This window comes from Acidobacteriota bacterium (assembly GCA_016715115.1).
Classification (GTDB): Bacteria; Acidobacteriota; Blastocatellia; order Pyrinomonadales; family Pyrinomonadaceae; genus JAFDVJ01.
This window is the reverse complement of sequence record JADKBM010000011.1, coordinates 865,073-922,743: the sequence shown is the minus strand read 5'-3', so window position 1 is coordinate 922,743 and position 57,671 is coordinate 865,073. Positions and strand designations below refer to the sequence as shown.

The following is a 57,671-nucleotide window of genomic DNA, read 5'->3' as shown; positions in this document are numbered from 1 at the left end:
TTGGCGATGTGGGCGTGGCCCTTTAGAAAATGATGAACAAAATTCTTCAGCGCGCCGGTGCCGAAACCGTGGATTATCCGAACGCGCGGCAATGACGCCAGATATGCTTCGTCAAGGAATCGGTCGATCTCGTATTCGGCGTCGGCCGTCGTCCGGCCGATCAGATTCAGTTCGGCGTTCATATCCTCGGTGTCGAGTCTGAGATTCGAAGCTTTTGCCTGATTCCGGAGCTTTTCGCCGAGAGATTCTTTGACTGCCTCGACCTCGACGACGGTCAACTTCGCGACCGGTTCGCGCAGACGCATCGAGCCGACGAGGACTTCGGCGATATCGCCGTTGATCCTTTCGACCCGGCCGACGCCGAAGGAAGTGCGCACGCTGACTCCGATCTTGACATCTCCCGGCGCCCGCCCGCCCGCTGACGCCGCCGGCACCGACTCGCTTGCCGACCAGGCAGCGGGTTGCTCGCCGCCGCCGACCTTGGCCAAAACCGCCCGGTTAAGTTCGGCCTTTCGCGCAAGGCGTTCTTTGTCGAGCTTGCTCTTGAGCGCCTTGTCCTCCAGCGAATCGATGAACGCCTTTTGACTGGCGCTCGAATTCGGCGATCGTCCGTGCAAGCTCGGATTCGAACTCCTTCTGGCGCTGCTTTTCTTTCTTTCGGAACTCGATGTCGAGCTTAGCGTATTTCGTCGCGGTCGTTTCGCGTTCTTCTTCGAGCGCGATTCGAATATCCTCGGCGTGACGCGTCTCGTTCGAAAGCTTGATCAGGTAATTTTCCGCCTCGCGAGCCGAAAGATCGAGATTTTCGCGAGCCGTGGCGATGACCTCGTCGCGGATTCCGAAACGGCGGGCGATCTCGATCCCGCTCGAGGCGCCGGCGAGCCCGACAAGGAGCCGATATGTCGGCTGCAATGTCTTTTCATCAAACTCGACCGATGCGTTGACGACGTCCGGGTCGTTCGCCGCGTACATCTTCAAGCCCCGATAATGCGTCGAGGCGATCACCTGCGCGCCGATCTTTTGGCGGAACCAATCGACGACCGCAACGCCGAGCGCCGAACCCTCGTCCGGGTCGGTGCCGGTTCCGACCTCGTCGAGCAGGATGAGCGCCGGCGACTGACACGTTCCGAGCATCGCCGCGATATTCGAAATATGCGACGAAAAAGTCGAGAGATTCGCGCTCAGCGACTGATGGTCGCCGATGTCGGCCAAAACCGACTTGTAGAAGGGAACCGTCGCCGCCCGGGCAGGAACCGGTAGACCCGACAATCCCATCAGGCTAAGCAAGCCGGCCGTCTTGAGAACCACCGTCTTGCCGCCGGCGTTCGCGCCCGAGATGATCATCACCGAATGTTTCGCGTCGAGCGCGAACGAAACGGGAACGATGTCGGATTTTGGATTGGTGATTTTGGATTTTGGATTCTTCAATCGCGGAGCGAGCCCGGACCCTTGGAATCCGGGATATCGGAATTTGAAGTCCGGAGATTCTCTTCCAGCAAAGGGTGGCGCGCATCGACGAGGTCGAGTTTGCCGTCGTCCGAGATCGTCGGGACGACCGCCCGAAAGGCCCGTGCGAATTCGACCTTTGCTTTGATGAAATCGAGCTCGCCGACCGCTTCGACCGCAAGCTCGATTCCCGGAAGCTGTTCGCGGAGTTCTTCCGAGAGTGCGAAAATGATCCGCGCGACCTCGCGCTCTTCCTTTCCTTTAAGATTCTGAAGTTCGTTGTTCGCCTCGATCGCCTCGAGCGGTTCGACGAAGATCGTCGCTCCCGACGACGAGAAACCGTGCGCGACGCCCGATACCTTGCCGCGAAAATCCGATTTGACCGGGATCACGTATCGATCGTTGCGTTGCGTCACGATCGCGTCCTGGATCGCATCGCCAAAACTCCGGATCGCCGATTCAAGCGATTTTTGAAGCCGTCCGCGCTGTTGATTGAGTTCGCGTCGGATCCTGGCAAGTTCCGGCGAAGCCGAATCGTCGATCTCGCCCGACGGCAGCAACCGTTTCGTGATCCCCGAGATCGTTTGAAAAAGGGAAGTCGGTATCTGTTCGACAATCGCCCAGACCGCGGGAACAAAATCCTTTTCGGGCGAAACCGCCGAGCGCGCGAAAAGCGCCTGATTGCAGACCCGCGTCAACTCGAGCATTTTCATAGGCTCGAGCACGGAGTTGCGGATCCGGAGAATGGCGATCGCGGCGGCCGGGTCCTCGAGGCCGTTGAACGACCAGGAAACCTGTTTCTCTTCATTGAGCGCGATGACCTCGGTGACGCGCGCCAGATCTCGCTCTAGGTCGCGCCGCGAGGTCGCCGGCATCAGATCCTCGAACCGCGCGCGGCCCATCGGCGTCTGCGAGTATCTCGCCACAAGTTCGCAGAGCCGATCGTATTCAAGTGCCGCAAAGGTCGTCTCGTTCATAAAACAACAAAGGGGAAACGTGAGACCCAACCTCGCGGAAGGTTCGCGTCATCGCCGGTTCGAATTGATGCCTTTGATTTTACCACCGTAGGCGCCAAACTGCATTCGTCGGAAAAGTCCCTAACTCAAGAACTTTTTGCGGACTTCCGGCGTCGGAATCATACACGCGTCCTTTTGACCGAAGAGCCGATAGCGATTCCTGGCGAACAGTTTATAAAAGAGGTCGCGAACGAAACCCGGGACGATGATGAACACGTAGAAAAGCCGCCAAAATCCACCGAGCGTCCGCGCGATCCGAAGCGCCGCCGTCGAATGTGTGTAGGCGCGGTCGTTCTCGACAAGGATGATCGAATCGATCTCGTCAAGTCCGAACCGTTCGACAAACTCCCTGCCGGCAACCGATTGGAGCGGCGCAAACCGGAACACGTCCGCCTTGTCGCGTCCGATAATGAAATTGACGGAACTGTTGCAGAAGTTGCACACGCCGTCAAAGAGAATGACCGACTTCATAGGTTCTAGTATTTAACCACGATGAGCCCCCAAATCACACGCCGCGCGGCTCCGGTCCGGAGGGCAGGTTCAAAGAGTCCCGCTTTCGCATACCGTTTGGCGCGACTTGATATTGGAAATTGCAATCTGAAACAAATTATTCTATCGTTCCGTAATCACGAGACTGTAGAAGTTCAATTGAAAAAAGACGTTGGATACTGGTCTTTTTCGTCATTCCGTTCAGACATTATGAAAATCAGGATTTCCGGCATCGCCGTTTTGGCGCTGACTTTGATTCTTTCGGTATCTTTGCGCGCGCAAGGCCGAGGCGAAACGTTCGCTTTGACCAACGCGAAGATCGTCACCGTATCGGGCGCGACGATCGACAAGGGAACGATCGTTATCCGCGACGGATTGATCGAGGCCGTCGGAGCCGATGCAAAGGTTCCGGCCGACGCCCGCGTCATCGACGCCAGCGGCCTGACGGTTTACCCGGGCTTTTTCGATGCGCTGTCTAACCTCGGACTCGCGGCGCCGGCCCAGCAACCCACGCGTGGTCCGGGCGGCGGCGGGGGACCGCAAGCCGCACAGACCGCGCCGACGACGAATTCCAACTACCCCGTCGGAATGCAGCCCGAAAAGAACGTTCTCGACGATCTCCGTGGCGGCGACGCGCAGTTTGAGGCTGTCCGCAACGCCGGATTCACAACTGCGTTGACCGTCGGGCGCGACGGGGTTTTCAACGGCCGGTCGGCGGTGATCAACCTCGCCGGCGAGACGGTTTCGGCGCTCGTCATCAGGGACAACTTCGGAGAGCATTTCAGCTTTCGGACCGTTCCCGGCGCGTTTCCGGCATCGCTTCTCGGAACCTTCGCGGCGTTTCGCCAGATGATGCTCGATGCGCAGCGGCTACAGAAGCTTCAGAAGGCCTATGCCGCGAATCCGCGCGGACTGAAACGCCCCGAGAGCGACCGCTCGCTCGAGGCATTGTTTCCGGTTCTCGACGGCGCGATGCCGGTCGTTTTCAATGCCACGACCGAGAACGAGATCGTTCGCGCCCTTGATCTGGCGAAAGAGTTCAATCTCAAGGCGCTGATCGGCGGCGGACTCGAAGCCTGGAAAGTCGCCGACCGCTTGAAGGCACAGAACGTTCCCGTCTTGCTGTCGCTGAATTTTCCGAAAAGAACGGCCGCGGCATCGCCGGATGCCGATCCGGAAAGCCTCGAAACGCTTCGCCTGCGGGCGGAGATCCCGAAAGGCGCAGGAGTTCTGGCGCAAAAAGGCGTCAGGTTCGCATTCCAGTCGGGCGGACTGACGTCGCCGGCGGACTTTTTCGCCAATGCCTCGAAGTCGGTCGAGAACGGCCTCTCAAAGGATGCGGCGCTGCGCGCGATGACGCTTTCGGCGGCCGAGATCCTGGGAGTCGACAATCGACTGGGCAGCATTGAGACCGGCAAGATCGCGAATTTGACGGTGACCCGCGGCGAAATTTTCGGCAAAGACCGTCAGGTGACGCATGTGTTTGTCGACGGGCGACTCTTCGAACAAAAGGAGCGGCCGAAGGCGCCGCCGGCTGCGAATACGCCGAACGCGACGACGACGCCCGCTTTGGCCTCGGTCGCCGGCGCCTGGCAGATCACCCTTGAGATTCCGGGACAGCAGCTACCTGGAAAACTCGATCTGAAACAGGACGGCGCGATCGTATCGGGCACGATCTCGACGGATGCGACAGGCAGTTCGCCGATCAAGGATGGCAAGGCGACGGCCGACGGACTGAGGTTCTCGACAACGGTGACGTTTGGCGGCGCGACTTTCGACATTTCGGTGAACGGCAAGGTCTCGGGCAATCAGATCACCGGCACACTCGATTCGCCGCAGGGGGCGATTCCGTTTTCAGGAACCAAGATCCCGTAACAGACAAAAGGAAATAGAATGAGAAAAGCGTTTGTTTTATTGTTGATCATTTCGATCGGTTTTGTTTCGCCGGTGTTGGTCGCGGCGCAATCCGGAAAAGAGGTTTTGATCCGGAACGCGACGGTGATGACGGCCGCGCGCGGAACGCTCGAAAATGCGGATATCCTGATCCAGAACGGCAAGATCGCGAAGATCGGGAAGAACCTGAAAGCCGGCGCCAATGCGCAGGTGATCGACGCGACCGGCAAGTTCGTAACGCCCGGGATCGTCGATTGCCACTCGCACACGATGCTCGACGCGATCAACGAATTCTCGTTTTCGGTGACGTCGATGACCGACGTGAGCGACGTATTGAATCCTTCCGACATCGCCATTTATCGCGCGCTTGCCGGAGGCGTGACGGCGGCCAATCTGCTGCACGGCTCGGCGAATTCGATCGGCGGCCAGAGTTCGACGGTGAAGTTCAAATGGGGCAGGCCGGCAGCGGAATTTCTCGTTGCCGACGCTCCGAAAGGGATCAAATTCGCGCTCGGCGAGAATCCGAAGCGCACACACGTCCAACTTCAGCCGGGTCAGGTGGCGCGCTACCCGCGGACCCGAATGGGCGTGATGGAAACGATCCGCGATGCGTTTGTCCGCGCGCGCGACTACAAGCTGGCCTGGACGGATTTCAAAGCAGGAAAAACGAAGGTCGAACCGCGGCGCGATCTCGAACTCGAGCCGATCGTCGAGATCCTCGAAGGCAAACGGCTCGTTCACGCCCACGGTTACCGTTCAGACGAACATCTCAACCTGCTCAAGATCGCCGACGAATTCGGCTTCAAGGTCGGGACGCTCCAGCACGGGCTCGAAGCTTACAAGATCGCCCCCGAGATCGCCAAGCACGGCGCAGGCGTGTCGATATTCACCGACAACTGGTCGTACAAGTTCGAGGCCTACGACGCGATCCCTTACAACGCTTACATCCTTTGGAAAGCCGGCGTCGTCGTTTCGATCAACTCGGATTCGGACGAGCGTATGCGCCGGCTCAACATCGATGCCGCGAAAGTGATGAAATACGGCGGAGTTCCCGAAGAGGAAGCGCTCAAGATGATCACCCTGAATCCGGCGAAGCAACTCGGGATCGACAAGCGGACGGGCTCGATCGAAGTCGGAAAGGATGCCGATATCGTCATCTGGAACGCGCATCCGTTCAGCGTTTATTCGAGACCGGAGATGACGCTGATCGAAGGCGAGGTCTACTTCGACCGTTCAAAGGACATCGAACGCCGCGCTGAATTGGAAAAGGAACGAAAGCAACTCGAACAAATGGACGTCAATAAGGTCCCGGGCTCGGGGCCGACGACTCAGCCGCGCGTGCCGGCCGAGAAGCGGGTCAAAGACCGTGACGACGCGGATCAGGAACGCATTGGAGACAACAAATGAAATTTCGGATTTTGGATTTCGGATTTTGGATCTTGGGATGCTTCATTGCGCTCACTACGGCTAACGGTGTGATGGCGCAGGCTGACGGTTCGCAGCAGAACGTTTTGGGCAAAGCCGGGACATTCGCGATCGTCGGCGCGCGGATCGTAACCGTTTCGGGTGCCGTGATCGAGAGCGGAACGGTGCTCATCCAGGACGGAAAGATCGCCGCCGTCGGCGCAACGGTCCAGATTCCGTCAAGCGCCGAAAGGATCGACGGCAAAGGGCTGTCAGTGTATCCGGGAATGATCGATGCGAACACCAATATGGGCCTCGCGGAAGTCCCGCTTGGCGGAACCGCGACGGTCGATGTCGCCGAAGTCGGCGAGATGAACGCCAATGCGTTGGCGTTCACCGGCATCAATCCGCACAACTCGCACATCAACGTGACGCGAGTCAACGGGGTTACAACAGTGCTTTCGGCGCCGTCCGGCGGTTTGATCGCCGGACAGGCGGCGATCATCAACCTCTGGGGCGCAACTCAGTCGGATATGGCGCTGGTTCCCGCATATGCTCTCGTCGTCAATTTCCCGCGTGTCGCGACCTTCGGAGGATTCGGCCAGGGACAGATTGATTTTTCGGAAGCTGTCCGTCGCCGCGACGCGCGTCTCGAGGAACTGAAGAAGACGTTCAAGGAAACCGAAAGCTACGCTCGGGTCAGGGAAGCCTACGAAAAAGACAAGTCCTTGCCCACGCCGGCGACGAATCTTAAACTCGAAGCGATGATCCCGTATGTTCGCGGTCAGAAGCCGATAATTTTCACCGCCGATCGTGAACGAGACATCAAGGCGGTCGTCAAATTCGTCGAGGAAAACAAGATCAAAGGGATCATCGTCGGCGGTCAGGAAGCCTGGAAGGCGGCCGACGGCCTGAACAAAAACGGGATTCCGGTCATTTTTACGAGCATTTACGATCTTCCCGTCCGCGACGACGACGCTTACGACTATCTGTGGGAAGCGCCGTCGAAGATGGCCAAGGCCGGCGTGCGGTTTGCGATCTCGACCGGCGAAGGCGGCGGCAACGTCCGCGATCTGCCGTATCAGGCGGGACTCGCGGGCGCGTTCGGATTGTCGAGGGACGAGGCGCTCAAGTCTGTGACTCTCTACCCCGCGCAGATCCTCGGCATCGCCGACAGGGTCGGATCGATCGAGGCAGGCAAGATCGCGAACATCGTCGTCACCAACGGCGATCTTCTCGAAGCGACGACGAATGTGAAGTACCTTTTCATCAACGGCCGGATGATTCCTCTGACAAGCCGCCACACGGAATTGTTCGAACGCTTCAAGGACCGGGTGAAGTGAGAAAAAGAAAGGGCAGAAGGCAAAAAGGGGAAAAGGGAAATGGGTCGCGCAGGCGACTCATTTCGTTGGTGGGTGATCCTGTCGGCAAACCGAGCGCCGCAAGTTAATGTTTATTCTGATAGCCGTCCGCCCACACTATCCGCTTTTCACTGTCACTATTCCGAAAGACCGAGGCCAATCAATTGCGACTACTTCGGATCCGAGGCGCGAGGCATATGATTGGTGCGGAATCGACGTTTTTCGAAGGCGGCCCGCGACTCCTGCTAAATTTCGATGTCCGGAGCGGAATCGGGCGTTTCGACGAATTCGAGCGACGCCGAATTAAGGCAATACCGATCGCCGGTCGGCGGCGGACCGTCGGGGAATACGTGACCCTGATGACCATCGCAGCGGGCGCAACGGATTTCGGTGCGAACCATCCCGAACTTGGTGTCGCGAACGTATTTCAGATGTTCCTTGTCGAACGGCGCGTAAAATGACGCCCAACCGGTTCCGGAATTGAACTTCTCGTTCGAACGAAACAGAGGCAATCCGCAAAGCTTGCATTGGTAGACGCCTTCCATCTTGTTGTCGGTCAAATTGCCGCAGAATGCGGGTTCAGTGCCGTGCTCGATCAGGACGCGGTACGCTTCCCGGTCAAGATTCGCCGCAAGACGCGTCCGTTCATCGGCCGAAAGCGGCGAAATGTCGTAGCCGGTGTCCGAGATCTGTTTTTCGATGCTCATAAGTTCCTCTTAGTCAGATGATTGCAAAACGCAATCGAAATATCAAAATCAACGCCGGCACGAAAGATATTCCCGCCATTCGTATGTTTCGGTTATCAAGCCCTTTCAGTTATAATTTTGGAGATTCACCAAAATGCCGAAACGCACAGATATTCACAAGATTTTGATCATTGGCTCGGGTCCGATCGTCATCGGTCAGGCCTGCGAGTTCGATTACTCGGGAACGCAGGCGTGCCGGGCGCTGAAACAGGAAGGATTCGAGGTCGTGCTCGTCAATTCAAATCCCGCGACGATCATGACCGATCCCGAGATCGCGGACCGGACCTATGTCGAGCCGCTGACGGTTGAAACCGTCGCCGCGATCATCGAAAAGGAAAGGCCGGACGCGCTCTTGCCGACCGTCGGCGGGCAGACCGGGCTAAATCTTTCGGTTGAACTCCACGAAAAGGGAATCCTCGAACGCTTCGGAGTCAAGCTGATCGGAGCGAACATTGATTCGATCAAGGTCGGCGAGGATCGCGAGCTTTTCAAGCAGGCGATGGACGAGATCGGCATCCCATCGGCCAAGGGCGGATTCGCGCATAACTGGGACGAGGCGAAGCGGATAGTCGAGACGACCGGTTATCCGGCGATCATCCGGCCTTCTTTCACGCTCGGCGGAACCGGCGGCGGAACGGCTTACAATCCCGAGGAATTCGAGGAGATCGTCGAACGCGGACTGACGGCGTCGCCGATCTCGCAGGTTCTGATCGAAGAATCGATCCTCGGTTGGAAAGAGTACGAACTTGAGGTGATGCGCGACCTCAACGACAATGTCGTCATCATCTGCTCGATCGAGAATTTCGATCCGATGGGCGTGCATACCGGCGATTCGATCACGGTCGCGCCGGCGCAGACGTTGACGGACTTCGAATACCAGCGTTTGCGGGATATGTCGATCGCCTGTATCCGCAAGGTCGGCGTCGAAACGGGCGGCTCGAACATTCAATTCGCCGTCAATCCGGAGAACGGCGACGTTCGCATAATCGAGATGAACCCGCGTGTTTCGCGTTCGTCGGCGTTGGCGTCGAAAGCGACCGGATTCCCGATCGCCAAGATCGCGGCGAAACTCGCCGTCGGATACACGCTTGACGAGATCCCGAACGATATCACCAAAAAGACGCCGGCGAGTTTCGAGCCGACGATCGATTACGTCGTCACGAAGATCCCGAAATGGGCGTTCGAGAAGTTTCCGGGCGCTGAAGATGTTCTTGGAACGCAAATGAAATCGGTCGGCGAAGTGATGGCCATCGGACGGACTTTCAAAGAGTCGCTTTTCAAAGGGCTGCGTTCGCTCGAAGCGGTGAAACCTCTGCGGCTTGAAGACGTCCCCGATTCGGTTTTGCAACGCAAACTCGCGCGGCCGAATTCGCAGCGATTTTCGTATCTGACCTATGCCTTGAATAACGGCTACACGATCGAAGAGATCCATCGTCTGACGAAGATCGACCCTTGGTTTCTCGAGCAACTTCAGGAAGTTATGCTGCTTCAGGCGCGGATCGACGGCCGTGCCCTCGCGGACGTTCCGAGCGAGATCCTCAGATCGGCGAAGCAGTTCGCGCTTTCGGACCGACGCGTATCATATTTGACCAATTCGACCGAGGCCGAGGTCCGCAAACGCCGGAAGGATCTCGATATCTCGCCGGTCTTCAAACGCGTCGACACCTGCGGAGCCGAGTTTGAATCGCACACTCCTTATCTTTACTCGACATACGAACAGGAATGCGAGGCCGATCCGACGGACCGCCGGAAGATCATGATCCTCGGTTCCGGCCCGAATCGCATCGGGCAGGGGATCGAGTTCGACTATTGCTGCTGCCACGCGAGTTTCGCGTTGCGCGACGCCGATTTCGAGACGATTATGGTCAACTGCAACCCGGAGACCGTCTCGACCGACTATGACACTTCGGACCGTCTGTATTTCGAGCCGTTGACTTTCGAAGATGTGATGAACATCGTCGAGACCGAAAGACCGGAAGGCGTGATCGTCCAGTTTGGCGGGCAGACTCCGCTCAATCTTGCGGACCGTCTGCACACCGCCGGCGTGCCGATCATCGGCACTTCGCCCGATTCGATCGATCTAGCCGAGGACCGCAAGCGGTTTTCGGCGCTGCTGCAGGAGTTAAATATTCCGCAACCGGCGAACGGCACGGCCGTTTCAAGCGAAGAGGCGAAAGCCATCGCCCGCAAGATCGGTTATCCGGTCGTCGTCCGGCCGAGTTTCGTGCTCGGCGGCCGCGCGATGGCCATCGTTTATGACGAAGCGACGCTCGACGAATATATGCGTTCCGCAGTGGACGCTTCGCCCGAGAAACCGATCCTCGTCGACAAATTCCTCGAACGCGCGGTCGAGATCGACGTCGACGCGCTCGCCGACGATGCGACCGTCGTGATCTGCGGAATCCAGGAGCACATCGAGGAAGCGGGAATTCACTCGGGCGATTCGTCGAGCGTGCTGCCGTCGCAGCGCATTCCGGCGGAGCACCTCGAGACGATCCGCCATTACACCGAAAATCTCGCCCGCGCGCTGAAGGTCGTCGGACTGATGAATCTGCAGCTGGCGATCAAGGACGATCGCGTTTACGTTATCGAGGTCAACCCGCGCGCTTCGCGGACGGTGCCGTTCGTCGCCAAGGCGACCGGTGTTCCGCTGGCGAAGATCGCGTCCCTCGTAATGGCCGGGCACAAGAGGCTCGCCGATTTCGACCTCCCGCCGGTCCTGACCGTGCCGAAGGTCTTTGTGAAATCGCCCGTTTTCCCGTTCAAGAAATTCGCCGGTGTCGATCCGGTACTCGGACCCGAAATGCATTCGACGGGTGAGGTTATGGGCGTTGGAGATTCATTCGGCGAGGCGTACGGAAAGGCGATGGAAGGCGCCGGACTCGTTTTGCCGATGAAAGGCAGGGCCTTCATTTCCGTCAACGACGCCGACAAAGGTCAAGCCGTCATCCTTGCGCGGCGACTGAACAATCTCGGATTCGACCTTGTCGCGACTTACGGGACATCGAAACGCCTGCACGAAGTGGGACTCGCTTGCGAAGCCGTTTTCAAGGTCAACGAGGGACGTCCGAATATCGCCGACCTGATCAAGCAGGGCGAGATCTCGCTGATCATCAACACACCTCTCGGACAAACGTCCCATTACGACGAGCAGGCGATCCGCAAGGCCGCGCTCCAATTCAATGTCCCGTGCGTCACCACGATCACCGGCGCCGACGCGTTGATCGAAGCGATCAACACCAAGAAGTCGCAGGCGGCGATCTCGGTGCGGAGTCTCCAGGAGATTCACGAAGAAGGCAAATCACTCAATGTCGCCGGTTAAGTCAGAGGGCCGCCGGGCACTTTGATTTGACGATTTGCGATCTTCCGGCTTGCGCTCGGATCGCAGTGATCTGACGCGATTCCTCCGGACCGTTGCCGGAATGATGGAAAATCGGGAACGTGCCGGTTCACTCATTTGCCGAGACTGCCGGCGTCGAGTATGCAACCGCGAAGCAGTTCGGAGTCGCGCATCGCCTCGGATTCCCGGCATCCTGAACCAATCAGAAATTTTCCCCTTTTTTGAGACTGATCGGGTAACTTCACCCGTCCCAAAAAACCGATCATTCCGGAAAACCAATGGACATCGGTGATTCCGTTCGGCACGATTCTTGCGATGATAGATATTGTGATCGAGCGGAAACGCGGGCAGTCCGCGTCTGTCCGGTCGATCGGTGTCTTCCGAAAAAGAAGACGATTGCGGAGGTGAAAACTATGAAAGCGCAAATGAAAAAAGAAGAACCGGTGAAGGAAGCGATCAAGGCTGAAACACCGGCAAAAGCCGCCGAACACGTGGCGGCGAAAGCGCCGGTGAAACATCCCGAACCGGCCAAAACTGAAGTCCATCTAAAGCCCGTCGAAAAGGAATCGGAACTGAACTGGGCGAATCCCGTCACGATGATGCGTAACTGGATGGACGAAATGGAAAGAACGATGGCCGAATACGGGCTTATGAACCGTCTGATGCCGACGATGTTCGCTGCCGATCTGTTCCGTCCGGCGTTCAAGATGTTCCGCGAAATGCCGCTTTGGAACGAACTTGCCGAGGTTGCGACGCAATGGTCGCCGCCGGCGGAAATGACTCGCCGCGACGACGAACTGCTCGTCAGGCTCGACCTGCCGGGTGTCAAGAAGGAAGACGTCAAGGTCGAGATCGATCATCACCGTCTGATCATCCACGGCGAACGGAAACACGATCTTGAAGAAAAGAAAGAGGGATTCTATCGCAGCGAACGCACGTACGGTGCGTTCCACCGCGTGATTCCGCTTCCGGACGGCGCGAAAGCCGACAATGCGGAAGCCTTCTTCAACAACGGCGTTTTGGAGGTCCGGATCGATATGCCGAAAATCAAGGGCGCGGCCCGGCGGCTTGAGATCAAGGAAGCCAAGTGACGAATTTCAATTGCCAAGGGCGCCGCGACCCCTGTTCCCGGCGCCCGCCGCGAATCGGCCCGAGCCGGCGTAGGAGGTGAACAATGCCAAGCAAAAAGAGATACACGAATCTGAATTTCACCAAACGCGTGGATCACGAAGCCGGGCACGCGAGCGACAAGCATATCAGCGAACCGGCGGTCTGCAAGGATTGCGGCGCGATCTATCAGCGGGGTCACTGGACCAACGACAAGCGTGTGCTGAGCGCGGCTCGGTTCGAGAATATCGAACCGCATTCGATGGAATGTCCGGCGTGCCTCCAGATACGAACCGGCGAGCCGGCAGGCTTTGTTTTTCTTGACGGCGAGTTCTTTGCAAGCCACAAGGAGGAGATCAAAAATCTGCTGAAAAACGAGAACGCGAAGGCAATGGAGGTCAATCCGTTGGCGAGAATTATGGAATGGGACGACGCGAACCAACGGATGACGGTGACCACGACGACCGAACATCTTGCCAAACATCTCGGCAGATCGCTCAAGCGGGCCTTCGACGGCGACGTCCGCTACGATTTCTCGCACGAGAACAAACTCGCGCGGGTCTACTGGCATAGAGACTAGCGATTTGGGATTTGCGATTTCGGATTTGCGATTTGCGATTTGCGATTTGCGATTTGCGATTTCGGACTTGGGATTGTTGGTTTGGAATCTGGAATTTTTGGAATGTATGGAATTTCTGGAATGACAAATCGCAAATCGCAAATCGCAAATCCGAAATCCCCAATCCACAATCGCCCTGGGGGTATAGCGATGAGAGTACGAAGTGAATTTGACGCCGACCTGGCAAAAGAATACAGCGCGACCGAAAACTTAACCGACTCGAACCGTTTCAAACTGGCTTGTTCGATGTGCGGGCGGTTCTTGTATGTCGATAAGGCGACCCTCGAGTATTACCGGCGGGCGATCGAGGAGGATCTCGACAATCGGTTCGTCTGTACCGACTGCGAGACGGAGGCCGACGATCTGGCTTTCAGTTAGTCGGCTCGCGGGACTGGTTGCCACTGGATTCAGAGGCTATGTTAAAACCATGTCGGGATACGAACGCTTGGATTGTTGCCTGAATTGCGACTGGCCTCAGCTGAATTTGAGGCTGTCTGAAAAGTGTATAAATTCGCTGAAAGCGAATCAGATAATAGCCTGGGGTGAGCGAAGCGTAACCCCAGGATTTTAGTCAGATGGGACGCCGACCCTGAAGGGGTCGAAGGTAAGTCGTTGATTGTTGGACCCTTGCATGATGACGCGTTGTTCAACAAGGGGCGGCGCTCGTTTCTTTCGCCTTGCCGCACATGTTTTCCCGTTTGCGATTTTCAGGAATACGGACTTTTCAGACAGCCCCGAATAGATGTAAATGCCCTCGGCTTTAACCAACTAAAGCCGGAAAGCATTTAACTTTGGCTGTCCACTCGCCGAAGCCGGTGGCAAGTGCCATTGCCGTTTCTTGAAGGCCTTGCTGGTTGCCTGGACATAGCACGCTTTCCGTTCTGCGCGCGGGAAAATGCTCGATCGGCGATGGCGATCCGCTTCCTCGCGCAAAGTCCGCCAAGATCGCAACGACAAGAATTCTCAAAATCCGCCTCTTTCAGGAAACGCATTTTCAAGCGACTGAACCAAATGGATCTGCTCAGTCCGTGTTTCTTCGGTGCGCCGTTCGGCAGAAACCCGATTGGAAGGCTGTTTCGTAATCCCGGGTTAATTTATCCGCGTTTCTTCGGCACGCCGTGCGCCCGCCGATCGGACAGCCATTTTCTAACATCTGAACCGGGCCACCGTGAAATCTTTTTCGGATAATGTTATTTTGCCGTTATAAGGGGGACGAAGCAATGGAATGGCGCTGCACGAAATGCGAGACTCTGAACAAACGGACATTCAAATTCTGCGTTATCTGCGGATCGCCCGCAACGCAGTTACCGAAGCCCGATTCTGAAACGAGGCCTGAAGTCTCGATGGCACCGAAAGCTCCGGCAGAAATCGCCGCAAACGTCGAAAGCGCGGCGAAACCGGCACCCGAAACGGCTCAGATCAGTGCCGAGCAACCGCGGGTCGTCGATGAATCGGGTTGGCGATGCCACGAATGCTGGAAACTCAATCCGGACGATTCCGGCACGTGCGACGAGTGCGGCACTGCGCGCCGCGCAAGCCATCGCGCCGACGTTCGCGACAAGACATTCGGCATCTTCGGCTCGTTCGGAAAATGGCCGGTCGTGATTCTCTTTCTGCTTGCGATTTTTGGCGGAATCGGTTGGCTCTACTATTATCTGAATCCAAAACACGGCGAAACGATCGAAGCGCCGGCCGGGCTCGCGGCGGAGATCCGTGCGAGCCTCGATCAGGTTACGACCCGCCAGATCGAGTCAACGGAGTATTTCAACTGTTTTTCAACCCGCGCCGGAGAAACGACCGAATCCGGCGGTTACGCGGCGATCGTGAAGCTGATGCCGCGGGCCGCGAAAATCGCGAATCAGGTCACCGACCCGGGCGTCGACCCGGATCGCTTCTGGCAGATCATCGCGCACCGCAACGGATATGGCTGGCGCGTCACGCGGTACGCGATCCCAAATCGCGAGAGCGTCGCCGATCCGTGTGAAGCAAACACAAAGCAGTGATCCCCTCTTTTTACAAAAACGGTTCGGCGCGCGCCAACAGATCGTCGAGCCCCGGCTCCCTCGGGTTTCGCGGCTTGCCTGGATGGATGATCCCGACCTGGCAGCCTTCGGCGGCCTCGACCAGTTGACGAAACGTGCCGGCATCCGGATCGGCGATGTAGGCCTGTTTGTTCTCGTTGTATACAAACATCTTGGCATTGACGTGCGTGCACTCGTTGCAGCTCGTGCAGCGCGACGTTTCGATGTACGGATCGTCCGAAGCGGGTGCGGACGGCTCCTGCGCCTCGACGAGCACCGGCGCCGGCGCGCCGCCGACGGGTTCGGATCTCGGCTCCTCGACCGGCTTCTCACGTTTTCTAAGCTCTTCGGCGAGAAGCCTTTCGGCGTGCGAATTGTGGATGCCGGCCAATTCCTGAAGGCTGTGCCACATCGCCCGGCAGCGCCTCGTTTCGAGCAGCAACCGATCGTCGAGTATGGCGCGCCGGAGGCGATTGTCGGCATCGACCAGTGCCACCGACGGAACTTTCTCCGACAGTGTCCCGGCCGTAAGCGCTTCCGGGACAGGGATCAACGAATCCTGTTGACCGTCGATCGCCGCGACCGCGAAATGCGCCGAAAAGCGGTCGTCAAGCATCATAAAATCGGCCGCCGTGAACGCGAGATCCTCGTTCACGGACTGAAGTTCGCGATCCTCATAAGTGAATCGATGCACCGGCCAGTCGTCCCCGACGGACGGATTGCCGGCAACGCTCAATCGCGACGCCCAATCGGAACCCGCCGACGGATCATAAACGATCGAGGGGAAAACCCTTGATTCGGTCGCCGCCGCGGCGATCAGATACGACGGAACATCGCCCGTATGATCGTTCACGCCCGAAAAAACGCTGAACAGCGCCGGGCCGTCATAGGAAAGTCCGCGCAGCAGCGACTCGCGCGCGCCGAAAAGTCCGGATGCGCCCGCCTGAAGAACAAAGACGTCGGTCAGCCCGATAGCGGTGTTGACGAGTTGGCGCGCACGCAAACCGAGAGCAACGTGGCCTTCCGCGACGGCCGAAGATTCAAGCACGTCGTCCGTTTGGACCAGGACGTTGAACGGCAGTCCGGCGGCGAGAAGTTCGACGATCTCAGACGTCTCGGCGGCGTCGATCGTTCGTCCGTCAATGCAGACGAGATAGTCCGGAAGTTGGCCGAGTTCGCCGACATCGAGGCCGTTCGCGCCGAAATCCGCGAAAAGAACGTCGTGTACCGATTCGCGATAGTCGCCGACCGCTTCAAGTTCGGCGACGGCCAGTGACTTGATGAGCGCGACCGCGTCGGAGCGTCGCTCGTTGTAAGCCCGGATCGCGTCCGCGCAATGTTCGAAAAAGAACTCGTAAGGGGCCGGCGCACCGTTGCCGAGCGGAAAAAAACGCTGACGCTCGAGAACGTCGATGAGGCCGCGGATCCGTTCCCGGCGAGTGTCCGAGAGCCGGATGCCGGGTTTTGATTCGACGAGAATGCGTGACAGAGCGTCGAAATCGAACGCTCCGGCGAACGAAGATCCGACACCGGCCCGAAGTCTCTCGGGCGCGCGGCCGGCGACTGAATCGTTTGCCTCGGCCGCGAGTATGTCGCGAAGCTTGTGCAGGAGCCGTTCGGCGCGGCTCCGAAAGTCCGCCGATTTCTTGCCTTGAACTGCGTTCCAGGCCGCACGCACGACCCGCGCCGGGAGCGCCCGGTCCGCGTCGAGCAGATCGCCGTCGGCCGAAAACGCCTTCCAGAGCCGCATCGCCGACTCGCGAACGGAATCGTCCTCGCCGGCCGCCGTGTCCGCCGCGGTGTGCCACATAGTCGCGAAATCTCCGGGGCCGCTGGCATTGAGTTCCCGCCGCAGCTGCGATTCGACGCGATGGCCGTGCCTCGCAACGCGGTCGCGTTCGACGCCTTCGGGCATCGCGGCGATCGCGTCATCGACAAGCCGGCTCAGCGAAAGAACTGTCCGATCGGGCGTCGCACCGCGATTCAGGACAAGCGGAAAATCATAGCGAAGTTCCGAAAGATCCCGATACCGCGCGAGCAGTGCCGGGCGAAATGAGCCGTCGAGCGGCGCAAGATCCGTGCCGCGGCGGCCTGTCAGGTAAAAAGCGATCTGGTGTTGGAGTCTGGCGTCCATTCTTGCTCCTTAAGCGCGGGCCGTTTCAGGCCAGACGGTGAACTTGTCGAATTCGGCTTCGAGTCCTTTCTGAATCAGACCCGTCGTCCGCAAACGCGTATCGTGGCGAAGATCCTCGTAACACGGAACGTCTTCGTTCCGGTAAAGAATCCCGACCGGGATCGGATCGAACGACGAGGCGATCTCTCTCGCACGATTCATATCCGACGGGTCGTGTTCCTCTATTTTCCGGTACGTGCGCGTCAGTTCGGTGCTCACCGAAAGCCCGTCGTCGTGATGGAGAAGCAGAATTCGTTCGGGATCGTGAAGCCACGGATCCATCAGTTTCGGCAGCCATTCGGGACAGCGCTGGACGATGCGGACGAACGAGAATCCCTTGTGGTGATAAGCCGCCGAAAGCGTCTGGTAGAGCAGTTCGGGGATCCAGTCGACGACCTGCGCGACGAACGAGACGTTTGAGATTCCGAGCGTCACCGTCAGGGGGTTCAGCGCGTCGAGATAACTGCCGTGCGGCGTCGTGTTGCTCTTGAGTCCGAGCGGGGAAGTCGGCGACGCCTGCATCTTCGTCAGACCGTAGATCTGATTGTCGTGCAGCATCATCGTCATATTCATATTGTACCGAACGGCGTGGATCCAGTGCGCCGCGCCGATCGAGCAGCAGTCGCCGTCGCCCGTATTGACGAAAACCGTCAGGTCGGGCCGCGCGAGTTTGACGCCTTCGGCAACCGGCAGCGCCCGGCCGTGAATGCCGTGAAAGCCGTATGTGTTCATATAATGCGGCAGACGGCTCGAACATCCGATGCCGGATACGAAAACGGTCTTTTCGGGCGCGAGCTTTTCGTCCCGGCAAAGACGCTGGACGGCGGCGAGAATGGCGTTGTCGCCGCATCCGCTGCACCAGCGCGGAACGCCTTTCTGATAGTCTTCGATCTCGTGTTGCTGGTCGTAAAGACGCAGCAGGCATTCGTTGGCTGTTTCGGGAACGCTCTTCATTTGATTCTCTCCAAGATAACGTTGCGAACTGTACTCGGTTTAAGCGGAGTGCCGCGGCATTCGCTCCAGCAGTCGATATCGACCAGGTAGCGCGACCTCAAAAGCATCGCGAGCGCCGAATACCGGCGATTTGTTTCGTCGATCATCTCGTCTTCCCACTGGTCGCACCAGTTGTTCTCGATCGTGATCACTTTCTTGAATCCCGTGAGGATCTCCTTGATCCCCGGCGGCATCGGCTGGATAAACGTCAGATGGAGCGACGAAATCGCGTATCCCTCGTCGCGAAGCTCCTCGACGGCTTCTTCGATCGCGCCCTTCGTGCTGCCCCAGCAGACGACGAGCAGATCGCCGGTCGGCTCGCCGAAAACGGTCGGTGGTTTGAGGGTCTTCTGGAGCGTCGCGAGTTTCAGGCTTCTTGCGCGCATCCCTTGCTGATTGATCTCCGGGTCGTACGCGACGTGGCTGTTGACGTCGTGCGCAAGTCCCGTCAGCGTGTGCATTCCGCCCGGCTGGCCCGGAATGAAACGCCGCGCGAGCCCGGTTTTCGGATCCCAATCGTAAGGTTTGGCACCTGCCGGGATCGCGCTCTGGTCGATCGGCGGCGCCATCCACGCTTCGTCAAAGCTCGGCCTCGTAAACGGCTGCTGCGATGTCGCGAGATTCGCGTCCGACAAAATGACGACGACCATATTGAACGTTTCCGCGATCTTTCGAGCGGTGATCACCGAGTAGAAACAGTCCTCGATGGTGCCCGGCGCGATGACGACCTTCGGCGCGTCGCCGTGACTTCCGAAAATCGTGGTCATCAGATCGCCCTGCTCGGTCTTCGTCGGCTGGCCCGTGCTCGGCCCGCCGCGCATCACGTTGACGACGACGAGCGGAACCTCGCCCATCACGGCGAGGCCGATCGCCTCTTGTTTCAGGGAATAGCCTGGCCCCGAAGTTATTGTGACCGTGCATTTGCCCGCGTACGACGCGCCGATCGCGAAAGCGCAGGCCGAGATCTCGTCCTCGGCCTGATGAACCACGCCGCCTATTTTTTCAAAGGCGTCGCTCAGATAATGCGAGGCCGACGTCGCCGGCGTGATCGGGTACATCGCGCAGATCTCCATTCCCGATGCGAGCACGCCGAGCGCCAGCGCCGTATTTCCGTTGACGACGATCTGCGGCACGCTCGCCAGTTCCGCGGGGATCTCGTAACGGAAGTCGAGATTGTTCTCGGCCCAATTGTAGCCTTCCTCGAGCAGCTCGATGTTCTTTTTGACGATCTCCGCCGACTTTTTGCCGAACGTCATACGAACCTGTTCACGCGCCGTCTGCAGGTCCAATGAGTAGCAGTTGCAGAGAATCCCGAGCGCGAACATATTCTTGCCCTTGCGCGCGTCGGAGACGTGTTTGAGGCATTCCGATTCCATCGGAATTTCGTAAACGCGGTAACCCGCCGCAACGAGTTGGTCGTATGTTTCTGCGTAAGACCGGGCAACGCGGGGATCCTTGCTCTCTCGCCACATCGATTCGAGCAGGATCGTGCATCCGGGTTTCAACTCGCGCGAGCGGACGCGGCCGAGCAGGACCTGTTCGTTGAACGCGACCACGAGATCGGTCTCGTCGCCGCCGTTCGTGACGTGTCCCGACGCCATCCGTATGCGGTTGCCGCTCGCGCCGGCGACACTGCGCGCCGGCGGACGGATCTCGGCGGGAATGATCTCGACGGTCCAGACGCCGAGTCCGGTCCGGGCGATGATCGATCCGAACGACTGGCCGCATTTCTGCGCGCCCTCGCCGGAATCGCTGATGATCTCGACGATATGCTCGGTCAGGCGGGCTGAAACCCGACGCGGTCGCGAAGGGTCCGGAGATTGGTTGTTTGTTCTGTTATCGTCTTTCGGTGCCATAATTTACGGTAACCTCACGCGGACGAAATTATGTTCGCCGGCGTCGATTCCGAAGATCGTTGCGGCCGGCCGCGCCGGCATCGCTTCGCGGATCCCAAGATAGTCCTTCATCCCGCGGGCAGCGCGTCTTCCGGCGCCCATCGCCTCGATGACGGTCGCCGCGCCGGTGACGATGTCGCCGCCGGCGAAAACTCCGGCGATCGACGTCATCAGATTTGAATCCGTCTCAAGATACCCGCGTTTGTTCAGTTTCAATTTCGAGGTCTGGCCGATGATCGGATTGGCGTTGGTGCCGATCGCAAAGACGACCTGGTCGGTCTCGATCTCAAACTCGGTGCCTTCGACCGCTACCGGACGCCTTCGGCCCGAATCGTCAGGTTCGCCGAGCTGCATTTGGATGCAGCGTATTCCGGCGACCGATCCCGCGCCGTCGTCGAGGACGGCGACCGGATTGGTCAGCCAGTGAAACTCGATCCCTTCCTGTTCGGCGTGATGGACTTCTTCGGCGCGCGCCGGGCATTCGGTCTTCGAACGGCGGTAAACGCAGGCGACCGATTCGGCGCCGAGGCGTTTCGTGACGCGCAGCGCGTCCATTGCGGTGTTTCCGGCGCCGACGACGACGACGTGCTTGCCGAGCGGCAAAGGCGTGTCGACGTCAGGGAAGTTGCGCGCCTGCATAAGGTTGCAGCGGGTCAGCAGTTCGTTCGCCGAAAGGACTCCGTTGAGCGAGTCGCCCGGAATCCCGAGCATCGTCGGATAGCCGGCGCCGGTGCCGATGAAGACGGCGTGGAATCCGAGTTCCTCGATCATCTGTTCGATCGTGAAAAGTCGTCCGACGAGCGTGTTGCACTCGAACTTGACGCCAAGTTGCTTGAGTTTTCCGATCTCCGCGTCGACGACGGTGTTCGGTAGACGGAAATCAGGAATCCCGTAACGCAGAACGCCGCCGGCTTCGTGAAACGCTTCGAAAACCGTGACGTCGCAGCCGGCCTTGGCCATATCCGCGGCGCACGCCATACCGGCCGGCCCGGAGCCGACGATTCCGATCTGAAACCTGGTCGGTTCGATGTACGGAACGTTGACCCAGCCGTGCTCGATCGCGAGATCGCCGACGAAGCGTTCGAGCCGCCCGATCGCCACCGGTTCAAGCGTTTCGCCGACGACGCAGACGCCCTCGCATTGATTCTCCTGCGGACAGACGCGCCCGCAGACGGCCGGCAGAAGATTGGTTCCGGTGATGACGTCGTACGCGCCGCGGTAGTCCTTCTCGCCGACCTTCTGGATGAACGCCGGAATGTTGATATTGACCGGACATCCGGCGATGCACTTCGGCTCCGGACAGAACAGGCAGCGCTGCGATTCGATGACCGCCTCTTTTTCGTTGTAGCCGCAGTTTACCTCTTCAAAATTCGTCACCCGCACGGCAGGTTCGAGTTCGCGCACCGGTGTCCGCGTCTGCGGAATGGAGCGTACGGTTCTTTTCTTTGTGGCATTCATAATTTGATCAGTCAATTCGATCCCTGGGATTCACGATTCCAGGAACTGCAGATTCCAGGATTCCAGATTCCAGATTCAAGATTCCAGGATTCCAGATTCAAGATTCCAGGAGTCCAGATTTCAAGATTCCAGATTCCAGGAGTCCAGATTTCAGGAGTCCAGATTCCAGATTGCCGGATTCCAGATTCCAGATATTCCAGATTCCAGATTCCAGACATGCCAGATTCCAGACATTCCAGATTCCAGATTTCAGTGCTCCAGATTTCAGATTCCAGCATTCGGGATCCAGAAGCCTGTCGGAAGCTGGAATTCCCTGGAATCCTCTGGAATCTCTGGAATCTCTGGAATCACCTGGAATCCCTTGGAATCTCCTGGAATCCTCTGGAATCCTCTGGAATCACCTGGAATCCCTTGGAATCTCCTGGAATCCTCTGGAATCCCTTGGAATCTCCTGGAATCCTCTGGAATCTCCTGGAATCCTCTGGAATCCCTTGGAATCTCCTGGAATCACCTGGAATTCCTTGGAATCACCTGGAATCACCTGGAATCCCTTGGAATCTCCTGGAATCCTCTGGAATCTCTGGAATCTCCTGGAATCCCTTGGAATCTCCTGGAATCTCCTGGAATCTCTGGAATCTCTCGAAACTCCTGGAATCCTTTTGGAATCCTTTTGGAATCTCCTGGAATCCCCTGGAATCTCTCGAATCTCCTGGAATCCTCTGGAATCTCCTGGAATCCTCTGGAATCTCTGGAATCGCAAATCGCAAATCGCAAATCGCAAATCGCAAATCCCAAATCCCAAATCCCAAATCCCGCTTCTACCCCAGCGTCATCCGGCACGATTCCGACCAGCGTTTGGTCGCCTGCGCCTCTTCTTCCTTGTATCGCCTGAGCCGGATCATCAGATCGTCGAAATCGACCTGATGGCCGTCGAAATCGGGACCGTCGACACAGGCGAACTTGACGGTGTCTCCGATCTTCACGCGGCAGCCGCCGCACATTCCCGTCCCGTCGACCATAATCGGGTTCAGGCTGACCATCGTTTTGATCCCTGCGGCGCGGGTTGCGTCCGCGCTTGCCTTCATCATTACCGGCGGTCCGATGGCGACCACCTCGTCGATGTCGTCGTGTGCGGCCATCGCCGCGCGGATGCCGTCGGTGACAAAGCCCTTGATCCCGGCCGATCCGTCGTCGGTGCAGATGATCAGTTCATCGCATATCGCCCGGAACTTGTCCTCCCAGAAGACCAGGTCCTTGTTTCGGAATCCGAGCACGCCGATCACATATGCGCCGTTCTGCTTCAATGCGCGCGCCTGCGGATACACCGGCGCGACACCGAGCCCGCCGCCGACGCAGATCACTTTCTTTGCGTTGCCGACCTTGCTCGGAATCCCCATCGGACCGGCGAGACCGTAAAGCCTGGTCCCCACCTGACAGGATTTTTGCATTTCAAGCGTGGTCTTGCCAACCGCTTGAATGACGAGCGTGACCGTCCCCTTCGCGGCGTCGAAATCGGCGATCGTCAAAGGGATCCGCTCGCCCTCGGCGTGCGACATCACGATCACGAACTGGCCCGGCCGGGCGGCCCTAGCCATCAGCGGATGCCGCACCTCGAGCATATAGGTCACGTCGGAATAGTCTTCGCGGGCGACAATTTCGAAATCTGAATAGAATTCTTTCACGGAATCTCCTGGCCTCCTTGCGGCGCATCGAACCGACCGAATCGAAGAACGGTTCGAGTTTATGTTCTTAACGCCGCAATCATTGTGCCACTCCGGAATCGATCCCGCCAATTGCTCGCCGCGCAATCAATCGCGCCCGGGCGTGAAAAATCCGTTTTCCGGCCGTGGAATTGTTCGCACCCGAGCCGTCAAAACTCGCTCTTCAAAGCGAGCCGGCACCGTTTTGCGGTTGCGGTTGAAGATCCGGCGGCCGATCAAACCGGACTTCGTTCCGGATGTGCGTACCGGAGTGAAGATCGGTTGAACCCAAATTATTCGATAGAAAACCCCTTTCCCGGGAAACGCGCCCAAAGCGGCATTTGTGATCCGGTATTTTGCGTGCTCCGAATGATGTTTTGCGGGGAAATTGCTTCTTATGAATAGTCTGAATTTATCCTAGCTTACGGATTAGGCAGTTTTTGAGCATTTCCAGCTGTCCCTGATAGGGACTCAGGCAATGGATTCGGGAGCATCCCGACGACTCGGTTTCCAATGATTGGCCGTCCCTGAAAGGGACGCAGGAATTAAACGCTTTCTTCGTGCGTCCCGTTCAGGGACGAAAATTTTCGTCTTTGCGCAGTCGTCGGGATGCTCCCGACGCTATTGCATGGGTGCTTTTCAGGCATGGCCGCGATGCGTTCGACAGGTGTCAGAATCGGACAAGGGATAGAAAATCGTTGCCTGAAAATACCCTATTTGCGCAATCCCGGCTTAACTTTTCCATGTTTCTTCGGCGTTGAGCAGGTTCACCGATTGGACAGGTAATGAGTAATCCGGGTTGAACACGGTCGCTTTGCCTGGCGGATCTTCGGAAACATCGGACCATTCCGACGACCGATTTGTGATTTCCGAGGCTTCGCCTTCACACGATCCGAGATTAAGATTAGAAGTATGGACAAGACAGTTTGGCTGATACGCCACGGTGAGAGTGAATCAAACGCCGGACTCCCGACCGACTCGACGGACTCGATTCCGTTGACCGAGAAAGGATTCCGGCAGGCCGAGTCGGTCGCGGCCCGTTTTCCGGTTCCGCCAACGCTGATCGTCGTGTCTCCATATTTGCGGGCAAGACAAACCGCCGCGCCTCTGATCCGGCGGTTCGCATCGGCTTTGCTCGAAGAATGGCCGGTCGAGGAGTTCACGTATTTGAACGGCGCCCGATTTGGCCGTTCGACCAAGGCCGACCGCCAATCTGCGGCGGACGATTTTTGGGATCGCGCCGACGTCTCTCATCGCGACGGCGATGGCGCGGAATCGTTCGCGGATCTCATCGCCCGCGCGCGGACCACGCTCGAAAAACTGCAGGCCTCGGACCATCAAACGATCGCCATCTTCTCCCACGGCCAGTTCCTGCGCGCGCTGATGTGGGTTGTCCTGACGAACCGCGTCAACATCGACTCGGATTCGATGCTCGAGTACCAACATTTTCTGTTCGCGGTCCCCTTCGAAAACGCGGCGATCCAAAAGATGAAGTTGATCGGCTCCGAGATTTTTCTCGGCGCGATATCGAACGAACATCTTTGACTCCGCAAAATGCAGAAACGCGCACGAAGTAAGCGTGCCCATTCAGGAATGCAGAAATGCAGAACCGCGCACTGGGTAAGCCTGCGCATTCAAGAATGCGCGTTGCGTGGCAGCCGTCTTGGCCGGCATGCGGACTTCGAGTCGGCCCATGCTGAACGCCGTCGTTCGCCATCGTTTCGGGAGTTTCGTCCGGACCGCGGACTCCGCCGATTCCGTTCGATAGATTGGCAAAGCCATCGTTTTGCTCTATATTTCAAACATCGGCATTTTTGGGGACGTTACACTCAATAATAAACAGCGAGGGTACGGGATTTACTGTTGCTTCGAAGCGGAACAAAAATCGGAGATTACATTCTGGTCGAAAAACTCGGCTCGGGTGGGTTCGGCGACGTGTGGAAGGCGGAGAAGCGGACGGCGCTCGACGTCAACCATTTCGCCCTGAAATTCTTCCGTCCGAGAGAGGACGGGATCGATTTCGAGAAGATCGGCCGCGAACTCGCCGTCTGGAAGCAGCTTCGGGGACTGCCGCATATCATTTCGCTCATCGAACTCGACCGTTTCGAGGATTATGTTTACGTCGTCTGCGATTTCGCCGACGGCGGATCGCTCGAAACCTGGCTGCGGAACAACGGCGGCAAAGCTCCGACCCACGAAGCGGCGGTCCGGATCGCGCTCGAGATCCTGACCGGGCTCGAAAAACTTCACGAGAAGGGGTTCGTCCATCGCGACCTGAAACCCGATAATGTCCTGATAATGAACGGGACGCCCTGCATTGCCGACTTCGGCGTCTCGCGCGAGATCAAAACGCATTCGAAAGCCACCGGAACCGCGGGAACGATGGAGTATATGCCGCCCGAGGCCTTTGACAAGAGGCCGTCGGTCACCCCTGAAACGGACATCTGGGCCGTCGGCGTGATGCTGCAGAGGCTTCTGACCGGCGGGCTTCCTTATCCGCAGGACGATCAGCCATCCCTGATCGCCGCCATCCTGATGAGCGAACCCGACCCTTTGCCGCCGGACGTTCCGCAAAGCCTGCGCGCCATTGTCGGAAAGGCATTGCGGAAGAAGCGAGAGGAACGGTTTTCGACGGCAGACGAAATGCGCGCGGCGCTGGCGGATGCGTTGAGGCCGGTTGATGATCCTTCGGCACGTAAATCGGCATCAATGATCGTCGACGAGGAATTCGAGCGGGCGCGCGAGGCCGAAATGGCTTCACGAGCGGAAAAAGAACGAATTCGTCAAGACGACCAGAGGCCGTCGGATGACGCATCTCTTATTGAGCCATCAGAAGCGAGTTCGACTAGTCCGGTCGAGCCCGGAACAGTCCGCAAGAACCTGATTGGGATGGAATTCGTCTATATTCCGCCGGGCGATTTTATGATGGGATCCGACAAATCGGATGACGAGAAGCCGGTACGCAAAGTGACGATCAGCGAAGGGTTCTGGATGGGGAAATATGAGGTGACGCAGGGGCAATGGCGCGCCCTTATGGACTCGAACCCGAGTTACTTCAAGACCTGCGGAGACGATTGTCCGGTCGAACAGGTGAGTTGGAACGACGCCGTCGAGTTCATCGCCAAATTGAACGAAAAAAACGACGGGTTCGAATACTCTTTGCCGAGCGAGGCGGAGTGGGAATACGCGGCGCGGGCCGGAACGACGGGCGACCATTACGATTCGGTGGACGAGATCGCCTGGCATAACGGCAACTCTGACTTCAAGACGCATCCGGTCGGCGGCAAGAAGCCGAATTCGTTCGGACTTTTCGATATGAGCGGCAACGTCTGTGAATGGGTGCAGGACATTTACAACGAAAAAGGGTATGGTGGTTTGCCGACGGACGGTAGCGCGAATCTGAGCGTGGGAGATCCAGGTTCCCGCGTCTTGCGTGGCGGTTCCTGGTTCGACGGCGCTTACAATTCGCGGTCGGCGCTCCGGTTCAGGAATTCGCCGTCGCTTGGTCTTAACTGCAGCGTCGGCTTCCGTGTCCTGGCCCGCCAGAAATAGTCTCGTTTACCCTTCCTTACCGGAGATGCATCACGAGTCGCTCGCCCTTCGCCGCCAGCGCAACCTGCGTTCGTGAAGCACGCAGGACACCAGAATCCCCGAAGATTTTCTGCTGTTCTCTAACTTCGTGAGCTTCGTGGTTTCAATAAACGCCGTCGAACGAAAACCCGGAATCTGTCCGTGCAAGAATCGCGTGCAACCGGCTCCGAATGATCCCACAAGATCATAACTGCAGCCGGGACATTTCAACCCTGGAAAAAAACCTGCCTCCTGCGAAAATGGCAATAACGACACCAACAACGAAAACAACCGCCACCACGAGAATCGACAGGCCCTGCAGGTGGAGGCGGTATTTGGCCAGTCGTCACGCGGCCGGTTCTATCTGTGTCATCGCCCTCGTAGAAGGCGGGTCCCAACAATCATGAAACTAATCGAACTTATGTTTGATGAATTCGGCCTCGATCATATAGACGGTGAGTTCGCAAATATCCTTTACATAATCCCCGATTCGTTCAATATGCTTCGCCACAAACAGCAACTGTATGACGCGTGTCGACGTTGTCGGTTCGGTACGCATATAGTCCATTAGCTCCCGGACCACCTTTTGATAGATCGAGTCGATCTGTTTATCGAGAGCGATGATCCGCCTTGCCAGTCCGGCGTCCTCCCGTGTGAAAGCGTCAATCGCTTCCCGGAGCATTTCCGACGCGCTCTTCGCCATTCGGGGCAGATCGACGTATTCGGCTAGCTGCGGTTCGTTGTTAAGCTCGATCGCGGCGTTCGCAATGTTGCAGGCGTGATCGGCGATCCTTTCGAGGATCGGCGTGATCTTGGCGACGGCGATCACGAATCTGAGATCCCTTGCCGCCGGCTGCAGAAGGGCGAATATTTCGATCACGTCACGGTCGATTTCCAGTTCGAGGCTATCGACCTCATCATCGTGAGCAATTACGTCCGCGGCCACGATGCTGTCCCGCTCGACCATCGCCTTCATCGCGCGATCAACCGCAAGCTGCGCCTCGTTTCCCATATTCACGATCATCGATCGGAGTTCTTCGAGACGTTTGTCAATAAGTCGATGTTCTTCCATATCTGTTCAAGTATAAGCCAAGGTTTCGGCTTAACCGAATCGGCCGGTGATATAGTCCTCGGTTATCTTCTCCGTCGGGCTCGTGAACATCCTCGTCGTCAAATTGGACTCGATCAATTTCCCAAGCAGAAAGAACGAGGTCCGGTCCGAAACGCGCGCTGCCTGTTGCATATTGTGAGTGACTATCACGATCGTGTATTCCTTTTTGAGCTCGACGATCAGCTCCTCGATCTTCTGGGTAGCACTCGGGTCAAGCGCCGATGCCGGCTCGTCCATCAGCACAACTTCGGGCTCGACTGCCAGTGCCCTTGCAATGCACAAGCGTTGTTGCTGACCGCCGGAAAGCCCGAATGCCGACGCCTTGAGCCTGTCCTTTACCTCGTCCCAGAGAGCCGCGTTTCTAAGCGCCCGCTCGACGCGTTCCTGAAGATCGGCATTGCCCGATGACATTCGGTTGATGCGGATGCCGTATGCGACGTTCTCAAAGATCGACTTGGGGAACGGATTGGACTTCTGAAACACCATTCCGACCTTTCTTCTGAGCGAAACGACATCGGTTCCGGCGGAGTAGATGTCTTGTCCGTCAATAAGCACGGTTCCGTCGAGTCTTGTGCCGAGGATCGTATCGTTCATTCGGTTGAGCGTTCTGAGAAAGGTCGACTTGCCGCAACCCGACGGTCCGATGAACGCCATTACCTCGCGATCGGGAATCTCGAGCGAGATGTCCTGAAGGGCTTGCGTCTTTCCGTAATAAAAATTGAGATCGCGGACGCTGATCTTGGCTTCCGGCGATCGGCCCGCGTGCTCTGTTTCTTTTGCCCTGTCTGACTCCATACGGTATGAAGCAAATTGTGCGGTGTTCATTTCAAGCATTTTCACTTAGTATTTCTTCCTCGTCAGATAACGAACCGTAACGTTTATGATCAGGATGAGAAACATCAGGATCAGGGTCGCCGCCCAGGCCATCTCCCACTCAACATCGAACGGTCCGGTCGCGTAATTGAATATCTGAACCGTCAGCGACGCCATCGGCTGATCCATATGGACGTTATAGAAGCGACTATTCAGCGCCGTAAACAGCAGGGGGGCCGTCTCGCCCGAAACACGCGCGATCGCCAGCATCGCCCCCGTTGCGATGCCCGTTTTTGCCGCCGGGATGACGATGTCCCAGGTCACTCTCCAATGCGGAGCTCCGAGCGCGAGGGCTCCCTCACGCATTGCGTTCGGAACCAGCAGGATCATTTCTTCGGTTGTTCTTGCAACGATCGGGAGCATTATTATCGCCAGCGCGATCGAGCCTGCAAGACCTGATTGCCGGCCCATCGGTAGCACGAAAAGCGTAAAAACGAAGATCCCGACGATGATCGACGGCACACCCGTCATCGTATCGGCGACGAATCGGACGATCTGTCCAAACCAACTCTTGCCGTACTCCGCAAGATAGACGCCGGCGGCGATTCCGATCGGCAGTCCAATCAGACTGGCCAGCCCGGTCATCAGAAATGAACCCAGTATGGCGTTGCCGATGCCTCCGCCCTCACCCACCGGCTTTGGCGTGTCGATCAGAAACTGAATGCTTATCGCGGACAGTCCGCGGTATGCGATATATCCGAGGATTATCAACAGGATCGCGACGGCAACGAAAGTGCACGCGGCGGTGAGTCCCGTCATCAGAAGGTTCATCGCCTTGCGGCGCCCGCTGAGAACCGCGGCGCTTCGGCGGCCTTTCGTCGGCGGAACGGTCGTGTCTGCGGTTTCGGATCTATCCACCGACTGTGCCCTCCCGACGTCTGACGCCCATAACAAGAAGTTTGGCGAACGCATTCACCACGAAGGTCACAAGGAAAAGCATCAATCCGATCTCGATCAGCGCACTCAGATAAAGGCCTCCCGTCGCGTCCGCAAAATTGCTAGCGAGCACCGAGGCTATCGTGTAGGCCGGCTCAAACAGGGACATCGAGATCTGCGGGGTATTTCCGATGACCATCGTAACCGCCATCGTCTCGCCGATCGCCCGTCCGAGCCCGAGCACCACTGCCCCGGCGATTCCCGGCGCGGCGTTCAGGAGCACGACCTGGGTCGTTTCCCAGTTCGTCGCTCCCAGTGCCAAGGCGGCTTCGCGTTGCGTGGTCGGCACCGCCTCAAGAACGTCGCGAACCACCGAAGTCACGATCGGGGTGATCATGATCGCCAGGATAATTCCGCCGGTAAGCATCCCTATCCCCGTCAATCGGCCCTGAAAGAAGGGCAGAAAGCCGAGATACTCCTTCAGGAACGCGCCAAGATATTCACGAATGAACGGCGCCAGAACGAAAATTCCCCACAGTCCATAAACTACCGAAGGTATCGCCGCCAGCAGTTCGACAATGAACGCGATCGGGCGGGCGACCCGGGCCGGGGCCTGCTCGGTCATATAGACGGCCACCCCGAGCGAGATCGGAACCGAAATGAAAAGGGCGATGAGCGATGAAACCACGGTGCCGTAAACAAACGGCAGGGCACCGTAACGTTCCATCGCCGGATTCCAGTCGGAGCCAGTGAGGAAACTCAGGCCAAAACGCTGGATGGTAGGAAGCGAATTGTAGAACATCATCGCCATCATACCGCCGACAACAAGAAGTATCACCGCTGCCGCGGTGAAAAGTATTGCCCGAAACAGCTTGTCGCCCAGCCCCTTTGCGTTTGCCACGTTACGCTTCCTCACCTAACCTATTGCCGGACCGGTTTGCCGCCGGCGTTTATCGAAAGAAGCTTCTCTTCGACCTTTTTCACGAGATCGGCGGGAATCGGCGAGTAGTGCAGATCCTTGGCGAACGACTGTCCCTCGTGCGTCGCCCACCAGAGAAAGTCGACCATCGGTTTGGCCTTGACGGCATCCTTCTGTTCTTTGTAAATGAGAGCATAGACGATACCCGAGATCGGATATGAATTGGCCCCGCCGGCGTTGGTTATCTGCATACGCAAGTCAGCCGGCGCACTGGCCAACATACCGGCCGCCGCCGCTGTCACAGTCTCCGGACTCGGTTCAACGAACGTTCCGGCCGAATTTTTGATCAAAGCCGTCGGGAGATTATTGGCCTTGGCAAAAGTGAGTTCGACATACCCAATCGTGTTCGGGGTCTGTTTGACCTGACCCATCACGCCTTCATTGCCCTTCGCACCGATCCCGACGCCCTCTGGCAATTGGGGGTTCTTGGTGCGTCCGACTTTCTCCTTCCATTCTGGATTGAGTTTCGAAAGAAAATCGGTGAACACGTCCGACGTGCCGCTGCCGTCCGACCGATAGACGGGTGTGATGTCATTTGACGGCAGGGCCGCGGTCGGATTGTCTGCTTTGATCTTGGGGTCGTCCCATTTCTTTATCTTCCCGAGATATATATCGGCAATCACCTCGGGTGAGAGTTTTAGCGCCTCCTTAACGGTGTCGAGATTGTAGGTCAACACAACCGCACCCAAAACGACCGGAACATGGATGATCTCGGACGGCGACTGCTTCATCTCGTCTTCGGTCATTGCCGCATCGGTGGCTCCGAAATCTGACGTCTGGCTCTGGATCGCTTTGATCCCGGCGCCGGAACCGGTTGACTGATAATCAACTTTCACATTCGGGTGAGCCTTGCCATATTCGCTCATCCATTTGTCCATCAACGGTTTCACAAACGTCGATCCCGACCCTTGAATACGAACGGTGCCGCCGGAGCTGTCGCCGTTGGCGTTTCCGAATTTTTGCCCGCTGCAACCCACCAAAATCATAGACGCAGTGAGTACCACGACCAAAAAAAGAATAATTCTCAGTCCCACGATATATTTTCTCCTTCAGATTTGTTTGCCTTCGACGGTCGAATGGCCCTTTGAATAACTATCAAGGCGGCGGGCCTCAGTGTCAAAATTCTGAACCCTTCGATTAACTCTTTTGTAACATAGGGAATCGTTCGGGGATCGGGATTCCCGGATTCCAGATATTCCAGATCCGAGATTCGCGAATCTTCAAAAAAACTACATAAAGGCTTTTCCGGCGGCGATTCCGACACGGATGAACAAAGGTGGAACTGATGCAAGTCGATTCTTGGAACTGAGCGTTTTTTCGGACCGTTTTCTGTCTCCAACGAAGAAAACAACCCGCTCCATCTTTATTCATCTGCTGGGGGAGAGACGATTTGTTTCCTTTAAGTGGGGTTTTCAAGGCAGCAAGATGTTTGTTAAATGTAACTTTCTTTACCGAAATGTTACGGCGATGTTAACTCCGCGTGAACGGATTTTTGCAGGAAGAATGACTTTTGTGACAGATTGATGCGGTGGAGTTTCTTATGAACAAAAATAGAACACTGATCCTATCGTTTTGTGTTTTCGTTATCGCCGGCTCTTGTTTTGAAGCATTCGGTCAACAAGCGGCCCCGGTTCCGGTCGTACCGGTTCAGAGTGATGAGATTGTCGGTGTTCGAACTAGTGATGACAGGCAGCGTGCCGAGATCGAGGAACTTAGGGAAGAACTTCGCCGTGAGATCGATTTGAGAAAGCGCCAGGAGGCGATGATCGAGGCACTTGCAAAAAAGGTCGCGGGGCTCGAGGGCCTCGTTGCGAGGATGCCCCCGCCCGTGTCATCCCCTTCGACCACGGCGGCGGCAACAGCCGTCCAGGTTACGGACGGGGCGTTGGCGAAGACCGACAAGCCGGCAAGCGACACCACGAGGAACCAGACCGCGACCGGAAATGCGGTCGAGAGCGGTTTCGGCAAGATCAGGTTTACCGGTCTTCTGCAGGGCCATTTTTCCGCCGGCGACCAGGGCTTCAACGATACGTTCCGGCTCAGACGGGCAGAATTCAAGTTCACCGGAGAGATCATTCCGAAGGTTCGTTGGACCGTAATGTTCGACCTGGCGAAGGCTCTGTCGCTCAACACGACGACAAGAAGCATCAGCGGATCGACGGTCATCGGCAGCGTCAACGTCAATCAGGCGAGCCGCATATTCCAGGAGGCGTTCATCACACTCAGCTATCTCAAACGGGCAAATGTGAGCTTTGGCCAGTATAAGATCCCGCTTAGTCAGGAGGGCCTGCAGTCCTCGTCTACCCTCGATACCGTCGAACGCGCGCTCTTTTTGAGCGACCGATCGCGCGGCGGTGGATTTGGCGATGTGCGGGAGCTAGGGATTATGGCATTTGGCCCGTTGAACAAGGATTTGGACTATTCGATCGGCGTTTTCAACGGACTCGGCGAGTCGCAGAACGATGTCGACCAGAATGAACGGAAGGCATTGGTCGGCCGTCTCATTTACAAACCGTCTTTCATCAAGGGGCTGCAGATCGGCGGTTCCGGAGCTTATGGCAATGGCGGAAGAACCTCAAATCCGCGGCGCGATCGCCTGGGGGCGGAGCTGGTCTACGAGCGGGAGAAACTGAAGTTAAAGAGCGAATTTATGGGCGGCGTTGACGGCGAGGTCCATCGTCGCGGCTTTTATGCCCACCTCGGTTATCGGATCATTCCAAAACTGGAAGGGATCTTTCGCTTTGACACTTTCGATCCCGACACCAGAAGGGAAGACGCCTCCGCGACCGTTGCCGAGCGGGACTATATTTTCGGAATGAATTATTACTTCAAGGGGAACAACTTCAAGCTCCAGCTCAATTATCTGCGAAAAACATTCGGGAACCGGATCAGCCCGGCGAGGAACGTTTTCACCGCCAATCTCCAAACGTCTTGGTAGAGAGCCGACGGTTGGGCGCTATGGAGTCTATCTCGATCAAAATGGCAAGCCCGTGCGCTTGCCATTTTTGATCGGGCACACAAAAACCGACTGCCGGACCCCATCTGCGATTCGATCTTTGCTATTGAAGAAACATAAAGCCCGAAGACAAATTTCCGCGCAGATCTCCGTGAATTTGCGCCATTGAACTCTTCCCGCGGGACACGCGATAAGTCCCCAAAACGGTTGCGAAACTCCATTTGCGCACTCAATTCGGGTGATCGGTCAGCATACGAATTTGTACGCGTAATCGAATAGTAAGGTCGATCAGCGACCCGGACGGCGGAAAGCCCCGGGGAGATTAACACTCACCGGGGCTTTCAATGACCACAAAGGAAATCTAACGCAGGTCGAAGCGGTCAAGATTCATGACCTTCGCCCAGGCATCAACGAAATCCTTGACGAACTTCGCCTTGGCATCATCCGAAGCATAGACCTCGGCAACCGCCCGCAACTCGGCGTGGGAACCAAAGACGAGGTCGACCGGCGTCGCCTTCCATTTGAGGTTTCCTGTCTTTCGATCACGACCCTCGTAAACACCTTCGGCAGATGGAGATTTGGACCATTTCGTCGACATATCGAGCAGATTGACGAAGAAATCGTTGCTCAGTGTACCGGGACGTCCGGTAAACACGCCGAATTCCGACCCGCCCGTATTTGCGTTCAACGAACGCATTCCTCCGACGAGCACGGTCATTTCGGGGACCGTCAGCGAAAGCAGGCTGGCTTTGTCGACCAACAACACTGAAGGCGGCAAGCGGTTGTCCTTTCCGTAGTAATTGCGGAACCCGTCCGCGGTCGGCCTGAGCAATTCGAAATTCTCGACATTCGTCTGCTCCTGAGTCGCATCGGCTCTTCCGGGTGCAAACGGGACCGTTACATCAACACCGCCTTTTTTCGCAGCCTGTTCGATTGCGGCCGCTCCGCCGAGAATTACGAGATCGGCAAATGAGACCTTCTTTCGTCCCGACTGCATCCCGTTGAACTCTTTCTGGATCCCCTCGAGAGTCGCCAGGACCTTGCTCAATTCCGCGGGATCGTTCGCTTCCCAATTCTTCTGCGGTGCGAGTCGAATCCTGCCGCCGTTCGCTCCGCCACGCATATCGGTGGACCGGAAGGAAGATGCCGAGGCCCACGCGGCACGGATCAATGCGGCGTTGCTCAGCCCGGATCCGAGAATCTTGGATTTGAGTGCCGCGATGTCCTTAACGTCGATCAACTCATAATCGACCTTGGGCAAAGGATCCTGCCAGATAAGGGTCATTTGAGGAACGTCCGGACCGATGTAACGGGCGCGCGGACCCATATCACGGTGCGTCAACTTGAACCAGGCTTTCGCAAAAGCGAGTTCGAATTCCTTCGGGTTTGCGAGGAAACGCCTTGAGATCTTTTCGTACACGGGATCGAACTTGAGCGACAGATCCGTCGTCAACATGATCGGCGGAACTCGTTTGCCTTTGATATGCGCGTCGGGGACCAGGTCTTTCCCTTCGCCATCCTTGGGAATCCACTGCGTCGCGCCGGCGGGACTCTTCGTCTTCACCCATTCAAAGGCGAAGAGATTCTCAAGAAAGTTTATGCTCCATTTGGCCGGAGTTTTTGTCCAGGCGCCTTCGAGACCACTTGTAACGGTATCTTCGGCGTTGCCTTTTCCGCATTTGTTGTTCCAACCGAATCCCTGATCCTCGAGTTTCGCGGCCGCCGGTTCGGGTCCGACGCAATCGGTTTTTTGTGCGCCGTGGGTCTTCCCGAATGAATGTCCGCCGGCAATCAACGCGACGGTTTCCTCGTCATCCATTCCCATCCGGCCAAACGTTTCGCGAATATCTTTTGCAGCGAGGATCGGATCCGGATTGCCCTCAGGGCCTTCCGGGTTTACGTAGATCAATCCCATCTGCACTGCCGCGAGCGGCTTTTCAAGCTTCCGGTCGTCTTCGTATCGCTTGTCACCGGATAGCATCTTTGTTTCAGGCCCCCAGTAGACGAGATCGGCTTCCCAGTCATCCTGACGTCCGCCGGCAAATCCGAGAGTCTTGAAACCCATATCTTCGAGTGCGACATTGCCGGTCAAGACCATCAGATCTGCCCACGAGATCATTCGGCCATACTTTTGTTTGATCGGCCACAAGAGCCGCCGTGCTTTGTCGAGATTCGCGTTGTCGGGCCAGCTGTTAAGTGGGTCAAAACGCTGCTGACCGCCGCCTGCGCCGCCTCTTCCGTCCATCGAACGGTATGTTCCGGCACTGTGCCACGCCATCCTTATAAAGAGCGGGCCATAGTTGCCGTAATCGGCGGGCCACCAATCCTGGGATGTCGTCAGCGTCTTCTTGATGTCAGCCTTCAGGGCCGCATGATCGAGTTTCTTGAACTCCTCGGCGTAATTGAAGTCCTTACCCATCGGGTTTGACTGGGAAGAAGGCTGTCTGAGCGCGGTGAGGTCGAGTTGATCCGGCCACCAGAACTCGTTCGGCCTCGGCGTTGTTTGCGATAAGACCGGTATCGAGAGAAAAAGCATCGATACCGCTAAGCCCATAAGTGACGGTGTAATTCGTCGCAACATAAGTTACCTCCATTTTCTTGACCAGAAGAAATCCGGTCCGATTGATACTCGGCTCAAGCTGACAACTGCGCTTCTCGTTTCCGGTAAAGTCGCAGTTTCTGCTCAACAACCGGCAGCATTAGCGACGGCGGGGGGCGGGGCGATTTCAACATCGAAGCCTATGCCTTATCTCCACGCGGTTCGATATGGTGAGACCCGGCATCCTGAAAATCAGTCAGGCATTCGTGCAGTTGTTCGGCTGTTTCTATTCTATCACCGGGACGAAACTTTCGGTCAAGCAAACTGAGTCTTTGAAAATGGGAGTCGACCGCGACGGGACTCGGTTTGAACGACGAAATCACGGAGGTCTGACGTTCCGGAGATTTGACTAATAGCCGGATCGACCGGCGATACCAGAAACGCGACCCGCGTCGTCCGTGATGCCGGTGCTTTTTTTTGCCGCAATACTCCGAAAACGCGCCCGGAAGCGGAACATTCCCGCACTTATCTTCAAGTCCAAAAGCCCGGACGCGCCGATCTTGATTCCGACTGCAGCGGCTTTGACGCTTTACGGTTTTTGTCCACTGAAATCGGGTAGGGAAATTGTCGGCGGGGTTGCCGCGGTTGCCCGCCCGCTCACGCTGGCGGTACTGATTCGTTCCTACGGTCGTCGCCGGATTACATGGGCGGGCGACCGAAATGATGCCGCGCCGGAGCCGCCCGACGAGTCAGTACCGCCACGCGTGAGCGGGCTTGGACCGCATGCTGTAGTTGATGCCAATTCCAGGGGCGTTCTGAGAGAAATGGGTAAGTTTCTCGGTGCATACGACAGGGTTCCGTCGGGCGGGTCTTCAGATTATCGACTGCAAATGTTGTATAAATGAGGGTTAGTTGGAGGCGGCGATCGGAATCGAACCGATGAATAAAGGTTTTGCAGACCGTCCAAGGGCATTTGCACGGAACTGCACCAAGTTGCAAATGATCGTGTTATCAACAACTTAGCCGAATCCGCTGCGCTCGGTGCAACTCCGTGCGTGCAGGGAGTCCCCACAAATCTCCCCACAGTGGACTTCGCGGATTACCAATAATCGGCTCTCGGCGCGTGGCATAGGGAACTGTCTGATGCGCCACCACCGGCTTGTGATCTTCGAGTGCAAAGAATCAAGCGCGGCGAACTTTTGCGAAAGAGCTCGCGACCAGTCATATTGACCTGGAAACTCCCACGCACAAACCGCCAAACGACCCCAGAATCGTTCTTCACACTCTCCAAAGGCGCTCTTACCGCCATCCCAAGGCGAAATTAGTCCGTCCGAACATTTTTCTTCTTCAAAAGTGCCAGATTTCGGGGAGAAAATACATATACAAGTGAGGAGACCTTTTGGATGTCATTTCCGAGAGGAGCCGGATGCGTTGCGTGGCATTCGTCGGGCAGAATGATCGCGGCGTTTGGCGGTGTTAGAACGGCAAATTCCCTGGAATGCTGACTCGACTCGAATGAAACAGGAAATCCAATGAGGGCCACAACAGAAGCGGCTTCGTTGCGATCGGGAAAACAACGATGAAAACAGCCGGTCTGTGGGTGACGAAGATCACAGGTATTCGAAGGATACTATGCAAAAATCGCCGTTGAGGCCTTACATATCAGAAACTGCGATCGACTGGGACGGAACCCGGACAAAGTTCTGCGTCAAAGGAAGGGAGCCTCAGATGGACTTCTCTATCCAGATCGCCCAAGGCCCAGCCAGTCGCGTTCGCAGTCGCCGTTGGAGGTGTACTGATGATGGAAACTAAATCGCCGATCTCGCGATCGTTGCTTTCGCTGATCTCTTTCTGGTCAATCATCTCGACATTGGTCTTGCCGATTCCCGGCGGGATCCCTACGCGGACTTCCTCGACCAGCACCCCGGTTCTCCGGTCGGCAGCGCAACCTTTATCGACCGACCGGGTTGCGCAGTCGATGGCGCGAATGCCGGTCTATTTTGAGGAGAATCACGGACAATTCAATAGCAAGGTCCGGTACTTCGCACGCGGAACGAGTGGTTACGATCTGTTTCTGACGGCGACCGATGCGGTATATGTCTTGACGGGCCGTGAAGCAGACTCAGAAGGCCCGGACTTCAGGATCGACAAATTCAACGATCCGGTTCGAGACCCGGAACGCGAGACCAAGGGCACAAAGGCCGTAGCGGTTTATATGACGCTGGCCGGGGCGAACCCGGAAGCGGTTTCATCGGGAACGCAGCAGCTCGAGCATCGGACCAATTACTTCAAAGGCGAAGAGTCGAACTGGCGAACAGAGATCCCGAACTACGGACTGGTGCGGATGTCGGATGTCTATGACGGCATAGACACGGTCTGGCACGGGCTTGACGGTGGCGGCGTGCAGTACGACTTCGTGGTCGGGCCGAATGCCGACCCGAATCAGATCAGATTGAAAGTTGACGGAGCGAAATCGATTGAATTGGATGACGAAGGCAACCTTCTGATCAAGACCGAATATGGCGAGATAAAGCAGAACAAGCCTTTCTCATATCAGGCGACAAACGGACTCCGTCGGGAAGTTGAAAGCCGGTTCGTGATCGAACAGATGGAAGTCCGTTTCGAGCTGGGCGAATTTGACCGTTCTCAAACACTGACAATTGACCCCACGGTCAATCTGAGCAGCCTTGGGTTTTCGACTTTTCTGGGTGGTGCTCTTGATGAAGGGGGTTATGCAATTGGCGTTGACCGTGCGGGCAATGTTTATGTGACCGGACTCACCGGATCAACGTCCTTTCCAACGACTGCTGGGACATTCGATACAACGCATAACGGTAATTTCGATGTATTCGTGACGAAGCTGAATGCAACGGGTTCTGCTTTGCTTTATTCGACATTCATCGGCGGCGGGACGCCAACGCCAACGCCTACACCGCCCCCAATAGGGCCGCCTGTACTTGGGGTTTACCCGGCGACTTCGGTGGAGCTGAGCGGGAATACGACGGTTATTCCGTCGGCGCCGCCGATGAATGTTACGAGCGCGACCGCGTCGGCAGGGACGAGTTTTAATGGCAGGATCGAGGTTGATCCGCTCTCCGGCGTTATCCGGATAACGGATGCTAATCCGGCTTCGACGCTTCAGCCGGGCGGGGTATTTACGGTAACGGTCACTGCGGCCGGCCCAGGCGGGACGACGCAGACGACGTTCGCCCTGACGGTGACGACACCCGCGAGGTGCAATCCGGTGAGCTTTGCGGCGACAGCCAATTTCACCATCGGCGGCCAGACTCAACCTTATTCCGTCGCCGTGGGCGATTTCAACCGCGATGGCATACAGGACCTCGCGGTCGCCATTTATAGCTGGGACAATCACCCGGACAACGTCTCGATCCTGCTCGGAAATGGATCGGGAGGTTTTGGTGCGGCAACTAGTTTCGGCGCCGGGCCCGGGCCCTTTTTCGTCGCGGTGGGCGACTTCAACGGGGATGGCATACAGGACCTCGCGGTCGCCAACGGTGACTCGAACAGTGTCTCGATCCTGCTCGGCAACGGTTCGGGAGGCTTCGGGGCGGCAGCTAATTTCGGCGCTGGGACTGGTCCTTTTTCCATCGCGGTAGGCGATTTCAACGGCGATGGCATACAAGACCTCGCGGTCGCCAACGGTTACTCGAACAATGTCTCGATTCTGCTCGGCAATGGATTGGGCGGCTTTGGGGCAGCAACTAATTTCGGCGCCGGGACGGGTCCTTTTTCCATCGCGGTGGGCGACTTCAATGGCGATGGCATTCAGGATCTTGCGGTCGCCAACGGTGACTCGGACAATGTCTCGATCCTGCTCGGCAACGGGTTGGGCGGCTTTGGGGCAGCAACTAATTTCGGGGTTGGCGGAACAACGCCTGTTTCCATTGCGGTGGGAGATTTCAACCGCGACGGATTACAGGACCTCGCAGTTGCCAAGCTTAACTGCTGTGACAATGTCTCGATCCTGCTCGGCAACGGTTCGGGAGGCTTTGGGACGGCGACCAACTTCGGCGTCGGATCAAGATCCTTCTCCATCGCTGTGGGCGATTTCAACGGCGATGGAATACAGGACCTCGCGGTCGCTCTTGTATTCTCGAACGAGGTCTCGATCCTGCTCGGCAATGGATCGGGAGGCTTTTGGGCGGCAACTAATTTTTGGCTCGGGTTCGGTGTGTTCCGTCCTCACTCCATCGCGTTGGGCGATTTCAACGGCGACGGAAAGCAGGATCTCGTCACGGCAAACTCTTCTGTTGGTTCAGGTTTAAAAAACGTCTCAGTCCTCCTAAGCAACTGCGCCCCGACGCCGACGCAAAATGCTCCTTTCGATTTTGATGGCGACGGAAAGACCGATTTGTCGATCTTTCGTCCTTCAGTCGGACAGTGGTGGCTGAACCGTTCGACCGACGGAGTGATCACGCACAGCTTCGGTAATTCATCCGACACGACCGTCCCCGGAGACTTCACCGGTGACGGCAAGGCAGACGTTGCCGTATTTCGCCCGTCCGAAGGCGTATGGTACGTTCTGCGGAGCGAGGACTCGTCGTTCTATTCATTTCCGTTCGGTTCCAACGGCGATATTCCCGTTCCAAGCGATTACGACGGTGACGGTAAATCGGACGCCGCGGTCTTTCGCCCGTCGAACGCCACGTGGTACATCCAGAGGTCGTCCGGCGGCACGACGATTCAGGGCTTTGGCATCACGGGTGACCGACCCGTCCCGGCCGACTACGACGGTGACGGCAAGACGGACATCGCGATCTACCGGCCGTCAAACGGGCAATGGTGGCTGAACCGTTCCACGGCAGGGCTGATCGTTCACACGTTCGGCACACCGACCGACCGAAACGTTCCCGGCGACTACACGGGCGACGGCAAGGCCGATGTGGCGATCTGGCGTCCTTCGAGCGGTGAGTGGTTCGTGCTCCGATCCGAGGACGCGAGTTTCTACTCGTTCCCGTTCGGTTCAAACGGCGACCTTCCTGTGCCCGGAGATTATGACGGCGACGGGCGAACCGATGCCGGAGTCTTCCGCCCGTCAAACGCCACGTGGTACTTGAATCGATCGACCAACGGTATTCTGATCCAAGGCTTTGGATTGCCAACTGATGTTCCGATTCCATCGGCATTTGTCCGTTAGCGGCGGATTCTGTCTGTAACGGAAGCGAGGCGTGCGCGGCGCAGATCAGTGTTTAATCGATGATAGTATTAACACCCGAACTAAGAAGCGAGAGGGTCTTGTAGGCGTAGCCTTTCTGTCCGTCAGCGATGCTTGAGGAGGAGCAGTGAAGTGAACATTTTGAACCGTAAGACAAACCGTAGCGTTCTTTTCGTATTGTTCCTGATTTTGCCCGCTTTGGCTGAGGTTCACGCCCAAGCGGTCTTGACCCCGAAGGAGATAGCCCGGACTGCGCTTCCTTCCGTTGTCTTGATCATTTGCGATGACGGTGAAGGCAAGAATATTGTCCAGGGGAGCGGTTTCTTCATCAAACCCGGAGTCATCGTCACGAATCTTCACGTTATCGAGGGAATGAAACGCGGATTGGCAAACGTCGCTGCCGGAGGCGACCAAAGGCTGAGCTTCAGGATCGCACGGATCATAGCGATCGATCGGGAGGCAGACCTGGCATTGCTGAGCGTTCCGACGGCGATAAGCAAGAGCATTGCTCCTTTGGCGTTGGCACCGGAATCGTATGTCCCGGAGACTGGCGAAGTGGTATATGCGTTGGGAAATCCGGAGGGAAAGGTTGGCACAATTTCGCCTGGGATTGTTTCGGCGGCTATTCGGTCAAGTCTGAAAAAAGCCCGTATTCAAATAACCGCACCGATCTCCAGCGGATCGAGCGGAGGTCCGGTGGTCAACGATCGCGGGAAAGTCATCGGGGTCGCAGTCGAATCGCTCAGCGAGGGACAGAATCTCAATTTCGCAATTCCTCTTTCACACGTCTACGACCTTATCAAAACGGCGAATTTCCCTGACGCAAATGAAAACTCTCAGGATGCGATCGCTCATTATGATGAAAAGTTGCCAGCACCTTGGGTGCAGAATGTTGTCGCCGGGCAGGGTTCAGGAAACGTCCGCAGAAGTGAGCCGGGTACAACCGCGGCCTTTTTCTTTTACCGCGGAAACAGCAATTTCGAAAAAGGGCTTTTCTCTGAGGCCATTGCCGACCATACCAAGGCAATTGAAATTGACCCTCAGTACGCCGTCGCGTACTACAACCGTGGTCTTGCCAACTATAAGCAAGGAAACCTGAGTCTTTCGATTAGCGACTTTACCAACGCTATTCAGATCAACCCGCGGTATGCCGTCGCTTATTACAACCGGGGTCTTGCCAACTATAAGCAAGGAAACCTGAGTCTTTCGATTAGCGACTATAGCGAGGCAATTCGGATCAACCCGCAGTATGCAGCCGCGTACATCAACCGCGGGCTCGTTTACGCGACCCAAAGGAACCCGGAATTTGCCATCGCGGACTATAGCAAGGCTATTCAAATCAACCCGCGGATTGCCATCGCGTACATCAACCGCGGGATCAATTACATTAAGCAAGGGAACCTGAAGTCCTCCATTGCGGACCTTACCAAGGCAATTGAGATCAATCCGCAGATCGCCGACGCTTACTACAACCGTGGCGTTGCCTACGATAAGCAAGGAAATTGGAGTTTTGCGATTGCCGACTTTACCAAGGCTATTCAGATCAACCCGCAATACGATCTCGCTTACAACGGCCGGGGGAATGCTTACTGTCAGTTGGGGGAGAAAAGCCGCGCCAACACGGACCTGAAAAGGGCGGTCTAATTAGACAAACGAAGGATAATTCGAGGGCTGCCGGTTGGCTGTTGGCGATGAGATGAGATTCGCCACGGAGAGCTAATTATCATGAAAAGTAACGAAACCTTCACATTCATGAATCATCAACGGCTCGCGGAAATTGTCGAGAACGCGGACAAGCGGATCGTCTACGCGGCGCCTGGAATTGCCGCAATCGTTGCGCGGGCAATGGTAGGCTTTGCCGAAAGGTGCGAGAAATCCCGACTGCGAGTGATTCTAGATACCAACCCTGAGGCAATTAGGCTTGGGTTCGGGGAATTCGAGGGCATAAAAACACTTATCGATGCCGGAATAGAGATTCGCAAGGCAACAAATCTCCGTATTGCGGTAGTATTAGCCGATGATCTTGCATGGGTTTTTTCCCCGACGTCTGAGTTCATTTTCAACCAGCCCACCTACGGAGTAAGCAACGCGCTCGCCGTAAATCAAAGCTTCGCGCTCGAAGTCCTACAGGCAATGGCGCCGGACGTCGCTGTCACTGAGGACATCCTCGAGGAGCCTGTTTTGAGCGATTCGAAAGAGGCCGAAATCGGCAGGCAGTCAGTTTCCATGGAAGAAATCAAAAAAATCGATTCGTCTCTAAAGGAAAATCCGCCTCAAAGGTTCGACGCGGCCCGGAGGGTACGTGTCTATCAAGGTTTGATTAGCTTTATCGAGATTACCTTGGAAGGTTATCGAATTGCGACCCACACTTTGAAAATACCTACGACACTCTTGGGTATTTCGCAGGACAGAGTAGTTAGCGAGCGCATCAATGCAACCTATAGGCTGATTGACCGAGACAGCCAATTGTCTGGAGGTGCTGCTGAAATCGAACGCAAACTGCAGGAGATCCGCCGTGATTTTACTGCTTCAACCGGAAAGAAATATGGTGTAGTTATTCTGCGCAGAAATATCCCGCTTTTTGAAAAAGCTATTCAGGAACTGCGAAGCGATCTAAGCGCGTTTAGCAAGAAGGTCGAACAAATGTTAGACGCAGAAATAAGTGCTACGCTCGATAGACTTGTCGCTCTTTTTGTGCCACTCGTTCTCGAAAATCCGCCGAAGGCGCTCCAATATCAGTCAATCGGTGATCTTGATGAAAAGACCGCGCGCAGATTTGTAGTATATGAATTGGGCCAAGTCCTGCCAAACGCGAAGTCTTTAGTCAACCGAATGAGACTGGACTACTACTTCAAGGACGTAACTTTCAGTTCGCTCAATGACCCGGAGTTCAAGAGGGCGGTCGAAGAAAAGTTCCGATTAATAAACTTCTCAAAGCTCTACGATGAAGAGGAGACGCTAGGTCAAAAGACTACCTAATTTGTACGGCTGTCGGAAGCGCTATTTCTGGCAGTCGCCTTTCAGGAGTCAGTCCGGACCGGGGGAGGTTCTTTCATGATTAGCCGATTTACTGGAGGTCGCACGTGAGATTTAGAATCCTTGCTTCCGATGACCCCATTCCAGCCGACGTGACCGGCCCGATGGCGTTTCTTCACATTGATCGTTGGAACGATTGGTGGGAGTTCGTCACCCAGTATCATCTAACCGTGGTAGACAATCGCGATGTCGTTCATGCGATTGGTTCGCTGAAGATCGGTGCGGTGGGCTTGAAGGCCGGGAAGAAAGAGGAAGCCCCGCCAACGAGTCCCAATTTGCCAATCACATTTGAATTACTTTCGGAGGAGTTTTTTTCGCTCGGACAACATGAGGACTACTACGATGAGTTGCTCAAACTCGGCGATGAATTACGAGCTGAGATATTGACAGCCCTGCGGGATATCGCATTCGATGACGTCGCTTGGGAAATCGCGAAAAATGAAAGGGTTACTGAAAAGTCGCTTCTGCGTCACATAACCAGAACGACGGTGTTGGGTCAATTCCGGCGAATGTCCCGAGGATATGCGCGGTTAACCCGATACAGCTTTAGCTACACGCCTCCTAAACATGAACTCGACAATGCGGCCGATGTTTTTTTGGATTTTCATGTTGATCCGGAGTCGCCTCTGCCGAGCAATGTACACGTCTTGATCGGCCGTAACGGAGTCGGCAAGACACGTTTCCTCGAGCTGATGGCAAAAGCGGTTGTGGGATTCAAGAGGCAAGCTGAACAATCCGGCAAATTCGAATTCTTACAAAGCAGCGATGAAGAGATTGAGACATTTGCGAACGTCGTCTCTGTTGGGTTCAGCTGGTTTGACGCTCGCCGAAGTCGTCTCGCGGACCGAAAGCCCGACGGGGAGAAAATTGGGTACTCGTTTATCGGGCTTTTGCGGTTTGAGGCGCCTTCTGAGAGTCGTCCGGGTAAGGGTGAAATGAAAGCCCCGGCGGAAGTATCACGGGAATTCACAAAAAGCTTCATGGAATGTCAATGGCCGTCACGCAATCAGATTTGGGGCCGAATACTCAAGACTTTGGAATCTGACCCGATTATTCGTGACGCAGATTTGTGGTTTTGGGCCGGACTCACGCATTCAAGCTCTAACTCAAAGACCGAAGAACTTACGACTCTCTTTAACAGGCTTTCGTCGGGTCACAAGATTGTGCTTCTAACGCTTGTTCGTCTCGTGGAACTGGTTGAGGAACGAACGCTAGTTCTCATCGACGAGCCGGAGTCACATTTGCATCCGCCTTTGTTATCGGCGATGATTCGAGCGATCTCCGAATTGATGATTGCAAAAAACGGCGTCGCGATCGTCGCGACTCACTCGCCGGTTGTCCTACAGGAGGTGCCAAAGAACTGTGTTTGGATTCTAAACAGGTTCGGCAAAAGCGCAAAAGCTGAAAGACCATCGATCGAGACATTCGGAGAGGGCGTCGGAGTCCTAAGTCGTGAGGTCTTCCAACTAGAATTGACCCAAAGCGGGCATCACACGATTCTTCAAGAAAGTGCAAACGAAAATGCGAATTATGATTCGTCGCTTGAAGCGCTCGGCGGTTCGTTGGGGTCTCAGGCACGGGCTGTCCTTCGAGGCCTATTCGTCGCAAAGAACGAATCCGAGGAAATCTAGATATGTGGAAGCTCAACAAACCGGGCCTCACCGCAAAGGAAACGTTTGATCTTTGTGTTTCCGGGATTGCGGAAGACGTGAGGCGGGAGCAGTTTGCGCTTATCAGCGACCATGTTGCTGCCGAAGCCGCGCGATATGATACGAGAGGCCTCGCCGCGGAGTTATTTCAAGAAAACGAACACGCGGATTTCCGCGGCGTTGCTGGAGATGAACTGCGGAGATTGTACACACAATGGATGGTCCCGAAAGATGAACCCGGGCGTGCCGCTTACGATAAAATCCTCAATAATGCGCCCCACAAACGTTGCTTTTTCTGTGGAATCGGATTTGCAGATACCCTAGACCATTACCTGCCAAAGACTAAGTTTCCAGTTTTTTCGGTTATTCCAGATAACCTTGTACCAATGTGCCGGTATTGCCAAGACGCAAAGAGGACCTACTGCCCACTTAGTGCCGATGAACAAGTTGTGCATCCGTATTACGACGATTTTGATCATGAGATCTGGTTGTTTGCGGACGTAATCGAATCGATCCCGGCTTCTTTTCGCTTTTATGCCGACCCGCCTGGTGGTGGCATAAACCGGAATCGTTTGATGATGCACTTCGAGAAACTTAAATTGGGGACGTTGTTTTCGTCGAACGCAGGGAGTGAACTCGCTGAGATCAGGAACCGCTTGGACGATTTGCTGGCGAGTGGTGGTCCGGCGAGCGTTCGAGTTTATCTTAATGAAGAGATAGGTAGCATGACAGTCGACCATCTCAATACGTGGAAAGCCGCCTTGTACAGAGCGACGGTAGCCTCCGATTGGTTTTGCGAGGGTGGATTTTCCCCTAAATGAGTCTCGGTCGAGCGTGTTAGTGAATACGAGGGGTTTCGATTGCACTCAACGGGAGGTGGATTATGGATTTCTCAATACCTGATTGGGTTGAACACGGTGAGAAAACGACCCGGGGACTTGACCTCGTCGGGCTTCGAAATCCGGTCCAGAACATCGTCGTGGAATTGTTGAACGGCGTTACGACGATCACTCCTAGTGTCAGATACCTGTCAATCAGGGCCATGACTGCCCGGGCTTATGTGAAGGCACAGCTTCCTGACAATTCGACTCTCTTTCGTGAGTTCTCCGCCAAACTTGAGGCCGCAGTCGCGATCGGAAATCTTCTCGTGGATCCGAGAATCACCGGTGTCCTTGGATCCACAAAGGCGGCATTAATCATCAGTGAAGCTCCCGCTGAGATCGAGCTTGAGCGGCTAGTGGAGCAACTTGCGATCAACATTTACACGGGCCCATCCGAACAGCTGGATATTTCCTATCTCGACGCGACGGCCGTTCCGGGCCTAACGTCCGAGATTGGGCTTGAACTCGCGGAGGAATTGATCGGACACTGCGCGACGACCGACTTCGGGAAGAGGATTTTGGCAGGAGATGTATCTGGAAGGATTCCATTCGGAGAACTGGGAGAGTTTGGCGAGAAGGTCTACCTCGCGGGATTCGCCGAGGCCGAACGCACGCGACTGATTAACGCAATAATCCCGGTTGCGCCTACGGAAAAGCACAAAACTCGAACACAGACATATTTACTATTGTTGCGGCTGGCCGAGCGCCTGAAGCGACCTCCAACAGAGGATGACGTAATTCGCGCGGCGCTGGACGGTTCAATCGGCCTGCCGGTACTCGAAGAAATTCTCGACGGATGGCTGGCATTCACAGTTCGCGACGCGATCGCCGCCGGTCACGAGTATGTACTGCAAGAAGTCACCCGGGAACTGGAAATCCGCGGACGCGTCCTTTACCCTGCAAACGAACTCATTTCTGCGATTCTTAGCCGAAACGACGAAGTCGCGCAGCCTCTCATTAACCTAAAGATATTTTCGCTAGGAGAATCGGTTCATTCACTGTCGGTCCGAGAGGTCTTTGATCGCGTGATAGCAGCGACCTCTTTAGGAACGTCGGTGCGGTCCGGACTAACGAGGTGGAACGATGGACTGGATGAGTTAGATCTTTTCCGTCAGATTCAAGCAAAACCAACTCGTGCCGGGGCCCTGGCCCTATTACCGATTGTTTGGATGATGGCAATGCGCCGAACCTCCAATGACGACAGAGGCGCGTTCACGGATTTGCTCTCTCGCGGTGGCAAAATGCGATTGAGCGTTGGAGGTTACATTACGCCGACGCTAACGGGCTATTTGGAGAGTGATGCGAGCTTTCTTGTTTTCGCCGCGGAACTTGCAGCAATCACGGTTCGCCAGCACCTACGAATTGCATGGCGTAGATTTGAGCAAGATTCTAGCAAGTTGATCGCTGTGATCAACACTGAATCTGATCGGTGGTCGTTTCGATCTCGGTTTGATGCCGGGCGCGCCTCGTCAAGGATCGCGCAGGCCGTGAGTTGGCTGGAGCAATTGGGTTTGATCGGGCCCGATGGCCTAACTGACCTTGGTGCCGAGCATTCTATGAAGGTGATCGCGAGCCTTGAAAATGAAGGAGAGAACGTATGAACCCGCGAGAGTTCTGTCGTGAAAAAGGCTACCGCTTCACGATTATCCTCACATACGGGCTGGACCTTGCATTCTTTGAATCAGTTGGTTTGAGGGATCTGGAATTTTCCGAGAACGAAGAGATCCTGATAGTCGCAGACGGATTCCAAGTGGAGTCGATGCTGCCGACATGGAGAGATTCCGTCGGTTCAATCGGTAGTCGTTATCGGGTTGCGCCGGCGAATACGCCAGGGATATTTCATCCGAAATGCATAATCAGGATCGGTGTGGAAAGAGCCGCGATTTGGCTAGGTTCGGGAAATCTAACCTTTGGCGGATGGGGAAGCAATCAGGAACTGGCGACCGACGCCACATTTGCGAGCGACTCACAGGAGGCAGGTGAAATTCGGAGTCTACTCTCAGCAGTTTCTTCGCTCATCACGGACTCCGAGAGCCGCGATTTAATCGAACGAGCAAGATCTCATTTTATTGGAGAAGAGGCGCCGGTCGAGTCGGAAAGGATTGCAATAAGTCTTGGCGCAAAGAGTCTTGCTGATCAGGTTGCCACTCGATACGAGGGCCGGAGGTTTGACCGGGCATTGGTTCTGACTGGATCCACCGATGAGCGAGGCGCGATGCTCGAATGGCTCAACTCGACGTTTGGCGTTAGACAGGTGATGGTTACGGTCGATCGGTCAAATTCGAGCTTTTTATCGGAAAAGCTTCGAGTGTTGCCGTTTGCTGTTCGGATATGTTCACAGATCCAAACGAACGGCCCCCTCCACGCGAAGTTCGTCTGGCTAGAGTCGGATGAGGGCAACGTTGCGATCGTCGGGTCCGCCAATTGTTCGGCATCTGGCTGGGTAATCCCTCCGGCTTTTGGTGGGAACGTTGAACTGATCGCTTTCTTTGATGATGCGCAAGCGGATGCTTTCAAGCCCATTATCGAACGGTTCGCACCTGATCATTTGGAGGATTTCGAGTCGGACGGCAGCGAGGCCGCGGAACGATCCGCGATTCCCGCTCGTAGCCCAATCGGACCCGCGACTCTGAATTATGATTCAGTGACAGGGATAGCTGAGATCGAGTTCGCTTGGGCGGATTCGGAGATCGATTCTGTGCTTTTGCGAGCTGGCGAACTGGATTACGAACTATCAGGCAGAGAAGGGAGGTGGATCACAAGTCTTCTTCCTTTCGGTTCTTTTGCCGAGAGTTCATTCGTCGATGTGGTCGTTATGACTGGCGAATCCGAACGGACGCAGACCGTTTGGGTAAATGACATTGTCAAGTTGCGTCGAACCTCCAAGAATCGCTTGATGACGTTCGGATTGCTTCAATTTCATGGCCAAAAACCGAGTTCCGAGCATCAGCGAATGTTGGAGGACATCAACCTAATCAAGGAGACGTTGCTTGAAGGTTCGAATGAATTTCCTGATTTTCGAGTCACGACCTCTGTGATGGATGGACCCGATGCCGCGCATGAGCAAACGAACCCCGACGATTTTGTAAAAAGCATTGAGGAATTGCGGGTGCGCGACCGCTTTGACGTGGGCAGCAGGGGCAGCGTTGGCTCATTTGGACTTACTGGAGTCATAGCAGCGTTCTTTGGGCGATTGAATCCGGAGGAAATCAGCCCCAACGAGGATGAGCAGTTAGACGATTTCGAGACTGAAGAAGTTGCACGTAGACATTGGCAAAACGCCCCGGCAACCCCCGCCGATCGGCCCAACGAACGGAACCGCATGCGCTTCACAAAATCGTTGAGCGGTTTTCTTGACAAACTTGCGGACTCGGAGTGGCTGGACGGGTGTACCGCCCGTCAGCTTCAAAATGCAATCGCATTTCCATTTGTCGCCGCCAAACTCGGCTTCGAAGGTGGATGGATTGAAGCCTCAGAAGCCGTCGTGTTGTTGAGGCGCACTTTCGACATCGCGTTCTTGCGGAAATATGGTCATGGCTCGAAGGGTGCGATTGAGTTGGTTCGGAAGAGATTCGATAGGGAAGGCAACGTCGAAGTCTTCGATCGAGTAATCGGCGACGGCACACTCTGGTCGGTTTTTTTGGTTGTCGTCGGTCGAATGAATTGGTCCGGGAGTAACTCGGAGTTTCTTCGGAAACTCGCAATGCGAACCATTTATTCGAATGCTAACCTCTTCCGGACTGCGAACTCCGGACGCGTCAGCGGATTGATCGGCACAATGGCGCCCGACGAGATAAAGGTCCTGCTTGAGGAATCCCGGGAGGTTGAAAAACAGTTTTCGGAAATGGACCGAATCCTCATTGAAGACGCCGAGCAGGTGAAAGCGAATCAGAGAAGCTCCCGCCTAAGGTTCGAAAAGGACGACCTACTGTGGATAAATGGTAATTGGGCCGAAGTCCTGGAGCCTGCGGATTGCGGCGAGAATACGATCGTCTATCACCACTCCAAGGGCGAGGTCATAAATGTCTCCACGAGCCATCTGATCAATGTCTCGGCGCTGTACCGATCACCCGAGAACCCGCTGCCGGCGAACAACCTGGGAATTGGGTAGTCCGCTCGGCTTCCGCGATATTCAGTCTGCTACTGCCAGTTCGTTCGGAATGCTCGGTAAGTCGAGTTGAAATGCAAACACTCCCCACAAATCTCCCCACAATCCAATTGTCAGGTGTTTCTCGGAAGTCTGTAAGTTGTTGAAAAGATTGGAGGCGGCGATCGGAATCGAACCGATGAATAAAGGTTTTGCAGACCTCTGCCTTACCACTTGGCTACGCCGCCCGGGCGATTTTGGATTGGGGATTTTGGATTTTGGGTTGCTCCCAGAATGGAAAAAGAACTTTCAAGCATTCAAATCGGTCCCCGATTGGAAAAGAACTTTTCAAGCAATTGAAGCGACGCCGTTGAGAGCGTCGCTTCGAAAGTTTGGAGCGGGAGACGAGACTTGAACTCGCGACTTCGACCTTGGCAAGGTCGCGCTCTACCACTGAGCTACTCCCGCTTACGCAAATTATGATTTTAGCGAAGGAGATTTATTTGTCAAGCAAACCACTTGCAAATTGCGATTTGCGATTGCGGAGGAGATTACATCGATTCCAGGATTGCAGTTACCCATTGGACTTTGGGATACCTGGAATCTCCGGAATTCAACATTCGCAAATCGGGAGCTTTGAAAAACCGACATAAAGGAAACAATTCGCGTTTTCTCCACGGATGAACGCAGATTGGGGGGATGGGGCGAATTTGTTTCACTCAGTGGCGACAGAAGTTTCACTCAGTAACGACAGAAGAGGATTTCAAGCAACGCTCAGTTCGAAGTATCCTCCCCATCCGATCTATCTGTGTTCATCTGTGGCAGAAACGGCGCGCGAATCGGCGTTGAATTGGTTTTTCAAAGCTCCCAAATCGAAAATCGCAAATCGCAAATCGCAAATCTCTCAAAGCCCGACAGTGATGTCCTTGACGAAACTCCAGTCGCCGCTGGCGTTGATCTTGATGTTGCCGATCTTCTTGCTCGCGATGACGGTGCTTGACGGATACCAGAGCGGAAGGAGCGGAACGTCGTTGCTGATGATCTCTTGCGCCCGGAGGTAGAGTTGCTTCGCCTTTTCCTTGTCGACCGTGTTGACCGCTTCCTCGATGATCTTGTCGAATTCGGGATTTGAATAGCGCGCCCGGTTGCGGCCGTTGTCCTTGCGGTCGGGGAACTCGGTCGACGCGAAAAGATCGCGGAAAAAGATCGGGTCCTGATTGCCGCCGATCCAGATCGCGGTGTTGATCTCGAACTGGCCGCTTTTCAAACTCTCGACCAAGGTCTGCAGTTCGAGAGTTTCGAGTTCGACGTTGAAACCGACCTCGCGGAGCGAATTCTGGACGATCTGCGAGTATTGGTTGACCGCCGAGTTTCCGGCGACGTATTTGAACTTGAACGCCTCGCCCTTGTATCCGGCGTCCTGAAGGAGCTTTTTCGCTTTCGCCGGATCGTACGTGTATTTCGTTCCGGTCGAATACGCCCACGACTCCTCGGGCAGAATCGAGTGCGCGAGTTTCGCCTGGCCGTTGAAAAGTTCCTTGATGATCTTTTCGCGGTCGATCGCGTAGGCGACCGCCTGACGTATGCGAACATCGTTGAAAGGCGTCCGCTGGGTATTGAATCCGATGTATTGGACGTTAGAGCCGTTCGCGCGCTCGACCTTGAGCAGCGGCGATTCGCTGAGGATCTTGAGCGAGTCGGGTGAGAGATTGGTCGGGTTTGGCGCGATATCGACGCCGCCGCTGAGCAGTTCGTTCTGAAGCGCGCTGGCGTCGGGGATGGTCTTGACGACGAGTCTCGGAATCTTTGGCGCGCCTTCCCAGTAATCGGCGTAGCCTTCAAGCCGGACGATGTTGTTGACCGAGTCGAAATTGACGAACTTGAACGGACCGCTGCCGAGCGGCGACGTCTTCTGGGTTTCGCCGGTTCCTTCGGGAATGATCGGGATGGTCACCAGGTTCGACAGCGTCTGATTTATCAACGCGGGACGCGAAACCTTGAAAACAATGGTCTTAGGGTCGGGAGTCTCGATCGAGGTGAAATGCGAAACCGTCTTCGTCGCCTTTTTTTCGGGATCCGAATCGTCCGGGACCTTTTCAAAGAAACTGCCGCGCTTCGACCCGGTGGAGGCGAACATCGTGTCGAAACTGTATTTGACGTCGCCCGAGGTCAATGTCTTGCCGTTGTGAAATTTGATGCCGTCGCGGAGCGTGTAGGTGATCGTCAGATTGTCGTCGCCGATCTTGTATTCACCGATCTCGCCGACGTACTCGAACTTTTCGTTCTTGCGTATAAGCGAATTGAAAATCAGCGTCCGGACCCGGTCGTCGGCGGCGGTCGTTGCGCCGCCTGTGAGCGTGTCGAGACTGCCAAATTTCTCCGAAAGCGCGATCGTGACGGCGTTTCCGCTACGATTGCGGCAGCCGATCGCCGTGGCGGTCAGAACGATCGCCATTAATAAAAAGATGAATCGCACCGTAATGCGCATTATGTTCGTCCTCCAATTTACTGTCGCTCCTTAAGCGACCTGATTTGTCCGGAAAGTACGGCGATCCGCGCCGCGTCAAAGTCCGGCGGCGGCTCGATGAATTTCTTCAGGGCCGCAATTCGTACCAGCGATCTGTCAATTCGTTCTTCGGCGATCTCGCCGTCGCGTACGGCCGAGACGATCGCTCCAAAAGCCTCGCGGATCCGTTTACTATCGTTGCAGACGGCGAGCATATCCCCGCCGGCGTGAAGCGCCATCTTCGAAGCATCGCCGATGCCGTAATTCTTCAGAATCGCGCCCATCTCAAGATCATCGGTGATGACCACTCCTTCAAAACCCATTTCAGCGCGCAAAAGTTTTGTGACGAAGTTGAAGCTCAGTGAAGATGGTAAAAGTTTGCCATCCGGACCGCGTTCCTGCAAGTCGGCCAAAGGGAAGGCGGCGTGCGCGATCATCACCGCGCGAACGTCTCCCGACGCAAATCGCGTCCGATAAGGGTAAAGATCGGTCTCGCTCAGTTCTTCGAACGTTAAGTTGACCTGCGGAAGATCTTCGTGCGAATCGATCTCCGTCGCGCCGAGTCCGGGAAAGTGCTTGACGCAACCGGTCACGTGTCCGCGCTGAAGTTCGTTCAGGTATGCGCCCGCGAATTCCGAGGTGTCTTCCTTCGAGTTGCCGAATGTCCGCGAGAAGAGCCCGTTGGAGAATTGTCCGCGTTCGGTCGTGATAACGTCGACGACCGGAGCGAAATTCATATTGAATCCGAGGATCCGGACGAGTTCCGCGGTGATTCGTGCAAGTTCGGACGCATCGCCGGGCGTCCGCAGGGAGCCGGCGGCGGGCATCGGTTCGGCGACGCGGCGGAGGCGGTCAACGAGTCCGCCTTCCTGGTCGAGGCTCAGGAGCGGTTCGACCGGGAGAAACTCACGGACGGAGTCGAGCAGCCGCCGTGTGTCCGATGCGTCCCGGATGTTGCGCGAGAAGAGGCAGACTCCGCCTGGCGAGACATATTCAAGGATGTCTCGAGTCGCGTCGTCAAACTCCGGCCCCGGAATTCCGATAAAGAACAGTTGTCCGATTTTCTTCTCAAGCGGCAGAGAAAGGATTGTTTCCATGTGCTCGAAAAATTGTAGCAAAAGTTAAAGCATTTTATAAAGTGTCTGCGCGGCGACACTTAAAGCAAAGCGTGAATCGTCCCGAAATATTTGATTTCGCGCCCGGATTCGGGTCAGAATGTCGGCAGGATCTCCGAAAAAGTTAAAGTGGGTTGTGAACAGTGAGAATTGTACCGATCATCATCGTTTTGTTGTCCATCGTTGCCGGCGTTTCGGCGCAAACAGTCTGCATTGGATCAAACGCTCTCAGCGAACCGAGATGCGCCGGTGATGAACTCTCGCCGGAAGAGCGCGAGTTGATCCGTTTGATCAACGATTACCGGGCACAGAACCAACTCGCGGCGATACCTGCGTCGGACGCATTGACTCACGTCGCGAACCGGCATTTGATCGATATCGCGGAGAATCTCGGCGTCCTGACGCATTCGTGGAGCGACTGCGCCTACGATGTCAAGGATGAATCGACGTGGCCATGCATCTTCAAGTCGCCGGTTCGGCTCAAGACCAACTACAAGGGCGACGGTTTTGAAAACCTGTATCGCAGCGAGAATAGTCCGGCGACGCCGTTGGCGGCGCTCGAAGCGTGGAAGAAGAGTCCGCATCACAACGGGTTGATCCTCAATCTCGGGGTCTGGCGGTCGTCCCGGTTCGATGCGCTCGGGGTTTCGATACGCGGCGGTTGGGCGTCGATCTGGTTCGGATCGCCGGCGGGCGGCGGCGTGGACCTCGGCCGGGAGATCAAGGGGCTCGGCGTGACCTACGACAAACTGGTCAACGGTTTGACCGGGATCTTGAACATCGGCAAGGAATCGTCCGTCGGTGAATCGGACAAATGGGTCGGGGTTTCCGCGGACAAGTCTCTGAGAATGGAGATCTACGGTCGCGAATCCGATATTTCGGAAACGTCGATCGGGATCACCGCCCGCCTCAATGCGCGTTCTCAGTTGAGTCCCGCGAGCCGCGCGGCGATCCTGACGTTTTTGAAGAACATCAGCCCGAATTGGATCGGCCGCGAGAAGTGGTTCAACGATTCCTTCGGCAAAGCGCTCAAGAACGCGCGCGTGCCGCAGCGTGTGAATGTCGAGAACAAAACGTTCGAATTGAAGATCGGGGCAGACCGTGGGCTCTCGATCACGGTCAAGCCGAATCGAGGCGTGCAGCCGATCGAACTTTAGATGACGCGCTTCTTCATTCCGGCGAGGATTTCTTTCGCTTCCTTCGCGGTGATGCCGTCGACGTCGATCTCGCGAAGTTCATCGATCAGAGTTTCGTTCGAGATCGCAAACAGCGAGACCTGCGCGGCCGACCTCTTGGCTGCGGCGCGCCCCGAGGCGCCCGACTCGGCAGCAGCTTCAGCGCGGCCTTCACGAAACACCGCAAGTTCATATTTTTCAAGCTTTTCGAGGACGCTCTTCGCGCGTTCGATGACTTTTTGCGGCAGCCCCGCAAGTTTCGCAACGGCGATCCCGTAGGATTTGGAGGCTTTGCCCTTCTGGAGTTTGTGAAGAAAGACAACGTCTCCGTCCCTTTCGCTTGCGGTCACCTGGAAATTCCTCGCTCCCGGCAGACTCTCCGCAAGTTCAGTGAGCTCGTGATAATGCGTCGCGAAGAGCGTCTTCGCCGAATGGTCCGGCGAATTATGCAGGAACTCGGCGACCGCCCAGGCGATCGAAAGTCCGTCGAAGGTCGATGTTCCGCGCCCGATCTCGTCGAGCAGGATCAGGCTTCGGGGCGTCGCGTTATGGAGGATCGTCGCCGTTTCGGTCATCTCGACCATAAACGTCGAGCGACCGCTCGAAAGATCGTCGGATGCGCCGACACGCGTCCAGACTCGGTCGATGATCGGCAGACGCGCGTTCTTCGCCGGGACGAACGAACCGATTTGCGCCAGAATCTGGATGATCGCGATCTGCCTCAGAAGCGTTGACTTTCCGCCCATATTCGGACCGGTTATGATCAACAGACGATCCGTCGAGCTATTGAGATAGATATCGTTTGGAATGAACGTCTCCGAAAGGAAAGCCTCGACGATCGGATGGCGCCCGTCCTTGATCGCGATCTCGTCGCCGTCGTGAAGCATCGGAGCGGTATAGTTTCGACGCACGGCGGTCTCCGCCAACGACGAAACGGCGTCGAGCGCGGCCAGCGCGCGGGCCGTCGCCTGGAGTTTCGGAGTCTCTTCGCGAACCTGCGCGCGGACGGTCTGGAAGATTTCGGTCTCGAGCCGGACTATCTTCTCGTCGGCCCCGAGGACCTTTTGTTCCCATTCCTTGAGCTGCGGCGTGGTGTAACGTTCCGCGTTTGCGACCGTCTGCCGGCGCTCGTAATCTGCCGGAACGCGCGCCAGGTTTCCTTTCGAAACCTCTATGAAATAGCCGAAAACGCCGTTGAACTTTATCTTGAGGTTGGAGATCCCGGTCCGAACGCGTTCGCCATCTTCGAATTCGGCGATTACTTGTTTTCCGGAACGGCTCAGACGGCGAAGTTCGTCGAGTTCGGCGCTGTAACCGTCGCGGATCAATCCCCCGTCGTTCAAGTTGAGCGGCGGCTCGTCGGCGATCGCCCGATCGATCAGTGACGCAATGTCAGGGAGTTCGTGGATACTCTCGGAAAGGACACGGAGCATCAAGGATTCAGCGTCCGACAATGCCGACCGAATTCGCGGAGCCTGCGA

43 protein-coding genes and 2 tRNA genes (2 of these 45 running past the window's edge) are annotated in these 57,671 nt (G+C 56.1%); 22 read left to right on the top strand and 23 right to left on the bottom strand.

Going from position 1 to position 57,671, the window contains the following annotated elements:
• The 4 genes from IPN69_12650 to IPN69_12635 all read right to left on the bottom strand — a co-directional run.
• Positions 1–488: the 5' portion of a Smr/MutS family protein gene (locus tag IPN69_12650; protein ID MBK8811566.1), read on the bottom strand. Its footprint begins 64 nt before the window's first position; 488 of the gene's 552 nt are visible here — the first part of the coding sequence; the start codon lies at positions 486–488; its stop codon lies beyond the left edge, outside the window.
• Between the two features lie 10 nt (positions 489–498).
• Positions 499–1,428: a hypothetical protein gene (locus IPN69_12645; GenBank protein MBK8811565.1), complete on the bottom strand. Its 930-nt coding sequence runs from the start codon at positions 1,426–1,428 to the stop codon at positions 499–501.
• Positions 1,425–2,423: a hypothetical protein gene (locus IPN69_12640; protein ID MBK8811564.1), complete on the bottom strand. Its 999-nt coding sequence runs from the start codon at positions 2,421–2,423 to the stop codon at positions 1,425–1,427. Before IPN69_12640 ends, IPN69_12645 begins: the two co-directional genes overlap by 4 nt.
• Before the next feature lie 120 nt (positions 2,424–2,543).
• Positions 2,544–2,933, bottom strand: coding sequence for a thiol-disulfide oxidoreductase DCC family protein (locus tag IPN69_12635; protein ID MBK8811563.1), 390 nt, complete (start codon positions 2,931–2,933; stop codon positions 2,544–2,546).
• A gap of 228 nt (positions 2,934–3,161) precedes the next feature.
• Here IPN69_12635 and IPN69_12630 point away from each other — a divergent pair, with 228 nt between their 5' ends.
• Genes IPN69_12630 through IPN69_12620 form a run of 3 tightly spaced genes read left to right on the top strand, consistent with a single transcriptional unit; the run spans position 3,162 to position 7,591 of the window.
• Positions 3,162–4,826, top strand: coding sequence for an amidohydrolase family protein (locus IPN69_12630; GenBank protein ID MBK8811562.1), 1,665 nt, complete (start codon positions 3,162–3,164; stop codon positions 4,824–4,826).
• 18 nt (positions 4,827–4,844) lie between these two features.
• Positions 4,845–6,251: an amidohydrolase gene (locus IPN69_12625; protein ID MBK8811561.1), complete on the top strand. Its 1,407-nt coding sequence runs from the start codon at positions 4,845–4,847 to the stop codon at positions 6,249–6,251.
• A complete protein-coding gene (locus IPN69_12620) occupies positions 6,248–7,591 on the top strand; it encodes an amidohydrolase family protein (GenBank protein ID MBK8811560.1) in 1,344 nt (447 codons plus the stop codon). Before IPN69_12625 ends, IPN69_12620 begins: the two co-directional genes overlap by 4 nt.
• Positions 7,592–7,854: 263 nt before the next feature.
• Here the strand turns inward: IPN69_12620 and msrB are convergent, their stop codons facing one another.
• Positions 7,855–8,316: a peptide-methionine (R)-S-oxide reductase MsrB gene (gene msrB / locus IPN69_12615; protein ID MBK8811559.1), complete on the bottom strand. Its 462-nt coding sequence runs from the start codon at positions 8,314–8,316 to the stop codon at positions 7,855–7,857.
• Between the two features lie 133 nt (positions 8,317–8,449).
• Here msrB and carB point away from each other — a divergent pair, with 133 nt between their 5' ends.
• From carB to IPN69_12585, 6 genes are all read left to right on the top strand, one after another.
• Positions 8,450–11,677 (top strand): carbamoyl-phosphate synthase large subunit, encoded by a 3,228-nt coding sequence (gene carB, locus IPN69_12610; GenBank protein ID MBK8811558.1) that lies wholly within the window; start codon positions 8,450–8,452, stop codon positions 11,675–11,677.
• Between the two features lie 431 nt (positions 11,678–12,108).
• The gene (locus tag IPN69_12605) at positions 12,109–12,786 is read left to right on the top strand and encodes an Hsp20/alpha crystallin family protein (GenBank protein MBK8811557.1); all 678 of its coding nucleotides are present in this window, start codon (positions 12,109–12,111) and stop codon (positions 12,784–12,786) included.
• A gap of 83 nt (positions 12,787–12,869) precedes the next feature.
• Complete coding sequence (locus IPN69_12600) at positions 12,870–13,382, top strand: hypothetical protein (GenBank protein ID MBK8811556.1); 513 nt, start codon at positions 12,870–12,872, stop codon at positions 13,380–13,382.
• A 189-nt stretch (positions 13,383–13,571) separates the two neighbouring features.
• The gene (locus tag IPN69_12595) at positions 13,572–13,799 is read left to right on the top strand and encodes a hypothetical protein (GenBank protein ID MBK8811555.1); all 228 of its coding nucleotides are present in this window, start codon (positions 13,572–13,574) and stop codon (positions 13,797–13,799) included.
• A gap of 450 nt (positions 13,800–14,249) precedes the next feature.
• The gene (locus IPN69_12590) at positions 14,250–14,609 is read left to right on the top strand and encodes a hypothetical protein (GenBank protein MBK8811554.1); all 360 of its coding nucleotides are present in this window, start codon (positions 14,250–14,252) and stop codon (positions 14,607–14,609) included.
• Positions 14,610–14,764: 155 nt separating this feature from the next.
• On the top strand, positions 14,765–15,424 hold the full coding sequence (locus IPN69_12585) for a hypothetical protein (GenBank protein MBK8811553.1): 660 nt from the start codon (positions 14,765–14,767) through the stop codon (positions 15,422–15,424).
• A 10-nt stretch (positions 15,425–15,434) separates the two neighbouring features.
• On the opposite strand, the gene IPN69_12580 is transcribed toward IPN69_12585, so the two are convergent.
• From IPN69_12580 to IPN69_12550, 7 genes are all read right to left on the bottom strand, one after another.
• Positions 15,435–17,576, bottom strand: a complete 2,142-nt coding sequence (locus tag IPN69_12580) for a ferredoxin (GenBank protein MBK8811552.1) — start codon at positions 17,574–17,576, stop codon at positions 15,435–15,437.
• Positions 17,577–17,585: 9 nt separating this feature from the next.
• Positions 17,586–18,569 carry a 2-oxoglutarate oxidoreductase gene (locus IPN69_12575; protein ID MBK8811551.1) on the bottom strand — a complete coding sequence of 328 codons (984 nt, stop codon included), beginning with the start codon at positions 18,567–18,569 and terminating at the stop codon, positions 17,586–17,588.
• Positions 18,566–20,464, bottom strand: coding sequence for a 2-oxoacid:acceptor oxidoreductase subunit alpha (locus tag IPN69_12570; GenBank protein ID MBK8811550.1), 1,899 nt, complete (start codon positions 20,462–20,464; stop codon positions 18,566–18,568). Before IPN69_12570 ends, IPN69_12575 begins: the two co-directional genes overlap by 4 nt.
• Positions 20,465–20,467: 3 nt before the next feature.
• On the bottom strand, positions 20,468–21,961 hold the full coding sequence (gene gltA / locus IPN69_12565; protein MBK8811549.1) for an NADPH-dependent glutamate synthase: 1,494 nt from the start codon (positions 21,959–21,961) through the stop codon (positions 20,468–20,470).
• 11 nt (positions 21,962–21,972) lie between these two features.
• Positions 21,973–22,239, bottom strand: coding sequence for a hypothetical protein (locus IPN69_12560; GenBank protein ID MBK8811548.1), 267 nt, complete (start codon positions 22,237–22,239; stop codon positions 21,973–21,975).
• Positions 22,240–22,358: 119 nt separating this feature from the next.
• On the bottom strand, positions 22,359–22,742 hold the full coding sequence (locus IPN69_12555) for a hypothetical protein (protein ID MBK8811547.1): 384 nt from the start codon (positions 22,740–22,742) through the stop codon (positions 22,359–22,361).
• Positions 22,743–22,779: 37 nt separating this feature from the next.
• A complete protein-coding gene (locus tag IPN69_12550; protein ID MBK8811546.1) occupies positions 22,780–23,580 on the bottom strand; it encodes a sulfide/dihydroorotate dehydrogenase-like FAD/NAD-binding protein in 801 nt (266 codons plus the stop codon).
• Between the two features lie 993 nt (positions 23,581–24,573).
• Between IPN69_12550 and IPN69_12545 the strand changes: the two genes are divergently transcribed.
• Together IPN69_12545 and IPN69_12540 are read left to right on the top strand one after the other, a co-directional pair.
• Complete coding sequence (locus IPN69_12545; GenBank protein MBK8811545.1) at positions 24,574–25,206, top strand: phosphoglycerate mutase family protein; 633 nt, start codon at positions 24,574–24,576, stop codon at positions 25,204–25,206.
• Positions 25,207–25,524: 318 nt separating this feature from the next.
• Positions 25,525–27,213: an SUMF1/EgtB/PvdO family nonheme iron enzyme gene (locus tag IPN69_12540; GenBank protein ID MBK8811544.1), complete on the top strand. Its 1,689-nt coding sequence runs from the start codon at positions 25,525–25,527 to the stop codon at positions 27,211–27,213.
• Positions 27,214–27,640: 427 nt separating this feature from the next.
• Here IPN69_12540 and phoU read toward each other — a convergent pair whose 3' ends face one another.
• From phoU to pstS, 5 genes are all read right to left on the bottom strand, one after another.
• The gene (gene phoU, locus IPN69_12535) at positions 27,641–28,303 is read right to left on the bottom strand and encodes a phosphate signaling complex protein PhoU (GenBank protein MBK8811543.1); all 663 of its coding nucleotides are present in this window, start codon (positions 28,301–28,303) and stop codon (positions 27,641–27,643) included.
• Positions 28,304–28,333: 30 nt separating this feature from the next.
• Positions 28,334–29,137, bottom strand: coding sequence for a phosphate ABC transporter ATP-binding protein (locus IPN69_12530; protein ID MBK8811542.1), 804 nt, complete (start codon positions 29,135–29,137; stop codon positions 28,334–28,336).
• Between the two features lie 45 nt (positions 29,138–29,182).
• Entirely contained in the window at positions 29,183–29,986 is an 804-nt protein-coding gene (pstA, locus tag IPN69_12525) for a phosphate ABC transporter permease PstA (protein ID MBK8811541.1), read from the bottom strand.
• Positions 29,987–30,065: 79 nt separating this feature from the next.
• On the bottom strand, positions 30,066–31,007 hold the full coding sequence (gene pstC / locus IPN69_12520) for a phosphate ABC transporter permease subunit PstC (GenBank protein ID MBK8811540.1): 942 nt from the start codon (positions 31,005–31,007) through the stop codon (positions 30,066–30,068).
• 5 nt (positions 31,008–31,012) lie between these two features.
• On the bottom strand, positions 31,013–32,056 hold the full coding sequence (gene pstS, locus IPN69_12515) for a phosphate ABC transporter substrate-binding protein PstS (protein ID MBK8811539.1): 1,044 nt from the start codon (positions 32,054–32,056) through the stop codon (positions 31,013–31,015).
• Positions 32,057–32,336: 280 nt separating this feature from the next.
• Here pstS and IPN69_12510 point away from each other — a divergent pair, with 280 nt between their 5' ends.
• Both IPN69_12510 and IPN69_12505 read left to right on the top strand, forming a co-directional pair.
• Positions 32,337–32,594, top strand: coding sequence for a hypothetical protein (locus tag IPN69_12510; GenBank protein MBK8811538.1), 258 nt, complete (start codon positions 32,337–32,339; stop codon positions 32,592–32,594).
• Between the two features lie 16 nt (positions 32,595–32,610).
• Entirely contained in the window at positions 32,611–34,008 is a 1,398-nt protein-coding gene (locus tag IPN69_12505; GenBank protein ID MBK8811537.1) for a hypothetical protein, read from the top strand.
• A gap of 379 nt (positions 34,009–34,387) precedes the next feature.
• On the opposite strand, the gene katG is transcribed toward IPN69_12505, so the two are convergent.
• Positions 34,388–36,607, bottom strand: a complete 2,220-nt coding sequence (katG, locus tag IPN69_12500) for a catalase/peroxidase HPI (protein ID MBK8811536.1) — start codon at positions 36,605–36,607, stop codon at positions 34,388–34,390.
• A 419-nt stretch (positions 36,608–37,026) separates the two neighbouring features.
• Here katG and IPN69_12495 point away from each other — a divergent pair, with 419 nt between their 5' ends.
• The 8 genes from IPN69_12495 to IPN69_12460 all read left to right on the top strand — a co-directional run bounded on the left by IPN69_12495 (position 37,027) and on the right by IPN69_12460 (position 51,418).
• Positions 37,027–37,470, top strand: coding sequence for a hypothetical protein (locus IPN69_12495; protein ID MBK8811535.1), 444 nt, complete (start codon positions 37,027–37,029; stop codon positions 37,468–37,470).
• An 893-nt stretch (positions 37,471–38,363) separates the two neighbouring features.
• Positions 38,364–41,723, top strand: a complete 3,360-nt coding sequence (locus IPN69_12490; GenBank protein ID MBK8811534.1) for a VCBS repeat-containing protein — start codon at positions 38,364–38,366, stop codon at positions 41,721–41,723.
• 150 nt (positions 41,724–41,873) lie between these two features.
• Entirely contained in the window at positions 41,874–43,385 is a 1,512-nt protein-coding gene (locus IPN69_12485; GenBank protein ID MBK8811533.1) for a tetratricopeptide repeat protein, read from the top strand.
• A gap of 81 nt (positions 43,386–43,466) precedes the next feature.
• Positions 43,467–44,720, top strand: a complete 1,254-nt coding sequence (locus IPN69_12480; GenBank protein ID MBK8811532.1) for a hypothetical protein — start codon at positions 43,467–43,469, stop codon at positions 44,718–44,720.
• A 104-nt stretch (positions 44,721–44,824) separates the two neighbouring features.
• A complete protein-coding gene (locus tag IPN69_12475) occupies positions 44,825–46,408 on the top strand; it encodes an ATP-binding protein (protein MBK8811531.1) in 1,584 nt (527 codons plus the stop codon).
• Between the two features lie 2 nt (positions 46,409–46,410).
• Positions 46,411–47,247 carry a hypothetical protein gene (locus IPN69_12470; protein MBK8811530.1) on the top strand — a complete coding sequence of 279 codons (837 nt, stop codon included), beginning with the start codon at positions 46,411–46,413 and terminating at the stop codon, positions 47,245–47,247.
• A 62-nt stretch (positions 47,248–47,309) separates the two neighbouring features.
• Positions 47,310–48,908 carry a hypothetical protein gene (locus IPN69_12465; GenBank protein ID MBK8811529.1) on the top strand — a complete coding sequence of 533 codons (1,599 nt, stop codon included), beginning with the start codon at positions 47,310–47,312 and terminating at the stop codon, positions 48,906–48,908.
• Positions 48,905–51,418 carry a hypothetical protein gene (locus IPN69_12460; GenBank protein MBK8811528.1) on the top strand — a complete coding sequence of 838 codons (2,514 nt, stop codon included), beginning with the start codon at positions 48,905–48,907 and terminating at the stop codon, positions 51,416–51,418. Before IPN69_12465 ends, IPN69_12460 begins: the two co-directional genes overlap by 4 nt.
• A 149-nt stretch (positions 51,419–51,567) precedes the next feature.
• Here IPN69_12460 and IPN69_12455 read toward each other — a convergent pair.
• From IPN69_12455 to IPN69_12440, 4 genes are all read right to left on the bottom strand, one after another.
• Positions 51,568–51,642: transfer RNA gene (locus IPN69_12455), tRNA-Cys, on the bottom strand.
• A gap of 145 nt (positions 51,643–51,787) precedes the next feature.
• Positions 51,788–51,862: transfer RNA gene (locus tag IPN69_12450), tRNA-Gly, on the bottom strand.
• Between the two features lie 436 nt (positions 51,863–52,298).
• Positions 52,299–53,882 (bottom strand): ABC transporter substrate-binding protein, encoded by a 1,584-nt coding sequence (locus IPN69_12445; protein ID MBK8811527.1) that lies wholly within the window; start codon positions 53,880–53,882, stop codon positions 52,299–52,301.
• Positions 53,883–53,899: 17 nt separating this feature from the next.
• Entirely contained in the window at positions 53,900–54,997 is a 1,098-nt protein-coding gene (locus tag IPN69_12440) for a hypothetical protein (GenBank protein ID MBK8811526.1), read from the bottom strand.
• Between the two features lie 161 nt (positions 54,998–55,158).
• Here IPN69_12440 and IPN69_12435 point away from each other — a divergent pair, with 161 nt between their 5' ends.
• Positions 55,159–56,172, top strand: coding sequence for a hypothetical protein (locus IPN69_12435; protein MBK8811525.1), 1,014 nt, complete (start codon positions 55,159–55,161; stop codon positions 56,170–56,172).
• On the opposite strand, the gene mutS is transcribed toward IPN69_12435, so the two are convergent.
• Positions 56,169–57,671, bottom strand: the 3' portion of a protein-coding gene (gene mutS, locus IPN69_12430) for a DNA mismatch repair protein MutS (protein MBK8811524.1). 1,188 nt of this gene lie beyond the right edge of the window; the window shows 1,503 of its 2,691 coding nt (coding positions 1,189–2,691); its start codon lies off the right edge, out of view; it ends in the stop codon at positions 56,169–56,171. The two genes, IPN69_12435 and mutS, sit on opposite strands and share 4 nt — an antisense overlap.

Coding starts and splice junctions, on each gene's coding strand:
- IPN69_12640 (MBK8811564.1), bottom strand. CDS start 2,423: ATGAACGAGACGACCTTTGCGGCACTTGAATACGATCGGCTCTGCGAA.
- IPN69_12635 (MBK8811563.1), bottom strand. CDS start 2,933: ATGAAGTCGGTCATTCTCTTTGACGGCGTGTGCAACTTCTGCAACAGT.
- IPN69_12630 (MBK8811562.1), top strand. CDS start 3,162: ATGAAAATCAGGATTTCCGGCATCGCCGTTTTGGCGCTGACTTTGATT.
- IPN69_12625 (MBK8811561.1), top strand. CDS start 4,845: ATGAGAAAAGCGTTTGTTTTATTGTTGATCATTTCGATCGGTTTTGTT.
- IPN69_12620 (MBK8811560.1), top strand. CDS start 6,248: ATGAAATTTCGGATTTTGGATTTCGGATTTTGGATCTTGGGATGCTTC.
- msrB (MBK8811559.1), bottom strand. CDS start 8,316: ATGAGCATCGAAAAACAGATCTCGGACACCGGCTACGACATTTCGCCG.
- carB (MBK8811558.1), top strand. CDS start 8,450: ATGCCGAAACGCACAGATATTCACAAGATTTTGATCATTGGCTCGGGT.
- IPN69_12605 (MBK8811557.1), top strand. CDS start 12,109: ATGAAAGCGCAAATGAAAAAAGAAGAACCGGTGAAGGAAGCGATCAAG.
- IPN69_12600 (MBK8811556.1), top strand. CDS start 12,870: ATGCCAAGCAAAAAGAGATACACGAATCTGAATTTCACCAAACGCGTG.
- IPN69_12595 (MBK8811555.1), top strand. CDS start 13,572: ATGAGAGTACGAAGTGAATTTGACGCCGACCTGGCAAAAGAATACAGC.
- IPN69_12585 (MBK8811553.1), top strand. CDS start 14,765: ATGGCACCGAAAGCTCCGGCAGAAATCGCCGCAAACGTCGAAAGCGCG.
- IPN69_12580 (MBK8811552.1), bottom strand. CDS start 17,576: ATGGACGCCAGACTCCAACACCAGATCGCTTTTTACCTGACAGGCCGC.
- IPN69_12575 (MBK8811551.1), bottom strand. CDS start 18,569: ATGAAGAGCGTTCCCGAAACAGCCAACGAATGCCTGCTGCGTCTTTAC.
- IPN69_12570 (MBK8811550.1), bottom strand. CDS start 20,464: ATGGCACCGAAAGACGATAACAGAACAAACAACCAATCTCCGGACCCT.
- gltA (MBK8811549.1), bottom strand. CDS start 21,961: ATGAATGCCACAAAGAAAAGAACCGTACGCTCCATTCCGCAGACGCGG.
- IPN69_12560 (MBK8811548.1), bottom strand. CDS start 22,239: ATGCTGGAATCTGAAATCTGGAGCACTGAAATCTGGAATCTGGAATGT.
- IPN69_12550 (MBK8811546.1), bottom strand. CDS start 23,580: ATGCTCGAGGTGCGGCATCCGCTGATGGCTAGGGCCGCCCGGCCGGGC.
- IPN69_12545 (MBK8811545.1), top strand. CDS start 24,574: ATGGACAAGACAGTTTGGCTGATACGCCACGGTGAGAGTGAATCAAAC.
- phoU (MBK8811543.1), bottom strand. CDS start 28,303: ATGGAAGAACATCGACTTATTGACAAACGTCTCGAAGAACTCCGATCG.
- IPN69_12530 (MBK8811542.1), bottom strand. CDS start 29,137: ATGGAGTCAGACAGGGCAAAAGAAACAGAGCACGCGGGCCGATCGCCG.
- pstA (MBK8811541.1), bottom strand. CDS start 29,986: ATGAACCTTCTGATGACGGGACTCACCGCCGCGTGCACTTTCGTTGCC.
- pstS (MBK8811539.1), bottom strand. CDS start 32,056: ATGATTTTGGTGGGTTGCAGCGGGCAAAAATTCGGAAACGCCAACGGC.
- IPN69_12510 (MBK8811538.1), top strand. CDS start 32,337: ATGAACAAAGGTGGAACTGATGCAAGTCGATTCTTGGAACTGAGCGTT.
- IPN69_12505 (MBK8811537.1), top strand. CDS start 32,611: ATGAACAAAAATAGAACACTGATCCTATCGTTTTGTGTTTTCGTTATC.
- katG (MBK8811536.1), bottom strand. CDS start 36,607: ATGTTGCGACGAATTACACCGTCACTTATGGGCTTAGCGGTATCGATG.
- IPN69_12495 (MBK8811535.1), top strand. CDS start 37,027: ATGCCGGTGCTTTTTTTTGCCGCAATACTCCGAAAACGCGCCCGGAAG.
- IPN69_12490 (MBK8811534.1), top strand. CDS start 38,364: ATGATGGAAACTAAATCGCCGATCTCGCGATCGTTGCTTTCGCTGATC.
- IPN69_12480 (MBK8811532.1), top strand. CDS start 43,467: ATGAAAAGTAACGAAACCTTCACATTCATGAATCATCAACGGCTCGCG.
- IPN69_12470 (MBK8811530.1), top strand. CDS start 46,411: ATGTGGAAGCTCAACAAACCGGGCCTCACCGCAAAGGAAACGTTTGAT.
- IPN69_12465 (MBK8811529.1), top strand. CDS start 47,310: ATGGATTTCTCAATACCTGATTGGGTTGAACACGGTGAGAAAACGACC.
- IPN69_12460 (MBK8811528.1), top strand. CDS start 48,905: ATGAACCCGCGAGAGTTCTGTCGTGAAAAAGGCTACCGCTTCACGATT.
- IPN69_12445 (MBK8811527.1), bottom strand. CDS start 53,882: ATGCGCATTACGGTGCGATTCATCTTTTTATTAATGGCGATCGTTCTG.
- IPN69_12440 (MBK8811526.1), bottom strand. CDS start 54,997: ATGGAAACAATCCTTTCTCTGCCGCTTGAGAAGAAAATCGGACAACTG.